General features: G+C 69.6%; 47 protein-coding genes and 11 pseudogenes (1 of these 58 only partly in view). 33 read left to right on the forward strand and 25 right to left on the reverse strand.

Annotated elements, in window-relative coordinates:
* A protein-coding gene (locus tag CP977_RS33260; RefSeq protein ID WP_109184849.1) for a class I SAM-dependent methyltransferase crosses the window boundary here: on the reverse strand, nt 1-582 show its 5' portion. The gene continues 48 nt to the left of window position 1, outside the view; the window shows 582 of its 630 coding nt (coding positions 1-582); its start codon is at nt 580-582; the stop codon falls past the left edge of the window.
* A 36-nt stretch (nt 583-618) separates the two neighbouring features.
* On the opposite strand from CP977_RS33260, the pseudogene CP977_RS33265 reads away from it, so the two are divergent.
* From CP977_RS33265 to CP977_RS33300, 9 genes and pseudogenes are all read left to right on the forward strand, one after another.
* A pseudogene (locus tag CP977_RS33265) lies at nt 619-1,530 on the forward strand (IS5 family transposase).
* 71 nt (nt 1,531-1,601) lie between these two features.
* Nucleotides 1,602-2,147, forward strand: coding sequence for an exonuclease SbcCD subunit D C-terminal domain-containing protein (locus CP977_RS33270; RefSeq protein WP_229991483.1), 546 nt, complete (start codon nt 1,602-1,604; stop codon nt 2,145-2,147).
* Entirely contained in the window at nt 2,147-3,463 is a 1,317-nt protein-coding gene (locus CP977_RS35055) for an AAA family ATPase (protein WP_229991450.1), read from the forward strand. The genes CP977_RS33270 and CP977_RS35055 overlap by 1 nt, the downstream gene beginning before the upstream one ends.
* Entirely contained in the window at nt 3,460-5,166 is a 1,707-nt protein-coding gene (locus tag CP977_RS35060) for an SbcC/MukB-like Walker B domain-containing protein (RefSeq protein WP_229991451.1), read from the forward strand. Before CP977_RS35055 ends, CP977_RS35060 begins: the two co-directional genes overlap by 4 nt.
* A 187-nt stretch (nt 5,167-5,353) precedes the next feature.
* Nucleotides 5,354-7,513, forward strand: coding sequence for a telomere-associated protein Tap (tap, locus tag CP977_RS33280; protein ID WP_152371403.1), 2,160 nt, complete (start codon nt 5,354-5,356; stop codon nt 7,511-7,513).
* Nucleotides 7,514-7,628: 115 nt separating this feature from the next.
* Entirely contained in the window at nt 7,629-8,186 is a 558-nt protein-coding gene (gene tpg, locus CP977_RS33285; protein WP_109184851.1) for a telomere-protecting terminal protein Tpg, read from the forward strand.
* A 585-nt stretch (nt 8,187-8,771) separates the two neighbouring features.
* Nucleotides 8,772-9,431 carry a glycosyltransferase family protein gene (locus CP977_RS33290; protein WP_152371404.1) on the forward strand — a complete coding sequence of 220 codons (660 nt, stop codon included), beginning with the start codon at nt 8,772-8,774 and terminating at the stop codon, nt 9,429-9,431.
* A gap of 268 nt (nt 9,432-9,699) precedes the next feature.
* On the forward strand, nt 9,700-9,921 hold the full coding sequence (locus CP977_RS33295) for a hypothetical protein (RefSeq protein WP_062760277.1): 222 nt from the start codon (nt 9,700-9,702) through the stop codon (nt 9,919-9,921).
* A gap of 6 nt (nt 9,922-9,927) precedes the next feature.
* A complete protein-coding gene (locus CP977_RS33300) occupies nt 9,928-10,299 on the forward strand; it encodes a hypothetical protein (RefSeq protein WP_062760280.1) in 372 nt (123 codons plus the stop codon).
* A gap of 331 nt (nt 10,300-10,630) precedes the next feature.
* Here the strand turns inward: CP977_RS33300 and CP977_RS33305 are convergent, their stop codons facing one another.
* Nucleotides 10,631-11,581 (reverse strand): helix-turn-helix transcriptional regulator, encoded by a 951-nt coding sequence (locus tag CP977_RS33305; RefSeq protein WP_152371405.1) that lies wholly within the window; start codon nt 11,579-11,581, stop codon nt 10,631-10,633.
* 65 nt (nt 11,582-11,646) lie between these two features.
* On the opposite strand from CP977_RS33305, the gene CP977_RS33310 reads away from it, so the two are divergent.
* Nucleotides 11,647-12,021 carry a VOC family protein gene (locus CP977_RS33310; protein ID WP_062760286.1) on the forward strand — a complete coding sequence of 125 codons (375 nt, stop codon included), beginning with the start codon at nt 11,647-11,649 and terminating at the stop codon, nt 12,019-12,021.
* 332 nt (nt 12,022-12,353) lie between these two features.
* Here CP977_RS33310 and CP977_RS33315 read toward each other — a convergent pair whose 3' ends face one another.
* The 4 genes from CP977_RS33315 to CP977_RS33325 all read right to left on the reverse strand — a co-directional run bounded on the left by CP977_RS33315 (nt 12,354) and on the right by CP977_RS33325 (nt 16,224).
* A complete protein-coding gene (locus tag CP977_RS33315) occupies nt 12,354-13,733 on the reverse strand; it encodes an XrtP-associated glycosyltransferase (RefSeq protein ID WP_152371406.1) in 1,380 nt (459 codons plus the stop codon).
* A 98-nt stretch (nt 13,734-13,831) separates the two neighbouring features.
* A complete protein-coding gene (locus CP977_RS34325) occupies nt 13,832-13,978 on the reverse strand; it encodes a hypothetical protein (protein ID WP_159057832.1) in 147 nt (48 codons plus the stop codon).
* A gap of 118 nt (nt 13,979-14,096) precedes the next feature.
* Nucleotides 14,097-15,236: a non-hydrolyzing UDP-N-acetylglucosamine 2-epimerase gene (gene wecB, locus CP977_RS33320; RefSeq protein WP_062760289.1), complete on the reverse strand. Its 1,140-nt coding sequence runs from the start codon at nt 15,234-15,236 to the stop codon at nt 14,097-14,099.
* A 601-nt stretch (nt 15,237-15,837) separates the two neighbouring features.
* Nucleotides 15,838-16,224: an ArsR/SmtB family transcription factor gene (locus CP977_RS33325; protein WP_152371407.1), complete on the reverse strand. Its 387-nt coding sequence runs from the start codon at nt 16,222-16,224 to the stop codon at nt 15,838-15,840.
* Nucleotides 16,225-16,317: 93 nt separating this feature from the next.
* Here CP977_RS33325 and CP977_RS33330 point away from each other — a divergent pair, with 93 nt between their 5' ends.
* Both CP977_RS33330 and CP977_RS33335 read left to right on the forward strand, forming a co-directional pair.
* Complete coding sequence (locus CP977_RS33330; protein WP_152371408.1) at nt 16,318-18,345, forward strand: heavy metal translocating P-type ATPase; 2,028 nt, start codon at nt 16,318-16,320, stop codon at nt 18,343-18,345.
* A gap of 166 nt (nt 18,346-18,511) precedes the next feature.
* Nucleotides 18,512-19,786 carry an APC family permease gene (locus tag CP977_RS33335; protein WP_269145151.1) on the forward strand — a complete coding sequence of 425 codons (1,275 nt, stop codon included), beginning with the start codon at nt 18,512-18,514 and terminating at the stop codon, nt 19,784-19,786.
* Nucleotides 19,787-20,673: 887 nt separating this feature from the next.
* On the opposite strand, the gene CP977_RS33345 is transcribed toward CP977_RS33335, so the two are convergent.
* The gene (locus tag CP977_RS33345; RefSeq protein WP_062760296.1) at nt 20,674-22,368 is read right to left on the reverse strand and encodes an alkaline phosphatase D family protein; all 1,695 of its coding nucleotides are present in this window, start codon (nt 22,366-22,368) and stop codon (nt 20,674-20,676) included.
* Between the two features lie 346 nt (nt 22,369-22,714).
* Between CP977_RS33345 and CP977_RS33350 the strand changes: the two genes are divergently transcribed.
* Both CP977_RS33350 and CP977_RS33355 read left to right on the forward strand, forming a co-directional pair.
* Nucleotides 22,715-23,074, forward strand: a complete 360-nt coding sequence (locus CP977_RS33350) for a hypothetical protein (RefSeq protein ID WP_109184858.1) — start codon at nt 22,715-22,717, stop codon at nt 23,072-23,074.
* Nucleotides 23,075-23,185: 111 nt separating this feature from the next.
* Nucleotides 23,186-23,380 (forward strand): annotated as a pseudogene (locus CP977_RS33355) (SAM-dependent methyltransferase); the annotation flags it as partial.
* 205 nt (nt 23,381-23,585) lie between these two features.
* Here CP977_RS33355 and CP977_RS33360 read toward each other — a convergent pair.
* Complete coding sequence (locus CP977_RS33360) at nt 23,586-23,996, reverse strand: RidA family protein (protein ID WP_152371710.1); 411 nt, start codon at nt 23,994-23,996, stop codon at nt 23,586-23,588.
* A gap of 79 nt (nt 23,997-24,075) precedes the next feature.
* Here CP977_RS33360 and CP977_RS33365 point away from each other — a divergent pair, with 79 nt between their 5' ends.
* A complete protein-coding gene (locus CP977_RS33365) occupies nt 24,076-24,447 on the forward strand; it encodes a winged helix-turn-helix transcriptional regulator (protein WP_152371410.1) in 372 nt (123 codons plus the stop codon).
* 284 nt (nt 24,448-24,731) lie between these two features.
* On the opposite strand, the pseudogene CP977_RS35600 reads toward CP977_RS33365, so the two are convergent.
* From CP977_RS35600 to CP977_RS33385, 4 genes and pseudogenes are all read right to left on the reverse strand, one after another.
* Nucleotides 24,732-25,025: pseudogene (locus CP977_RS35600) on the reverse strand (hypothetical protein); the annotation flags it as partial.
* A gap of 182 nt (nt 25,026-25,207) precedes the next feature.
* Entirely contained in the window at nt 25,208-25,510 is a 303-nt protein-coding gene (locus CP977_RS33375; protein WP_109184862.1) for an MGMT family protein, read from the reverse strand.
* A gap of 7 nt (nt 25,511-25,517) precedes the next feature.
* Nucleotides 25,518-25,733 (reverse strand): hypothetical protein, encoded by a 216-nt coding sequence (locus CP977_RS35605; protein ID WP_109184992.1) that lies wholly within the window; start codon nt 25,731-25,733, stop codon nt 25,518-25,520.
* 88 nt (nt 25,734-25,821) lie between these two features.
* Nucleotides 25,822-26,031 carry a hypervirulence associated TUDOR domain-containing protein gene (locus tag CP977_RS33385; RefSeq protein ID WP_079131541.1) on the reverse strand — a complete coding sequence of 70 codons (210 nt, stop codon included), beginning with the start codon at nt 26,029-26,031 and terminating at the stop codon, nt 25,822-25,824.
* Nucleotides 26,032-27,423: 1,392 nt separating this feature from the next.
* On the opposite strand from CP977_RS33385, the gene CP977_RS33390 reads away from it, so the two are divergent.
* Both CP977_RS33390 and CP977_RS33395 read left to right on the forward strand, forming a co-directional pair.
* Complete coding sequence (locus CP977_RS33390; protein WP_062760512.1) at nt 27,424-27,762, forward strand: STAS domain-containing protein; 339 nt, start codon at nt 27,424-27,426, stop codon at nt 27,760-27,762.
* Complete coding sequence (locus CP977_RS33395) at nt 27,759-28,691, forward strand: anti-sigma factor RsbA family regulatory protein (RefSeq protein ID WP_062760302.1); 933 nt, start codon at nt 27,759-27,761, stop codon at nt 28,689-28,691. The genes CP977_RS33390 and CP977_RS33395 overlap by 4 nt, the downstream gene beginning before the upstream one ends.
* 56 nt (nt 28,692-28,747) lie before the next feature.
* Here the strand turns inward: CP977_RS33395 and CP977_RS33400 are convergent, their stop codons facing one another.
* Together CP977_RS33400 and CP977_RS33405 are read right to left on the reverse strand one after the other, a co-directional pair.
* Nucleotides 28,748-29,185, reverse strand: a complete 438-nt coding sequence (locus tag CP977_RS33400; protein WP_152371411.1) for a hypothetical protein — start codon at nt 29,183-29,185, stop codon at nt 28,748-28,750.
* Between the two features lie 126 nt (nt 29,186-29,311).
* Entirely contained in the window at nt 29,312-29,596 is a 285-nt protein-coding gene (locus CP977_RS33405; protein WP_152371412.1) for a hypothetical protein, read from the reverse strand.
* A gap of 432 nt (nt 29,597-30,028) precedes the next feature.
* Between CP977_RS33405 and CP977_RS33410 the strand changes: the two genes are divergently transcribed.
* A complete protein-coding gene (locus CP977_RS33410; protein WP_152371413.1) occupies nt 30,029-30,535 on the forward strand; it encodes a TspO/MBR family protein in 507 nt (168 codons plus the stop codon).
* Nucleotides 30,536-31,387: 852 nt separating this feature from the next.
* Entirely contained in the window at nt 31,388-32,953 is a 1,566-nt protein-coding gene (locus tag CP977_RS33415; RefSeq protein WP_152371414.1) for an alpha/beta hydrolase, read from the forward strand.
* Here CP977_RS33415 and CP977_RS33420 read toward each other — a convergent pair.
* A complete protein-coding gene (locus tag CP977_RS33420) occupies nt 32,926-33,573 on the reverse strand; it encodes a helix-turn-helix transcriptional regulator (protein WP_375790333.1) in 648 nt (215 codons plus the stop codon). The genes CP977_RS33415 and CP977_RS33420 overlap by 28 nt on opposite strands.
* Nucleotides 33,555-33,872, reverse strand: a complete 318-nt coding sequence (locus CP977_RS35610) for a helix-turn-helix transcriptional regulator (RefSeq protein WP_372460749.1) — start codon at nt 33,870-33,872, stop codon at nt 33,555-33,557. Before CP977_RS35610 ends, CP977_RS33420 begins: the two co-directional genes overlap by 19 nt.
* A gap of 41 nt (nt 33,873-33,913) precedes the next feature.
* Between CP977_RS35610 and CP977_RS33425 the strand changes: the two are divergent.
* Nucleotides 33,914-34,245: pseudogene (locus CP977_RS33425) on the forward strand (transposase family protein); the annotation flags it as partial.
* A gap of 149 nt (nt 34,246-34,394) precedes the next feature.
* On the opposite strand, the gene CP977_RS33430 reads toward CP977_RS33425, so the two are convergent.
* On the reverse strand, nt 34,395-34,757 hold the full coding sequence (locus tag CP977_RS33430; RefSeq protein WP_109184869.1) for an antibiotic biosynthesis monooxygenase family protein: 363 nt from the start codon (nt 34,755-34,757) through the stop codon (nt 34,395-34,397).
* 207 nt (nt 34,758-34,964) lie between these two features.
* Here CP977_RS33430 and CP977_RS35615 point away from each other — a divergent pair.
* A pseudogene (locus tag CP977_RS35615) lies at nt 34,965-35,083 on the forward strand (helix-turn-helix domain-containing protein); the annotation flags it as partial.
* A gap of 75 nt (nt 35,084-35,158) precedes the next feature.
* The gene (locus CP977_RS33440) at nt 35,159-35,824 is read left to right on the forward strand and encodes a hypothetical protein (RefSeq protein WP_152371415.1); all 666 of its coding nucleotides are present in this window, start codon (nt 35,159-35,161) and stop codon (nt 35,822-35,824) included.
* Here CP977_RS33440 and CP977_RS33445 read toward each other — a convergent pair.
* On the reverse strand, nt 35,769-37,226 hold the full coding sequence (locus tag CP977_RS33445) for an oxygenase MpaB family protein (RefSeq protein ID WP_152371416.1): 1,458 nt from the start codon (nt 37,224-37,226) through the stop codon (nt 35,769-35,771). The genes CP977_RS33440 and CP977_RS33445 overlap by 56 nt on opposite strands.
* The gene (gene uppS, locus CP977_RS33450) at nt 37,223-37,942 is read right to left on the reverse strand and encodes a polyprenyl diphosphate synthase (protein WP_062760515.1); all 720 of its coding nucleotides are present in this window, start codon (nt 37,940-37,942) and stop codon (nt 37,223-37,225) included. Before uppS ends, CP977_RS33445 begins: the two co-directional genes overlap by 4 nt.
* Before the next feature lie 421 nt (nt 37,943-38,363).
* Here uppS and CP977_RS33455 point away from each other — a divergent pair.
* Together CP977_RS33455 and CP977_RS33460 are read left to right on the forward strand one after the other, a co-directional pair.
* Nucleotides 38,364-38,570: pseudogene (locus tag CP977_RS33455) on the forward strand (DUF6042 family protein); the annotation flags it as partial.
* 39 nt (nt 38,571-38,609) lie between these two features.
* Nucleotides 38,610-39,420 (forward strand): annotated as a pseudogene (locus CP977_RS33460) (IS5 family transposase).
* A 188-nt stretch (nt 39,421-39,608) separates the two neighbouring features.
* On the opposite strand, the gene CP977_RS34330 reads toward CP977_RS33460, so the two are convergent.
* Nucleotides 39,609-42,131: a tetratricopeptide repeat protein gene (locus CP977_RS34330; protein ID WP_159057834.1), complete on the reverse strand. Its 2,523-nt coding sequence runs from the start codon at nt 42,129-42,131 to the stop codon at nt 39,609-39,611.
* Entirely contained in the window at nt 42,128-42,547 is a 420-nt protein-coding gene (locus CP977_RS33470; protein WP_234363689.1) for a hypothetical protein, read from the reverse strand. The genes CP977_RS34330 and CP977_RS33470 overlap by 4 nt, the downstream gene beginning before the upstream one ends.
* Before the next feature lie 315 nt (nt 42,548-42,862).
* Between CP977_RS33470 and CP977_RS33475 the strand changes: the two genes are divergently transcribed.
* The 5 genes and pseudogenes from CP977_RS33475 to CP977_RS33495 all read left to right on the forward strand — a co-directional run bounded on the left by CP977_RS33475 (nt 42,863) and on the right by CP977_RS33495 (nt 49,603).
* The gene (locus tag CP977_RS33475; protein WP_152371417.1) at nt 42,863-43,690 is read left to right on the forward strand and encodes a hypothetical protein; all 828 of its coding nucleotides are present in this window, start codon (nt 42,863-42,865) and stop codon (nt 43,688-43,690) included.
* Between the two features lie 171 nt (nt 43,691-43,861).
* Nucleotides 43,862-44,203 carry a hypothetical protein gene (locus tag CP977_RS33480; RefSeq protein ID WP_152371418.1) on the forward strand — a complete coding sequence of 114 codons (342 nt, stop codon included), beginning with the start codon at nt 43,862-43,864 and terminating at the stop codon, nt 44,201-44,203.
* A 542-nt stretch (nt 44,204-44,745) separates the two neighbouring features.
* Nucleotides 44,746-47,967, forward strand: coding sequence for an RHS repeat-associated core domain-containing protein (locus CP977_RS33485; protein WP_244412643.1), 3,222 nt, complete (start codon nt 44,746-44,748; stop codon nt 47,965-47,967).
* A gap of 839 nt (nt 47,968-48,806) precedes the next feature.
* Nucleotides 48,807-49,195 (forward strand): annotated as a pseudogene (locus CP977_RS33490) (hypothetical protein).
* Nucleotides 49,196-49,333: 138 nt separating this feature from the next.
* Nucleotides 49,334-49,603 carry a hypothetical protein gene (locus CP977_RS33495; RefSeq protein WP_234363688.1) on the forward strand — a complete coding sequence of 90 codons (270 nt, stop codon included), beginning with the start codon at nt 49,334-49,336 and terminating at the stop codon, nt 49,601-49,603.
* A gap of 420 nt (nt 49,604-50,023) precedes the next feature.
* On the opposite strand, the gene CP977_RS35085 is transcribed toward CP977_RS33495, so the two are convergent.
* Nucleotides 50,024-51,913, reverse strand: coding sequence for an FG-GAP-like repeat-containing protein (locus CP977_RS35085; protein WP_221331393.1), 1,890 nt, complete (start codon nt 51,911-51,913; stop codon nt 50,024-50,026).
* Nucleotides 51,914-53,049: 1,136 nt separating this feature from the next.
* Between CP977_RS35085 and CP977_RS35285 the strand changes: the two genes are divergently transcribed.
* The gene (locus CP977_RS35285) at nt 53,050-53,184 is read left to right on the forward strand and encodes a hypothetical protein (RefSeq protein WP_260321905.1); all 135 of its coding nucleotides are present in this window, start codon (nt 53,050-53,052) and stop codon (nt 53,182-53,184) included.
* A gap of 20 nt (nt 53,185-53,204) precedes the next feature.
* Nucleotides 53,205-54,080, forward strand: a pseudogene (locus tag CP977_RS33505) (IS5 family transposase).
* Between the two features lie 14 nt (nt 54,081-54,094).
* Here CP977_RS33505 and CP977_RS33510 read toward each other — a convergent pair.
* A pseudogene (locus tag CP977_RS33510) lies at nt 54,095-54,419 on the reverse strand (hypothetical protein).
* Between the two features lie 100 nt (nt 54,420-54,519).
* Nucleotides 54,520-54,978, reverse strand: a complete 459-nt coding sequence (locus CP977_RS33515) for an SUKH-3 domain-containing protein (RefSeq protein ID WP_062760343.1) — start codon at nt 54,976-54,978, stop codon at nt 54,520-54,522.
* A 796-nt stretch (nt 54,979-55,774) separates the two neighbouring features.
* On the opposite strand from CP977_RS33515, the gene CP977_RS33530 reads away from it, so the two are divergent.
* Nucleotides 55,775-56,179, forward strand: a complete 405-nt coding sequence (locus CP977_RS33530) for a RidA family protein (protein WP_152371420.1) — start codon at nt 55,775-55,777, stop codon at nt 56,177-56,179.
* Between the two features lie 34 nt (nt 56,180-56,213).
* Here CP977_RS33530 and CP977_RS33535 read toward each other — a convergent pair.
* Nucleotides 56,214-57,020, reverse strand: a pseudogene (locus CP977_RS33535) (transposase family protein).
* Between the two features lie 124 nt (nt 57,021-57,144).
* Between CP977_RS33535 and CP977_RS33540 the strand changes: the two are divergent.
* On the forward strand, nt 57,145-57,663 hold the full coding sequence (locus CP977_RS33540; protein ID WP_062760345.1) for a pyridoxamine 5'-phosphate oxidase family protein: 519 nt from the start codon (nt 57,145-57,147) through the stop codon (nt 57,661-57,663).
* Nucleotides 57,664-57,671 lie beyond the last annotated feature (8 nt).

Raw genomic sequence — 57,671 nt, forward strand, 5'->3', positions numbered from 1 at the left:
GGCCGGATCGTGGAGCAGCCGGGCGAAGGGAACAAGCCCGGCACCGGCAAGCAGTTCGGCGAGGCGGTCCGCCGGCCAGCTGTAGGCAGGTGTCACCTTGTGGTCGAACTGGACCGGCTCCGGTCCGTCGGTCCCGAAGAAGGAGACCAGGAGCAGGCCACCCGGAGCCAGGACGCGTCCCTGCTCGGCGAGCAGCTTCGGGAGTTCTCCCGGAGGGGTGTGGATCATCGAGTAGTGGGCCAGTATGCCGCCGAGTACGCCGTCTTCGATCGGCAGGGACTCCATCCGCGCCTCCTGGAAGCGCAGTGCCGGATGGGCCCGCCGGGCGTGATCGACCATGCCGGGGGAGAGGTCGAGTCCGAAGGCGTCCAGGCCCAGTTCGTGCAGCATGGCCGTCAGATGTCCGGGCCCGCACCCGACGTCCGCTGTCTGCAGGTTGCCTGTCGCGCGAACCAGTTCGGCGAAGGTGCCGATCATGGCCCGGGCAAACGGTTGTGTCTCCAGCCGGTCCGCGAACAGTGATGCGTACAGCTCGACGACTCCGTTGTAGGCCGCCCTGGTCTCGTCTTGATGATTCGCCACAGGCGGGACTCTATAGCCGGTCTGATCATTGATCTTGTGGCAGGTCGAGGTGAGCTGACGGATGCGGCGTGGGAGCGAATAGAGCTTTTGTTGCCGCGGGTGGGCGGACACGGTCGTCCGTGGTGTGATCACCGGCAGGTGGTCGACGGGGTGCTGTGGCGGCTGCGGACCGGGGCTCCGTGGCGCGATCTGCCCGAGCGGTACGGCCCCTGGCAGACCGTCTACGAGCGGTTCGCCCGCTGGGAAGCGGACGGGACCTCGGCGAAGCTACTGGAACACGTCCAGGTCCGCGACGACGCAATGGGCCGGGTGGAGTGGACCGTCGCTGTCGACTCCACGATCAACCGAGCTCACCAGCACGCAGCCGGCGCCCGTAAGAAGGGGCCGCGTGCGGGGACGAACCGGAAGATCCGGGCCACTCGCAGGCGCGCCAGGCCCTCGGCCGATCCCGGGGCGGGCTGACCGCCAAAGTTCATCCCGCCGTCGACGGCCGCGGCCTCCCGCTGTCCATCACCCTCACACTCGGCAACGTTAACGACGCCACCACCTTCGGCCAGGCCCTCGACAGCATCCGCATCCCGCGCGCCGTTACGGGCCGACCTCGCACGACACCGACGCGGGTGCTGGGCGACAAGGCATATTCCAGCCGGGCGATACGCCACCTGCTGCGGCGCCGGGGCATCGTCGCCACGATCCCCGAACGCCGCGACCAGGTGGCCAACCGCCTGCGACGCGGAACCCGCGGCGGCCGCCCACCCGCCTTCGATAAGGAGATCTACCGCGATCGCAACGTGGTCGAACGATGCTTCGCCCGCCTCAAGCAGTTCCGTGCGATCGCGACCAGGTTCGACAAACTCGCCACCCGTTACCGGGCCGGAGTCGTTCCGGCCTCGCTGATCCTCTGGCTTCGCGAAGCAACCGGGTGATCATTTGTCAGACAGGCCCTAGTCACCGGCGCCGAACCCAGTGACAGCGAACGCGACATCACCGCCGGCGGCGTCCCCTCCGTCAGCGCCTTGGTGTTCGACGGCATCGACTGCGTCGCCCTGGGCCACCTGCACCGCTGCCGGAAGATCACCGAACGCATCCGCTACAGCGGATCGCCCCTGGCCTACTCCTTCTCCGAAGCAGACCACCCCAAGGCGATGTGGCTCATCGACCTCGACGCACAGGCCCGCCTGACCGCACAGCCGATCCCGTGCCCCGTACCGCGCACCCTCGCCCGTCTCACCGGCACCCTGGACGCCCTGCGCACCGAACCCGAGCACACCGAGCACGAACGCTCCTGGCTCCACATCACCCTCACCGACCCCGACCGCCCGCACATGGCCATGGAACGCCCCAAGGAGCGCTTCCCCCACACCCTCAAGCTCAGCTTCACCGCCGGACACCACACCAGCGACGAGTCCTACGGCACCCGTGTCAACGGCCGCAGCGACCACGACATCACCCTCGGCTTCGTCGAGCACGTGACCAACGTTCCCGCCACCGCCCCGGAGCGGGATCTGTTGAGCGAAGGACTGGAAAGCGTCCGTGTCCAGGTCGCGGCACGAGAGGCCCGCTGATGCACCTGCACCACCTCACCGTCCAGGTCTTCGGCCCCTTCGCCCGCACCGAGACCGTCGACTTCGACGCCCTGGCCGACAACGGCCTGTTCCTCCTGCGCGGCGACACCGGAGCCGGTAAGACCAGCGTCCTCGACGCCGTCTGCTTCGCCCTCTACGGCACCGTCCCCGGCATCCGCCCCACCCACCGCCTGCGCAGCGACCACGCCCCCACGGGCACCCGTACCACCGTCACACTCGACTTCAGTTCCGCCGGCCGCCGCCTCAAGATCACCCGGACTCCCAAGCAGGAGCGCCCCAGCGCCCGCCCCAAGTCCGGCTTCGTCACCGACGAAGCCACCGTCCAGCTCCATCAGCACACCGGAACCGCAGACGGCCACGACCAGTGGGACCCTGTCTGCGCGAGCCACCAGGACGCGGTCCGGGAAATCGAAGCCGCCCTGGGCCTGAACAAGGAACAGTTCTGCCAAGTCGTCCTCCTGCCCCAGGGCGACTTCGCCAAGTTCCTCCGCTCCGACGCCAAGGACCGGGCCACTCTGCTGCGCCGCCTCTTCGGCACCGACCGCTTCCAGGAACTGCAGACCTGGCTGACCACCCGCAGCAAGGACACAGGCAAGAAACTCGACGAAGCCCTCACCGAGGTCCGCCGGCTGGTCGAACGGATCGACCAGGAGACGCACACCCTTCACCCTCAGGACGGCGAGACTCCCACCCGCCCCACCGCCGACGACCCCGCCGCGATCCTCGCCTGGACCCAGCAGCTCCTCACCCTCTCCCAGAAGGCGTCCACCGCGGCAAAGGCCGACGCCGAACACAGCGACGTCGCACACGACGAGGCCAAGCGCAGCCACGAAAAGACGACCGACCTCGCCGAACGACAGGCCAGGCACCACGGCGCCCGCACCCGCCGTACCGCACTCGACGAACAAGCCGCCGACCACGCCCGGCTGCGCGAAGAACTCGACCGAGGCCGAAACGCCCGGACGGTACAGCCCCTGCTCGACGGCCTGGACCGCGCGGCTGCCGCACTGGAGGAAGCCCGTGTCGGCGAAAACCGGGCCCGGGCCCTGCTCGCCCCGGAGCACCAGCAGGACGACCTGCACCACCTGGGCGTGCACCTGGAGCGACGGCGCACCGAACGAGGGCGGATCGAAAGCCTGATCCCCAGCGAACGGCTCCACGCCGAGCTCGGCACCCGGCTCAACGGACTCGCCGCCAAGGAACAGCAGGCACGTGAAGACCTCGACGAGGCCGAAAGTGGCTCGCCCGGTGGCCGGCAGAAGAGAACCGGTGCGCCAGCGCCCTCGACGCCATGAACAGGGCGACGGACAGTATCGCCCACCTCGAGCAGGCCGTCCGCGACGCCGCCGCCCGCAACGAGGCCGCACTCCTGCGCGACGGCCTGGCCACACGCCTGACAGCCGCCGCGAAGGAGAAGGACAGCCGCGCCACACAAGCGCTCCGGGCAAAGCAGGAGTGGCTCGAACTGCGAGAACGCCGCCTCGACGGCATGGCCGGAGAACTCGCCGCCCAACTCGCCCCCGGAATACCCTGCACCGTCTGCGGTTCCCCCGAACACCCGGCCCCGGCCCGCCCCCGGGACGACCAACCCACACGCGAGGACGAGAACAAAGCCCGGACTCTGTACGAGCAGACCGAACAGGCCCTCGCGGCAGCAGACCGCGAGCACGTCGACCTGGCCGAACAACACGCCATGGCCATCGGTTCCGCCGGCACCACCCCCGCGGCCGAACTCGCCACCACCCTGGAAAACGCCCGTACCGCTCACAAGGAAGCGTGCGACACCGCCGCCGGCCTGCCCGCCGCACAGGACGAACTCGCCCGCCTGCGCACCGAACACGATGTTCGAACTCAACTGCACCAGGAAGCAAGAGACCTGCTGACCGAGTGCCAGACCCGCAGCCGGGCACTGGCCCAGCAGCAGGCAGGCCTCGCCCACACCCTCGACGACGCCCGCGCCGGCCACCCCGGCCTCACCGCACGCCTGGCCGACCTCGCCCGCACGACCGAGCACCTCGACCACACGATCGCCGCCGCACAGGCCACCGCGGACGCCGAAGCCCGCCACCACGACGCGTTCACCACGGCGGAGCGGACGGCCCACAGCGCCGGCTTCGCCGACCTCGACGACGCGGCCGGAGCCCTGCGAACCCCCACGCTGCTCCAGCAGTGGGGCGACGATCTCGAACAGTGGGGGAGGGAGGACGCCGTCGTCACCAGCCTCCTCACCGATTCCGGCCTGGTCGACGCAAGCCGCCGGCCCGCCGCCGACCCCGCTGCCACGGCTCATGCCCTCCAGCAGGCCGAAGCACGTCTCAAGGAGACCGCAGGCGTCTCTCGCCGGGCCGAGGAGCGGGTCACGGCACTTGCCGAACTGGCCGTCGGCGTCGAAACCCGCCTCGCCGACCTCGAACCACTCCAGCAGTGCCATCGCATCGCCGATCGCCTGGCCTCCATCGCCTCGGCCAACACCGCCACCAACACCCTCAGCATGGAACTCGAGGCCTACGTCCTCGCCGCACGCCTCGAGGAGATCGCCGCCGCCGCCAACACCCGCCTGCAGAACATGACCTCGGAGCGCTACCTCCTGGTCCACAGCGACGAAAAGGAAGCCGGCCGTCGCGGCCGCCCGAAGGCCGGGCTCGGCCTGCGCGTCCTCGACACCTGGACCGGCACCGAACGCGAGACCTCCACCCTGTCCGGAGGCGAGACCTTCACCGCTTCCCTCGCGCTCGCCCTCGGCCTTGCCGACGTCGTCACACAGGAAGCCAGTGGACGCCCCCTGGGAACCCTCTTCATCGACGAAGGTTTCGGCACCCTCGACGAACAGAACCTCCAAGATGTCATGGACGTCCTCGACCAGCTCAGGGCGGGAAACCGTACCGTCGGGATCGTCAGCCACGTCCCGGAACCCAGCCGCCGCATTCCCAGCCAGCCCAACGTGAAGAAACACCGCGACGGATCCACCCTGCGCCCCCGCGCCGGTGCCGACCTGTAGCACCTGAGGGTGCACCGCATGCCTGTCGGCGCAGCCGTGCGGTGCACCCTCTTTCGAAGAAGGAAAGAGGCTGTTCGAAGCTTCGGGGCTGTCTCCCGTCCGGGCTGCCCCTCACACCTTGAGAACCCTCCGACAGGGTTAAAGTGGCAGGTTAAAGAATGGGTTAAATCCTGTTAGTGTCTGCGGCATGGGTCTTAGTGAGGAAGAACTGCTCGCCGCTGCTGACGAGTTGCTGGCGGAGGCGCCACAGCTTCCGTCCCCGGCAGAGCGCGCCCGCCTGCGCGAGGCGGCCGGGATCACCCAGGCCCGTCTGGCCGCCGCGCTGAAGACCACGACACAGACGATCAAAAATTATGAGAACGGCAGGAGCGAGCCGCGCTCGCCGCGTCTGGAGGCGTACCAGCGGATCCTGAACGGCTGGGCGGCCAAACACCCCGCACACGGCACACCGCCGGCGGCCCCGGCCACGCAGCCGCAAGCGCCGACCGCATTCACCAGACCCGTCGCACCCGCCCCGCGGACCGATCCCGTCACGTCGATGCCGGCCCGCGCCACGGCGAACACCACCGAGCATCCGACCGAGCCCGGCCCCGAGCGCAGGCACCTCGCGGCCCCACGGCTGTCGACGGGAGGTGAAACGCGAGAGGAAACGGGAGGGAAAACAGCCCCGGCCGCGCTCGACCCCCGCTTCCCGGCCGGACCGCTCGCCGTCCTGGACGGCGACGGGACCGCGTACGGCATCGGCGGGATTGTGCTGGACTGCCCGGCGACCACGATCGTGGAGCTGGTCGAGTGGACCCTCACGCGGTCCGGTCTCGGCGCCGCCAAGCTCCACCGCTACGGCACGGACTCAGACCCCCTCGTCGTCCTGACCGCGGCCGCGGCCGCCAAGTTCGGCCTGCCCGAGCGACTGGAGGACCGCCGCGGCCTGCGCCTGCCCCAGGACCACCCGGTGGTCGCACAGGTGACGAAGGCCAAGTGGCAGCTCACCCAGCGCGGCTTCGGCCCTTGGCCCCGTATCTACCGCAAGGCCCAGGGGCGCGACCGCCAGTGCGTCCAGCTCGCGATCCTGCCCTGGGACGCCCTCGACTCCCGATCCTGGCCCGGCGTCAACGAGGCGGAGATGCACCCGGCCGACATCGCCCGTGTCCTCGGCGTCTACGCACAGCGCGTCATCACCCCCCGCGGCTCCACGGCCGTCTCCGGCCTGGAACTGATGACCGCACTACGCCCGCCGACCCGCCCCGTGCGCGACGAGGAGACCGGCAACTGGACCCGCGGCCACCACGCGGGAAGCCTCGGAACCGACCCCCTGCCACCAGCACCCCCGGAAGCCCGTCCCGAACACCCCGTCGTCGTCCGTACCGGCTGGACGGGCGGCTTCGTCAACGAAGAGGCCTACCAGTGGGTCCGCGACATCGACCTCCTCACCGGCGAGGAGGCGGCCCTCCCGTACGCGGTCGGTCTCGACCTCAACACCGCCTTCCTCGCCTCCACCGCCCGCCTGACGGTCGGCCTCAGCGAACCCGACCACTTCGTGCGCCCGCGCTTCTACCCCAAGGCCACCGGCTCCTGGCTCGTCGACCTCTCCCACGTGGAGCTCGACCCGCGTCTTCCCTCGCCGTTCACGCCGACCGGCCGGCGCCCCACGGGCCCGGCCTGGTACCAGACCCACACCGTCGTCTACGCCCAGGAGCTCGGCTACGACGTCGACATCCTGGAGGCGTACCTGCGCCGCGAAACCGGCGCCTACCTCGACCCGTGGCACGACCGGCTCAAGGCCGCCTACGCACAGACCCTGGCCGACCTCGGCGTCACCCCCGACCTCACCGACGAGGCATTCCTCGCCGCGATGGAAGTCCACAAGCAGGTCGACCCGGCGATGGCCGCCGTCCTCGCCGCGATCAAGGCAACGGTGAAGGGCGGCATCGGCAAGCTCTTCGAGGGCCCCCAGGGCGCGGGCTACAAGGACGGCGAGGAATGGCCGGCCATGAAACGCCCCACCTGGGCCCCCTGGATCCGCAACGCGATCATCGCCAAGACCCGCGTCAACATGCACCGCAAGCTCACCAACATGGCCAAGTTCACCGGCATGTACCCCCTCGCGGTCCTCTCCGACTGCGTCGTCTACCCCACCGCGAGCACCAACCCGCTCGACTTCCTCCCCTACACCGAGTCGGGCAAGCCGATCCCCGGCGCCTTCCGCCTCGGCCCCACACCGGGCCGCGCGAAACTGGAAGGCGCACAGTCGATGACATGGGCGGTCGACCTGATGGAACAGGGCTACAACCCCGCCCGCCACATCAAGGGCGACGGTCACGACGCCGTCATGGACGAAGGCGAATGACCCCACAGTTCCCACGGTCCTCACAGCGTCCACGGCACCGCCCCGCACCGAACGCCGACGAAGGCCATACCCTCCTACCCCGCCCGACCGCGACCCTCGACGGGAGTCGAACCAGATGACCGGAGAAATCGACGACGCCCTCAAGCGTGCCGACCAGGAAAACTTCACGAGGGAGCCCCCCAAGACCCTCCAGGGCCGCATCAACTACCTGATCAGACAACTCAGCACCGCCAAGGCCGTCGCCGCGGAGATCGGCGTCACCCCGGACTCCGTCAACCGCTACCGCCGCGGCGCCCGAAAGAACCCGCCCGAGGACATCGCCGCCCGCATCGAAGAAGCCGTCAAAACCCGTTGGCAGCCCGGCGTCCGCCGCCGCCGACGCCGACAGGCCGCCACCACCGGCATCAAGATCTCCACCCGCGCCCGCTTCGGCTACACCGCCCCCATCGGCACCACCGACGACGGCCGCCTCCGCCGCCTCACCCTCAACCTCCCCGCCCCCTACGCCCAGCGCCTCTTCCAGGCCCAGGAACAGGGCCTCAGCGACCAGCACAAGCGCGCGATCGTGGCCGAGGGATTCAAGGAGGTCTACTTCCAGGACAACGGCGCCCGCGCCGCAGGACTCTCCGAAGTCAGACTCACCGACATCGACTACCTCGACATCGAGTACTGAGCCAGAGCTCGACTTCCAACTGCCGGACCGCATCCGCACGCTTGTCCCTGAAGCCCGCGCAAGCCCTGTCGCTGCTCTGAAGGGATGCTCCCGAGAAGCCTACGGAGCACACCCGCCGTCGTCCGGTCTTCCTGAATTGCGGCTGTGGTCGGAGTGGCATTCGCCTGGATGAAGAAGTCGATGCGGCCGCGGGTCGGAGAATTTCGGGCCGCGCACCGGCGGGTCGAGGCATCATTTACTGACGTCTCGTAAGGATGAAGGGCTCTTTCCGTTCTGATCTACGCTTTTCGTGATGCCCGTGGAGTCTGGTACGGGGATCCTGACGCCGCCATCCAGGATCTCCGGCCGGGCCGCGGCGTCCTGACCCTCCCGCCCACGGCGCCAGGCCAGAACGGGGGCCTGTTCGACGGCCGGCAGGTCGAGGTTCTCTACGCGACGTGCGAGTTGGAGGCGAGCCAGACGAGCTACCGGCTCGACGACGGTGAATCCTTCGCGGCTACCTGGCACGTCCACGAACTACTGTCTCCGGCCTACCAGCACGCGCTCACGGCTCCCGCCGCATCGCGGGATGCGACGACAGTGAGGTTGGAGATCGACACCTCACGCCGCCGCTACAGCCTGCAGGCCGACCTCCTGGCTGAGGGCCGTGCCGAGATCACTGTCGTCGTCTGCACCTCCGACGGAGTCATCCGTGGCGAATTGACCGGAGAGGTGGACACGTGCGACCTCGCCGAGATCGGCCGCCTTATCGCCTCCACTCCTGTCACCCCCGGCGGGCAGGCGACGCCGTCTGTCACTTCTCCGCCCCCGGCCAAAGCCACCCGCCACGGCCAAGGGTGGGGCCCAGAAGCCCTTGCCCATCTGAAAGAGCACCACCGGGCAGGCATGAGCCCGGAGCAACTGGCGGAGGAACTCGGGCGCAGCGAAAAATCCATCCGCTGGAAGCTGTACGACTTGAAGCTCATCCCTTTCCCCGGCGACCTGGTGCCCGGTCCACGTACCCCGGTCGAGCCGGAAGCGCCCAAGGCGTACTCCGTGGAGGCGAAGCGGCAGCTGCACCCCAACGCGTACAAACCCTGGGATCCCGAAGACGAAAAGCGGCTCGCCGAACGTTGTGCCCAAGGTGCCTCTCTGTCCGAGCTGTCGCAGGAATTCGGCCGCAACGAAGGTGCCATTGCCTCCCGGCTGCTGAAGATCCAAGCGAAAGGGCCGGCCGCCGATGATGCCTGGGAGTACGGCGGGTAGACCGACACCAAGCTGTCTACGGCTGTCCGAGTGCGCCTCGCCGGGTTTCGCCTGCGTTCTGATCCGCCCCGCCGCACCGGTTCTCTTGCTTACGGCATCGGTCCACATGGGGCGGGGAGAGCGAGTCGCCCGAGCCGGAGAACCCGGACAGCACCGACACCACGGAACCGAAGGGGAGCCCCCTACGTGGTGGCTCCTCGTCCCGTACCCGGGCAGCCGTGACGTTCTCCCCCTGCCGTACTCGACGGGCAGCGGCTACCGTGGAGGTATGGCACGGGAAATCCGCATCGAGATCAGTGACGAGGCGTACGAGGCACTGGAGCGCGTCGCGGCGGAAAAGCACGTGCCCGCCGAGGACTACGCGGGCCGTGTGCTGGACGCCGACCTGACCCGCGCCCGGTTCGTCGAAGGCGCCCGCTCCTTCATCACCGAGCATGGACAGGCCTTTGCCAAGCGGTTCGGCCGCCCTGCCGGCGCCGACGCCGCCTGAGCCCGCGTGTTCCTCCAGATCGACCTGTCCTGGCTCCTCGAGCTCGCCCAGCAGGAGATCCCCGGTGACCCGGAGATCTTCGACTGGGGAGCGCTCGAAGCCGCCCGCGCCCGCCATGCCTTCCGCGTGATGGACGTCCCCGTCTACGAGCAGCCGCACCACCGCGCGGCCGCGCTCCTGGAGCAGCTCGTCCGCGTCCCGGCGCTGGAACACTCCAACGAGCTGTACGGTGTGGTGGTGGCCGCCGCCTACCTCCACGCCTGCGGGCAGCCGGTCGGCGTCACGGCAGAAGAGGCCATCGATCTCGTCGAGCAGGTCGCCGAAGCCCGCATCGACGTCCGGCAGGTCGCCGCCATCCTCGAAGAGTGGACTCGCTGACCCGGCCCGGTCCGGTCGACTCCGTCGACGCTTTTCTGGTACGGCTGGTCAACAGCCCCCTGTCCCCTGCCCGGGACCTGCTCCGTGCCCCCCTCGCCGATCGCCGTCGCTGCCCTGTGGGGCCGTTCCGTCCACGTGCCGATCTTGAAGCGCAAGGTGTGCGGTATCCCGGTGTCGGCTTGGACCTCTCACGCGACGAACGACCCGGCCTCCAGGCTCTCCCACTGCTTGCAAGCCGCCCGGTCACGACCACCGGAAGCACCGGGCGGAACCCACCGGCTGGAAACGGCGACACGACGTTTCGCGTCCTTCGCCCCGGTGGTCGTCGCGTTCAGCGATTGGCCGTCAGGAGGGCCTGGGCGCGCCGGACGAGGGCCTGGCGTACCTCGTCGGGGGACAGCACCGTGAGGGGTGTGGCCAGACCCAGGAGGTAGGTGGCGAGGCAGTCGACGCTGTTGCCGCCGATCCGGACCACGGTGGCTTCGGGACCGTCGGGGCTGTGCGTGCCGATGGTGGGCGGGATTTTCTGCAGGGCGTGATCCAGGGGCAGTGGAAGGCGGACCGTCGTGTAGACCGGATAGACGACGTTCGCGATTCCGTAGGAGACCAGTGCCGCGGCGTCGGGCGGATCGGTCAGGTCGGCCGGTTCGGCGGTGGAGCGCACGCTCACCACCCGGTCGGCGCGGAACGTGCGCCACTGCTGTTTGGCGACGTCCCGGGCGACCAGGTACCAGCGCATGCCGGTGTGGACCAGACGGTACGGGTCGATGGCCCGTACGGAGGCCCGGCCGGCGTGGTCCCGGTAGGAGAGGGTCGTGCGCAGTGCGCTGTGGCAGGCTCGCGCGAGTTCCAGCAGCACGAGCGTGTCGATCTGCGGTTCGCCGGAGCGGGGGGTGTGTTCGAGGGCGCCGTCCAGTGCGCTCAACCGGCCCGAGAGGCGTGCGGGCAGGCCCTGGTGGAGCTTGAACAGAGCGGCGAGGGCCGCCTGCCCGGTGCCGAGGACTCCGCTGAGCGCGGCTTCGCGCAGGGCGACGGCGACGGCCAGGGCCTCCTCGTCGTCCAGGACCAGCGGCGGCATCCGGGTGCCGGGGCTGAGCCGGTAGCCGCCCCAAGGACCGGGCGCGGATTCGACTCCGTAGCCGAGGTCCCTCAGCCGGACGATGTCCCGGCGGACCGTGCGGTCGGTGACCGCCATGCGCTCGGCCAGTTCACGACAGGTCCATTCGGGACGCGCGGACAGCAGCGACACCAGGCGCAGCAGACGAGAGGAGGTCCTGATCACAATCGGCCAGTCTTCCCTACGACCAGGACACGTCCTGTCCGGGTCCTGGCCTACGGTCCCGTCCCATGAACACACCGGAGATCCGTCTGCTTTCCGTCGACTTCGACTGCCTCGACCCGGCCGAGCTGGCCCTCTTCTACGGCGAGGCCCTGGGCCTGCCCGTGCTGTACCGCAGTGACGACTACGTCCTGTTGGGACGGGCGGGAGCGCCCGGACTCGGCTTCATCCGCCAAGAGGGTTTCCAGCCTCCGGCCTGGCCCGACCCCACCCACAGCAAGCAGGCCCACCTCGAACTGGGCGTCGAGGACCTGGACGCCGCACAGGAGAGGATGCTCGCCCTGGGCGCCGTCCTGCCGTCCTTCCAACCGCAGCCCGATGCGTGGCGGGTGCTCCTGGACCCGGCGGGTCACCCCTTCTGCCTGGCGACACACGGAATCTGAGTCCGCCCCGCAGCGCCTTCGCCCGGCGGGCCGGCCGGCGCCGACCGAGAACATCTCCAGGCGGGCATTCACCGTGTCGTCCTGATGCCGACGGTGGCGGATCCGGGCCGGCTCCAGCCCGTAGACGCCCGCGTCGTACGGCCCCGCGCTCTCGCTCCTCCTCCGTCGTCGTTCCGGGCCCGTCGCGCCGCTCGCTCCGGATCGCGCACGGGCGTGGTCACCGGCGCCGGTCGGGTGCCTTCGCGGTTGCGTGCCCGTTGCTTTCAGCCGGTTGGACCGCTATGCGCCGATAAAGACGTTCACATGAGGAGCAGGTACTCAGAACGTGGTGATCAGGCTTCCTTGGCGACGGGACCGCCGGTGGGGGTTTCGGCGTTGCGGCGGGTCTTGGCCCAGCCGTTTCGGCCGCTGACCATTCGGCCGACGGCGCGCCAGGAGACGATGTAGAGGAAGAGCAGGTAGAAGGGGTAGGCCAGTCCCCAGCCGAGGGAGCGCCAGAAGCCGGTTTCAGGTTCGCACTTACGGCGGTAGATGGGGCCCCAGATGACGAACTGGCCGAGCGCCATGGCCGCGTAGAGGGCGATGCCGCGCCAGCCGCCGTCGGCGAGATAGGCGGCGGAGGCTTCGGGACGGCGGTAGTAGGAGATGCCGAGGGCGATCATCGGGATCGGGTAGAGCAACGCGCCGATGAGCTGCAGCCAGGGCTGGCTGAGGAAGAAGGCGAGCTCCAGGAAGCCGATGTTGGGGATCTTGTTGCTGCGCCAGATCGCGGGGATGTAGCCGAAGCACTGCATGACGCCCTGGGCCCATCGGGTGCGCTGGGTGAGGAAGCGTTTGGTGTCGAAGAGGGCTTCCTGCTCGACGTGGGTGTCGGCGCAGAAGGAGTTGATCCAGCCGGCCAGCATGAGGTGGATACCGAGTTCGAAGTCCTCCAGGAGCCGGCCGGTCCAGGGGCGGCCTCGTTCGGCGTTGAGGTCGTCGAGCGCGGACATGCGGACGAATTGGCCGTTGCCGCCGAGGCAGACGGTGCGGGAGGTCTTGCGAGCGTGCTGGAGAGCGGCGACGGGGGCGCGGAACTCCAGGTCCTGCATGCGGATCAGGAGCCGGCTGTGGAAGTTGCGGAGGGCTCCCTTGCCGTGGGACGGCCGCGGGTCGTCGCGGTTCATCATCCGGACCTCTATCTGCACGCCGCCGATCTCGGAGCGTCCGAAGAAGCGGCGGGCGGCGACGTGGTCGAGGCATCCCGGTGAGGGGCGGCCGTCGGCGTCGAAGACGCCGACGATGACGCGGTGGCGGTCGGTGCCGGGCGGAAGCAGCGAGCTGAGCATGTCGTACGCCGCGTTGAGGGCCTCGCCCTTGCCGAGGCGGGCGTGGGGGCGCCGGCGCTGGACCAGATGGACGCCCGGGTCCACGGCGGCCGCCCGTCGCACGATGTCGCCGGTGCGGTCCTCGGAGTCGTCGTCGATGACCCAGACGTGGGCTTCGGGGCAGGAGGCGCGCAAGTAGGTGATGGTGTCGCCGATGACGGCTTCCTCGTCGCGGCACGGCACGAACAGGTGCCACTGGTAGTCGCCGGCTTTTCCGTGGCGCCGCTTGCGGCGCATGAGCAGCGGCAGGATCAGCCCGATGAGGTAGAGCGGGAAGAACACGCTCAGGATGAGGCTGAAGTCGGCCAGCAGACCCAGCAGACCGGAGGGCTCGGAGGACGTCACGGGCAGTTCCTGGTTCGAGTGGTTCGAGGAGGGGGATCGGTACCGGGCGGGGGACCGGTCCGGCCGACGCGTACGGCGGTCGGACCGGCCGGACCGTGTCAGCCCTTGGCGGCCCTGAGACGGGCGGAGCGCACCATCAGCACGCCGCTGAGCACCAGGGCGACGGCCAGGAGGGTCACCACGACCCCCGGCGTCCCGCCCGTTACGGCGAGCTGGCCTCCGCCGATGACCACTCCGGCGCCCACGGCACCTTTTCCTGCCGACCCGTACACGGGTTCTCCTTTCGTCGTGGAGCCGCGCCGACCGTTCCGGCGGGACTCCGGTGGTCGCCGTCGCGCGGTCGGCGCGCCGGCTGCTGCGGGGTCAGCGGCCCGGTCCGGTGCCCGGCAGGGGAGCGCCGTCGGCAAGGGCCGTCGCGAGGGCGTGGATCTGCGCGGAGGCGGTGCCGTCGCCGTACGGGGAGGCGGTGGCCAGCAGCCGGTCGTGCGTGTCCGGGTCCTCGAGCGCGGCACGGGCCGCGTCCAGGAGCGGGGCACCGGGCTCGACGAGCCGGCTGAAGCCCGCGGCGACGGCCTCGGGGCGTTCGGTGCTGGTGCGGACGACGAGCAGCGGCTTCTTGAGTACGGTGGCCTCCTCCTGGATGCCTCCTGAGTCGGAGACGAGCAGGCGTGCGCGATCGGCGAGCGCCAGGAAGGTGGGGTGGTCGACCGGGTCGGTCACATCGATCCGGTCCAGCAGGTGTTCCAGCCCGAGCTGCTTCGCCTTGGCGCGCGTCCTGGGATGCAGGGGCATCACGACGCGTTCGCCGAGCCCGGCGAGCGCGGTGAGCAGCGCCTGGAGGCGTTCGAAGCTGTCGGTGTTCTCGGGACGGTGGACGGTTGCGAGGACGAACGGCCCGTCAGCGCCGTGCTCGCGGACGATGCGGCCGCGTTCCGCGGGGTCCGGCAGCGACATCAGGGTGGCTTCGACGACCGTGTTGCCCGTGACGCGGATCCGCTCGGGCGCCGTTCCCGTCGCGAGGAGGTTGGCGGCGGCCTGCTCGGTGGCGGCGCAGTGCACGTCGGCCAGCACGCCGACGACGAGCCGGTTGATCTCCTCGGGCATGGCCCGGTCGCCCGAACGGAGGCCTGCCTCGACGTGGACGACGGGTATCCCGCAGTAGTGCGCGGCCTGTGCTCCGGCAGAAGTGCTGTTGGTGTCGCCCTGCACGACGACCACGCGCGGCGGGTCGGCGACGAAGGCCCGGGCCAGCTCCGCCGTCAGCTCGCCGATCTGCGCCCCGCGCCCCCACGGCCCGGTCGCGCCGTCCAGCAGCAGATGCGGTTGCGGCAGGCCGAAGTTGGCGAAGAACGTGCCCGAAAGAGCCCCGTCGTAATGCTGGCCGGTGTGCACGATCCGCGCGCGCTCCCCGAGGAGCCGTATCAGTGGCGCCAGCTTGATGATCTCCGGGCGGGTGCCGAGCACCACGGCCACGTCGCGTCTGCCGGGCGGAATCTCACTCATGTCTGGTCCTGCCGCGCACCCCCGAGGGACCGGAGCACGTGCGCGCGGCCTGGTACTCGGAGCCGCACTGCTGGTCGACGCGACGGCCGAGCGCAGCTTATGAGCCACCAGTTGGCTGAAATTACCACTCTCGGCAGTTGTGATCGAATTGTGTTCAACCCGAGAAGGTTCAGTGCCTACGGGGGAGGTGGCCGGGAGCGTCGTGGTGGGCCGGGGCGTCCCGAGGGGGGGAGGGCGGTCATCGGGCAGTCCTTCGCGGCGACGTCCGGGCGGGCTTGGCCGGACTCGACCGCGACGGCCGGCAGGTGGTCCGGGGCGTGGCCGAGGCGTCCGTCGTGGGTGCGGCGCCCGTCCGGGGCGAGCCGGTGCCCCGATCCGAAAAGGGGCGGCCACCCGGATCTCCCCGGGCGGCCGCCCTTCCCCCGTACCCGCCTTCGGCCTCGGAGTGGAAGTCTGGTTTTCGTCCTGACTGTTGTTCGAGCTGCCGTGACCGCGTCGGGCTGGTGGGACTTTTCGGGGTCCCGGAGGGGACGGCTGTGCGCTGCGTCTCCGTCGCCGACCGGAGCGCAGGGTCGAGCGGTCTTGGCGGGTGGCGGGCGAGTCAGCTCGGCGTGCGGGTGGCAGGCGTGGCGGCAGGAGTGTCGCGGACGCCCATGCGCAGGTGTTCGACGTGGTAGAGGGCCTGGTCGAGGAGTTCGGCGACGTGGTCGTCGTAGAGCGCGTAGACGATCGAGCGGCCGTGGCGCTCGCCGGTGACCAGTCCGAGGTTGCGCAGCAGGCGCAGTTGGTGGGAGCAGGCGGAGGCTTCCATGCCGACGGCGTCGGCGAGGTCGCTCACCGAACAGGGCCCTTCCTGGAGCCGGGCCAGGATGTGCAGGCGTGAGGGGGTGGCGAGGGCCTGGAGAGTGGCGGCGACGTCGGCGGTTCCGACCGCGTCGAGGCGCTCGCGCGTGGTGGCGTTGCCGTCACTGCCCATTCCGTGGCCCATGGGGACATCATACCGATGACATATGAAGACCTGTTCAGGTGTTCCTGTATGGTGAGGGCGCTGCCCCATCCGCCCGCGAAGGGTTGTTTTGTCATGTCTTCAGTTCTCGAGCGGCGGCCCGCGTCGTCCGCCACCGGTTCCGGCCTCGTGCCACCGCGGCACCGGACGCGGGTACTGGCGCTGCCGGAGGCCCGCTGGGCGCTGACCGCGCTGGTCCTGTTCCTGATCGCCCTGCCGCTGGATCTCCTCGGCGCCCCGGCGTGGGCACGGGCCCCGCTGTACGCCGCCGTCTACGTCGCGGGCGGCTGGAAACCGGCACGGGAGGGCCTGGAGGCCCTGAAGGACAAGACCCTGGACGTGGATCTGCTGATGGTCGTCGCCGCGCTCGGCGCCGCCGCCATCGGCCAGGTCCTGGACGGGGCACTGCTGATCATCATCTTCGCCACCTCCGGTGCGCTGGAGGCCGTCGCGACCGCCCGGACCGCCGACTCCGTGCGCGGACTCCTCGACCTCGCACCGACCACCGCGACCCGGCTCCTGCCCGGTGGCGAGGAGACCGTGCCCACCGACCTCCTCGGCGTCGGCGACACCGTCCTGGTGCGGCCCGGCGAGCGGATCGGCGCCGACGGCCGGGTGATCGACGGGACCTCCGACGTCGACCAGGCCACCATCACCGGCGAACCCCTCCCGGTTGCCAAACAACCCGGCGACGAGGTGTTCGCCGGCACCGTCAACGGCACCGGCGCCCTGCGCGTCCGCGTCGAGCGGGACCCCTCGGACTCGGTCATCGCCCGGATCGTGCGCATGGTCGAGGAAGCCTCCGAGACCAAAGCCCCCACCCAGCTGTTCATCGAGAAGATCGAGCAGCGCTACTCGATCGGCATGGTCATCGCCACGCTGGCCGTCTTCACGATCCCGCTCGCCCTCGGCGACGAACTGCGACCGGCACTGCTCCGCGCCATGACGTTCATGATCGTGGCCTCGCCCTGCGCCGTGGTGCTGTCCACCATGCCGCCGCTGTTGTCCGCCATCGCCAACGCCGGCCGCCACGGGGTCCTCGCCAAGTCCGCCGTCGTCATGGAACGCCTGAGCCAGATCGACGCCGTCGCCCTGGACAAGACCGGCACCCTCACCGAAGGCACCCCCCGGGTCACCGACATCCGCCCCGCACCCGGTTCCGGACTCTCGGAGAACACCCTGCTGGCGCTGGCCGCCGCGGCCGAGCACCCCAGCGAGCACCCCCTGGCCCGCGCCATCGTGGATGCCGCCCGCGAACGCGGCCTCACCCTTGCCGACGCGACCGACTTCACCTCCACACCCGGCGTCGGCGTCAGCGCCACCGTCGACGGCCACGCCATCCAGGTCGGATCGCCGGCCCGCCGCACCGCCGGTGCGGAAGCCGACCCCCTGGTGCAGGAACTCCAGGAGCAGGGCCGCACCGCGGTACTCGTCCTGCGCGACGGCACACCGGCCGGGGTACTGGGCATCTCCGACCGGCTCCGCCCGGACGCGAAGGCCACGGTGAGAGCCCTCACCGCCCTCACCGGCCGCGCCCCGGTCCTGCTGACCGGCGACAACGAGCGTGCCGCCCGCGACCTGGCCGCCGAGGTCGGCATCACCGACGTCCGTGCCGGGCTTCTGCCGCAGGACAAGGTCGCCACCGTCCAGGCATGGCAGAACGAAGGACTCCGGGTGATGGTCGTCGGCGACGGCGTCAACGACGCCCCCGCCCTGGCCGCGGCCCACACCGGCATCGCGATGGGAAAGGCGGGTTCCGACCTCGCTCTGGAGACCGCCGACGCCGTCGTCGTCCGCGACGAACTCGCCGCCATCCCTGCCGTCGTGAACCTGTCCCGAAGGGCCCGCCGCCTGGTGATCCAGAACCTGATCATCGCCGGGACCTTCATCACCGTGCTCGTGGCCTGGGACCTGATCGGCATGCTCCCACTGCCACTCGGCGTCGCCGGCCACGAAGGCTCCACCATCATCGTCGGCCTCAACGGCCTGCGCCTGCTGCGCGAACGGGCCTGGAAGAACCCCCTCGCCGGGAACACCGCACGAACAGGCACACCCGCCGCGACCGGTGCGGCCGGCTCCTGCCCCGCCAACACCCGCTCCTGAGGATGCCGCTCGCCGCCCCCGCCGCCCCCGCCGCCCCCGTCCCCACAGGCCGCCGCCCCGCCCCCTCCTTCACAGAACGGGCGAGCCGGGGGTGTTCAAGCCGATGCCTTACCGTGCCTGCAGACCGGCGGAGCACCGCGGGCATACCTGGCAAGGAGTCATGAACGTGAGCAGCAGTCCCTCGCCCGTATCCGGGGCGCCGGGTGAACTCCGGCGGCGTCTGGGGACGCCGGACGCGGTGGTGATCGGGCTCGGGGCGATGATCGGTGCCGGGATCTTCGCCTCCCTGGCCCCGGCCGCCCGCGCCGCCGGTTCCGGCCTGTTGCTCGGCCTGGCGCTGGCGGCAGTCGTGGCCTACTGCAACGCCACCTCCTCCGCCCGGCTCGCCGCCCTCTATCCCGCGTCGGGAGGCACTTACGTCTACGGGCGCGAGCGGCTGGGCGAGTTCTGGGGATATCTGGCAGGCTGGGCGTTCGTCGTGGGCAAGACAGCTTCCTGCGCGGCCATGGCCCTGACCGCCGGCTCCTACATCTGGCCCGGTCAGGCCCACGCGGTCGCGGTGGCCGCCGTGGTGGCCCTGACCGCGGTCAACTACACGGGCATCCAGAAGTCCGCCCTGCTCACCCGCGTTATCGTGGCGGTCGTCCTCGCGGTGCTCGCCGCCGTCGTGGTCGCCTCCTTCACCTCCAATGCTGCGGACAGGGCGCGTTTGGACGTCGGCTCGGACGCGACGGCGGGCGGGGTGCTCCAGGCAGCCGGGCTGCTGTTCTTCGCGTTCGCCGGCTACGCCCGCATCGCCACCCTCGGCGAGGAAGTCCGTGATCCGGCCCGCACCATCCCGCGCGCGATCCCGATCGCCCTCGGCATCACCCTCACCGTCTACGCGGCCGTCGCCGTGTCCGTCCTGCTCGTCCTCGGCCCGGACGGCCTCGCCGCCACCGACACCCCGCTGACGCAGGCCGCGCAGAGCGCCGGTGCCCCCCGGCTCGTCCCCGTCGTACGCACCGGCGCCGCCGTCGCCGCTCTCGGCTCCCTGCTCGCCCTCATCCTCGGAGTCTCCCGCACCACCCTGGCCATGGCCCGAGACCGCCACCTGCCCCACACGCTGGCCGCCGTGCACCCGCGCTTCAAGGTCCCCCACCGCGCCGAACTCCTCGTCGGCGCCGTCGTCGCCGTTGCGGCCGCGAGCACGGACGTGCGCGGGGCGATCGGGTTCTCCTCCTTCGGTGTCCTGGCCTACTACGCCGTCGCCAACGCCTCCGCCCTGACCCTGACCCCGGCGGAAGGCCGCCCGGCCCGAGTCATCCCCTTCACCGGCCTCGTCGGCTGCCTCCTCCTGGCCTTCGCCCTCCCGCCGTCCTCCGTGATCGCCGGAGCCGCCGTCCTCCTCGTCGGCGCCGGCGCGTACGGCATCCGCCGCGCGACCACCCACCGGCCGTAGGGGCGCCCGGCCCGCGGACCGGGGACGGAAGCCCCGGGGGCGGCGCGAGGGAAGCGTCGGCGCCGAGCAGGAAGAGGCGGTCGAGGCCGGTGGCGAAGCGGGGGAGCGCCTCGTGCGTCGGCGTGACGGTGCTCCGGCGCCCCAGGAAGCACGAAGCCCCCCCGGCCGCAGTGGCCGGAGGCGAAGGAACAGCCGGACGGGGGAGAGCGGCTACCCGGTGCGGGCTCCGGCGCCGGCAGGCGCTCGGGCACGGGGGCCTGCCGAGAGGAAACCTCCGGGGGACCGGTGCCCTCGCCGGAGACCGGTCTGTGACCATCACGAGGTGAGGGACTGCGGCACCACGAGCATCGAGTTCTGATCGGCGAACTGCTCCGGTGCTCCTTCACCGTCCGGTCGCGGAACTCGTCGCGCAGGCCCTCGGGGAAAGCCCTCCCGACGGACGCGCCCGCGCTCCGGGACTGCGTGCGGAAGCACGTGACGGGCGCACGCGCGTAGCGGGTGAGGTGCCGACGCACGATGACCGTCGAGGCCTGCGAGGAGCCCGGCCCACCGGGCCGGGGACAGCTCCTGACCTCCCGCCTCGCCTCTGCGGGGGCGACGGGCGGGAGGAGCTGCCGGGCGCTGTGGGAACACCAGGAGGGGACCCTCGCCCGGCGCCAGTGGGGAGGGCGCCATGCCTTCGATCCCGGCGAGCCCCACTCCGCCCTGGTCGACGAGCGGGGCGTCCGCGTCCTGGACCTCGCACCGACCGGGGGGGCGAGGGGCCCCTGCGACGATTGCCGCACACCACCGGGTTCCCGCGCCGTCGACCCTCATCCGAACGCCTGCTGTGCGCTTCGTTCCTCGGACACCGACGGCGCGGGCGGGACGCGTCGTCCAGTGGGACGTCACCTTCCTTCCGTCAGGACCCGGTCGAGGACTCCCGTGAGCCGTGCGCCCGCGCGGTCGGTTCCCCGGTGTCCCCGCTCGGCACCCGCCGAGGCCTTCTCCAGCCGCAGCCGCGCCGCACGTCCACGGAGCGTCAGGGTCATCAGCTGGTTTCCGAACCACGGTCCACCCGTGTGCTTCCATCGGACCGCGGGCCTCGTGACCCGTCCGTGGCGGGCGAGGAGGTGCCCGATCCCCCGGGCGAACCGACTCCAGCCGAAACGGAACCCGACTCTTATGGGTGTGGGCACCGAATTGTGCAGCGGTGAACAGGTGAACTGAAAGACGCGGGAGTCCGGCTGCCCCCCGGAGGTCCAGACGGGCTCCGCCACGTACCCGTGGTGCACGTCCCCGGAGAGCACGCACACCGTCGCCGGGGCGGCGTCGGCCCGGCCCACCTCGGCGATCGTCTCCGTCAGTCGTTCGAACGACGAGGTGAACGCCGCCCAGTGCTCGAGGTCGGCCCGTCGGCGCAGCCACTCGCCGAAGCGCGCCCAGCGCGGCCCGCGTTCACCGCGGCAGAGCGCCGCGTGCCAGCCCTCCGCGAAGTGGACCATCGGGGGCAGCAGCCACGGGAGCGAGGTCCCGATCAGCAGGTGGTCGAAGCCGCCGGGATCCTCGAACGCCTGTGTCCGCAGCCAGGTCGCCTCCTCCGCGTCCAGCATCGCCCGGTGCTGCTCCTCCAGCACCCGCGCGGCCCTGGTGTCGACCATCAGCAACCGGGTGCGGCCGAAGTCCCTGCGGTAGCTCCAGCGCACCGTGGCCGGATCGGCGTCGGCCCGTTCGGCGAACGCGCGCAGCACCTCCGTTCCGTCGTCGGCCGCCAGCACCGCCGCGTACAGCTTGTCCTCGGCGAGCTCGGCGGGGGAGAGGTTCCCGAGGTGCTGGTAGACCCAGTACGACATCAGACCGCCGGTGATCCGCTCGTGCCACCAGGGCGTCGCCCGCATGTCGGCCACCCAGGCGGCACTGGTGTTCCAGTCGTCGATGACGTCGTGGTCGTCGAAGATCATGCACGTGGGCACGGTCGAGAGCAGCCAGCGCAGTTCGGGGTCGCCCCAGGACTCGTCGTAGAGGTGGGTGTACTCCTCGTAGTCGGCCACCTGATCCGGCGGAGCGGCCGATCCGGTGCCGGCGGCCCGCCGGTGCCGGGCGATCCAGTCGCGTGTGCCGGCGGACGTCTCGTCCGCGTACACCTGATCGCCCAGAAGGAGGAGAACGTCCGGACGCCCGGCCTCCGGGTCGGCGGCGAGCCGGGCGGCGAGCGTGTCGAGGACGTCGGGACCCACCGGGTCGGACTCGCCCACGGCGGGCGCCGCCCACCGGCACGAGCCGAAGGCCACCACCGCGCCGGTCGCAGGGACCGATGGCGTGCGGATGGTGCTGGGCGGCAGGGACGAACGCGCGGGAGGCCACACCCGCTCGCCGTCGAGCAGTACTTCGTACGGGGTGGTCGAACCGGGGGCGAGTCCGGTCACGACCACCAGCGCGTAGTGGTGGCCGGCGACGCGGAACGTCGGCACCGAACCCCCGGCGCCGTCCGGGCACCGGACCTCCACCGCGCACGGCTGGTCCGTCTCGACCCACACCGTCGCGCTCGTGCCCGACTCCCAGTCCACATGACGCAGGAGCGGTCCCAGCCTCAGACCGGCCATCTCGAGTTCCTCCCGGTGCCTCGTACTGTACGGAACAGCCGATCCGTACAGTACGGAACGCCGACGGGAACCGCGTCGTTCCGGAGCCGGTCGATGCCGCTCAGCCCCACGACTGCGACCGGGGCCCGCCTCGGGGGAATCCGTCACGCACGCCAAGAACGCACTCTCACCGGACGGCTGGTCCCCGCCCCGCGCCGATGGCCAAGCAGGAAGGCGGCACGGGATCGCTCCTGAGCTCGGCGACTGCTGTCGCGAGGGGCCGGCAGGCCGGTGAGCTCGGCGATCGCCTCCCGGGACGGTTCGAGACGACGGCGGACGTTCTCCGGCTCCTCGTGTCGGACCGGCCATGAGCATCACCGACGGCCACCTGGAGGATTTCCGCAGCGCCGTCGTCCGGGCCGTGGCGTTCGCGGAGCGGCACGGCCCGCAGCTGCTGGTGCAGACCTTCGTGGACGAGGAGCGGATGCTCGCCCACAGCTTCCAGCTCTACCGGGACTCCGACGCGGTCCGCACCCACTGGAAGCTGGCGGACCCGTACATCCAGGAGGTGATGAAGCACTGCCGGGTGGAACACTTCGAGGTGTTCGGCGAACCGGACGCCGACGTGGCGGCAGGCGTGCGGTCGGCACTCGGCGACCAGTGTGGGCTCACGTCCGGCCCGCCCGTCGCCGGGTTCATCCGTTTCGCCACCGAATCCGGCATGTGACCTCCGCCGCGGTCCTGCCCGCGAGCTGGTCCTGTGAGGTCGGTGGGGTCCGCGCACCCTGTTTCCCCAGGCGAACGGGTAGCTGTAAGGGTGTGAGTCTGTGAGGCGGGACTGCGCCGAGAGGTGACGGACGCCGGCGCCGTGATCCACTTCCTCCGCAAGGTGATCCGGACGGTGCCCGGTTCCACCGTCGAGCAGTACCGCGACCGCCTGCGCGAGCCGCACGAGGAGAGCGAGGCCGAGGGCCCCTTCGTCGCCCGCTCCTCCAGGGCCCTCATCGAGGCACGAAAGCCTGAGCGCGCGTAAGAGCTCGCTGAGGCAAGCGTGTCCTCGTGGACGGTGGTGCGGCCGGTTGCCCCGGCGGTGGGTGGTCCGTGCCCATCGTCGCCTGTGGGGGTGGCCGAGTGCCCCTGCCCGTCCGCGGTGTGCGCAGCCCCCTCGTGGACACTCGCTGCCGGAGAGCGCGGGCCTTTCACCCCGCACAGGTGGACGGGCCGGAGCGAGCGGTCGGTCAGTCGACGAGGGCGGTGGCCTCGACTTCGACGAGTACGCCGGGGTCGAAGAGGCAATCGACGCCGATGAGTGACGACGGAGGAAGGGGCTGCGGCAGCCCGATCTCGTCCGCGACGCTTTCGACGCCCGCCATGAAGGCGCCGATCTTCTCCGGCTTCCACCGGGTGACGTAGATGGTCAGCCGTACTACGTCGTCGAACGTCGCGCCGGCTCCGGCGAGACCGCGTGCGGTGTTCCGCAGCGCCTGCGCGACCTGCCCCGAGAGGTCTCCCGGCGCGACGGTTGTCCCGTCCGCGAGGCTGGCGGTCTGTCCACTGACGTGAACGTGTCTGCTGCCGGTTCCGACGGCGACATGGTGGTAGGGCGCGGGCTGCAGCAAGCCCTCGGGGGTGAAACGTCGAACGGGCACGGCGGTCTCCTTGAAGCGACGGACTACGTATAGATTTGATACCTGGGCGACGCAGGACACTTCAACGAGACCAGGTTTCATGACCGATACCACCCCTTCCCGCAACGACGAGCTGAGTGTCCCGGCACCACACCGCGAACTGCTCGACCAAGTACTGGACAAGTGGTCTTTGAGCGTGCTCGGCGAGCTGTGCGAGGGACCGCGCCGGTTCAATGAACTGCGCCGTGCGATCCCCGCGGTCACGCAGAAGTCGCTGACCGCCACCCTGCGCAGACTGGAGCGCAACGGCATCATCGAGCGCGAGGTCGTGAGTTCCAGGCCCGTCGCGGTGGAATACCGGGTCGCTCCGCTGGGGAAGACCATGCGCCCTCCCGTGGATGTCCTCCTGGACTGGGCGCGGACGTACATGCCGCAGATCGAGAAGGCACGGGAGGCCTTTGACGCCAGGTGAGGTGCGGAGCGGGAAGACCGGCCACGCCTGTTCAGGTCCTGCCCGCCTCTCCGTCCCGGCCCGACCAGTCCGTCGCCCTGTCCGCCGCCGGACATCTCCATCCGTCGGTCGAGCCCGTACGCCGAGGGCTTCTGGCCGGCTGGTCGTCTTCGCCCACCTCCTCCGGGCGAAAGGTCCCGACCGGTACCGGCGAGCCGGACGACCTCCTCGACGCCCCGGCGTACCGGGAACTCGCCAACCAGGACTGAACCCGCCGGCTGGTCCCCGTGGCGGGTCGGTGGACGTCAGGCCGGGGACGGACGCTGATGACGGCTCCGCACGCGGTGGCGCCAAGCCGTGTGGACGAGGGGAGATTCGCCTGTTGGGGGCAAGCCCTCTGCAGGATGGGGAACCGAAAGCCGCCCGCCGCTCGTGGGCCCTTTCCACGAGGTCCGTTCCATGGGAAGGGCCATGCCCTGGTCGTCTGCGGCGACGAGGCTGATCAGGACGGTGTTGAGGTCGTCGTGGCGCAGGGTGGCCGGAGCAGTGGCGGTCAGCCGGGCTCCGGCCGCGCCGTAGGGCTCGCCCAGGGCGATCGAGCCGCCATGGGGTTCATGCGCTCAGGCCCAGGTCGAGTTCGGTGCAGTAGGCCAGCACCTGGGCGGCGAAGATTCGTCGTCGGCGACGGTGTCCACGTCCGTCAGGGACGGGCCGGTCCTGGTCGGGATGATTCGGGTCGCTGTGACGGGGACGGGGCTTTCGGTCCAGGGCGGGCCCGCGATCACGGCGATGGCGGGACGCGCGCGTCCCCATGGTGTCGTGCGCGTCGCATGTCCACCCGTGTGCCGCGCATCGGTGTTCCTTCTTCGGCCAGCAGCCGAGGTGCCTGACCCTGGTGGCACGTCGCGGGCGTGCCGTCCGCGTGGACGACGCGCCACCAGGGCACGCCTTCGTCGATCAGTCTCATCGCGTGCCCTACTTGCCGGGGGCCCGTTCCGATCCGTTCTGCGATGTCACCGTAGGAAACGACGCTACCGGCCGGGATGGCCGCGACGACCTCGCGGACCTCCGCGACGATGTCCATCCTCGCTTCACGAACCGCAGGGCGCGGGATAGGTGATATGTGCATCGTCAACATGTGCACACTCGTTCAAGGACGCCGGTTTCGTCACCGTGGCGGACATGATGTGCACGACCTCCGCACCGGCGACGAGCAGCGCGTGGATGATCGTATTTTTCTGCAGCATTGACGTCATCTCGTCGAAGGTGCGGGTCGAATGCCCGACGGTGTATACGCGGCTCGTCATCACCTCTCCGTTCCATGCCGCCGGGCCGCCCACCGCTATCGGGAGCGCGAGAGGCTGACCGTGCGGGCGGGCGCAAGGATCGACGGCATCAGCTCTTCTCCAGTGCGCTTCCTTTGTGCATGGCGATGTGACCCGTCTTGTCACTCTTGATCTCGTACTGCGGTTCGCTTTCCGTGGCGTGCCGCGCATGACCTTTGTATGTTGTTTCGCGGGTGTGTTTCTTGATGATGACGCCCTCTACGCGTCCCGCTTCCGAGTTCCAGCGCACGTGGTCTCCGACTTTGAATTGTTCGGTCATTATTCCCTCCTGAAGGTGTCTGGTCATGCAGCGCACCGGACCGGTATCCGTACGCGGTCTGGTGAGCCGCGACGGGGCGTCGGGAACGACCGGACCGTGGCGGCGGGACGCTCACAGGAAGTCTCCGTCCGGCAGCCCGGGGTGCCCGCCCATGCGGCGTGGCGGCGGCGGAGATCGACGATCTCGGTGTGCCGCACCTTGTCTTTATGGTGCTTTTGCCCCGGGAGAGGCGGATACTCACGTGGCAGTCCCGGACGAGGTGCCCGGCGGCGAAAGCGCGGGCCGGTCCGGTGGCGGAGAGCGCGCGAGCCCTGTGGTCGGTGGGAGGGGGCCGTTCCGGTGGGTGTCGTGAAGGACGAGGCCGGCCGCGAACAGGCCGAGTGCGGTGACGCCGAGACCGCGGGAGCGAGGCCCATGGCCTTGGTCGTCGAGCGCTGCGGGATCCCGAAGGCCAGGTCCACAAGCCCGGGAGCGCGACGAGCAGGGCTGTACCGACCGGCGGTGTTGAGGGCTACGGCGAGGTGGGACCAGAACCGGCTTCCGTCGGCCGCGTGGACGCGAACCCCACGAGGCTTCCGGTGCGGCAGACGACCGGGCGCCCCACACGGATCCTCTCGGAAAGTCGAGGGTGTGGGATCTGGGTTCGAGGGCATGCGGAGTGAAGCGCATGGGACCGCTGAAGGAAACGAGCCTGCTTGTACCCCCTGCCGGCAGGCTCTCGGGTTGTCGGACGGTCCGCACCATCGGGCGGTGGTGCGGACCGTCCGGCATGTTCCGGACCCCGGGCATCTATCGGGCGGTGCCTGTCGAGCGACGATGTGATCGTTCGAGGGTGTCGATTCGACGGGGGACCGTGGACGAGCATCTGTGGGTGCCGGTCGAGCCGCTGCTGTCGGCCTGCCCCGAGAAGGCCCCCGGCCGGTGCCGGTGCCGGTGCCGGACCGACAGTGCGTGCAGGGCGCCCTGCACGTGCTCCACGACGCCACTACCTGGCGACCGCTGCCCCTTTGAGACGGGATCCGGATCGGATCGAACCTGCTGGCGGCGACTGGACCGGCGGCAGAAGGCCGGGATCTTCTTCTCGCGGCTGGAGCTGGGACACGGGACGCGCCCGGCCCGTGTCAGCCGCATGATCGTGTTACGAGTTCTTGGCCGCAGGGCCGGACTTCGCACTGCGCGTACTGCGTATCGTCGACCCGGACCGGTTTTTCCCTTCCAGCCCGACCCTGCCGCTGCCACCGCGCAGGCGGCGGTCGGCCTGACCGGCCAACCCTGTCCATGGGCGGCGGTAGAGTGGCGGGTTGGAAGAGTCTCCTCCTGCCGACGGGGGCTCGGGTGGTCAGCAGACGGCTGACGGATCGAAGGAGTCCCGGCGTGGAAGCCCGACGTGTGATGGGCGGGCAGGGGCCGGCCGCCCCGCAAAGCACTGCTTTGGAGGTAGATCCGTTGTCCGGCCGTTCCGGGATACGTGTCCGTGGTGAGATCAGTGAAGTCACGCGGCCGCGCTGGGAGCACGCCCTTACCGAATTGTCCCAACGCCACCAGGGCGTCTCCTACGTGGAATTGTCGGAGGTGGCTTTCATCGACGTTGCCGGAGTCACGGCGCTCGCCGTGACCGCGATGGATCTGAACAGCGGACGGCTCGTGATCGAGGCGCCGCCGCCGCAACTGCCACGGGTCCTGGAGTTGTTCTGGCCGGACCTGGACCGGATTGAGGTGGCGTCGCGATGACCTCGGTGACCACCAGCGACGCATTCGTCCACCCCGCCCTCTTCTACCGCACCGAGCGGGAGTACATCCAGCAGACCCTCGCCTTCCTGAAGGAGGGGCTGGCTCAGCACGAGCCGATGGCTGTCGCGGTGCCCGGCCCCAACCTGGAGCTCATCAAGACTGCGCTGGGCGCGGACGGCGAGGGCATCCTGTTCCTCGACATGACCGAGGTCGGACTCAACCCGGGACGGATCATCCCCCGGGTGTTGCGGGGCTTCGCCGACGGCCACCCCGAAGGGCGTGTACGGATCATCGGCGAGCCGATCTGGGCGGGCCGGTCCGAAACGGAGTATCCGGCGTGCGCGCAACACGAGGCGTTGATCAACGTCGCGTTCGAGGGCCGGGCGGTGACGATCCTCTGCCCGTACGACGAGACCGCACTGGAACCGGAGGTCCTCGCGGACGCGCGGATCACCCACCCCCTGGTCATCGATGGTGACGGGCAGCAGAAGGAAAGCGACGTCTACGACTGGCGGGCGATCGCGGACCGCTACAACCAGCCGCTGGTACGTCCGGAGCACGCCCCCGCCTTCTCCTACGGCAGGCAGGACCTGCCTGAGGTCCGCCGTTTCGCCGTCGCCCGGGCGGTGGACCTGGGCCTGACGGAGGAGCGACTGGAAGATCTGGAACTGTCGGTGGCCGAGCTGACCACCAACAGCGTGGTCCACGGCGGGGGCCGAGGCACCCTCGCGGTCTGGGCGGAGCACAGCCGGCTGGTGTGCGAAGTCCACGACGGCGGCCGTCTGTCCGACTCCCTTGCGGGTCGCAGACCTCCCGAGCCGGGCCAGATCGGCGGCCGCGGCCTGATGCTGGTCCACTACGTAACGGACCTGGTGCGCCTCCACACGACGGCTGAGGGCACCACCGTACGGTTTTACCTCGATCTGTGAGGACAGGAGGGCAGCCCTCTGCCACACCGTGATGGGGCCGCACCGGTCTGCCGGGGTCAGTTCTCGGCGAGCACGATCGGCCGGCCTCCCGGGGCGAACCGGACCGGACGCCCCTTGTCGGGGTTGACCTTCATGCCGTGGTCGGGACCCGTGCCGGCCGACGCGCGCTGCCGGTATCCGACCGCGCACTCCCCACGCCGACGCGCCGATTCGACGGCGGTGGCGAAGGCGACCTCCCGGTCGAGCCGGACGTAGTCCCCGACCGGTCTCAGGTGGAACTCGCTCCCTTCGGCGGTGAACAGCTCCTCGAAGACCGCGGCGAGGTAGTCGCTCTCCGAGATCTGCGCCATGAGAAGGCTGATCAGCCTGCCGCTCACGATGAAGTCGGCACCGGCCCGGGCGGGCGCGAGCAGCCGGTTGCCGTCGTCGGAGATCTCCGTGGTGAGGGCGGGTTCCCGGGACGCGGCGTCCCCGATCGCCCGCAGGTGCAGCAACGTGACCAGCGTGCGGTCGTCCGTCTCCGATCCCGTCAGGTGGGTGGCCCCTCCGGCACGATGCGGACCCGTTCATCACGGGGAGTGGACCTGCCTGGTGCAGCGAGGGGCCCTGGAAACTCGGAGTCACCGCTTCCCGCAGTTCGTGGCGGTGGGGAAGGTGGCGCGCCTCTCCCCACCGAGCGAGCGGCCCAGCCCTTCGAGCTGTCGTTGCCAGTGCCCTTTGGCCGTATCGAGGCGCAGCTGCGCACCGGGGCGGCCCGGATGAACGGACGCCCGGGGCGGCACGGCCCGTACCTTCAGCTCCAGGCGCAGGTCGCCGCGGCGCCGCTCCTCCGAAGCCCGCACCAGCGTGTCGAGAAGGACGCACTGCACGTGCGGCCGCTCGACGGCGCCCGGCTTGAAGGGCACGCCCGCCCTCTTTCGACGAGGTCGTCTACCGCGGTCGCAACGCGGTCGAACGATGCTTCGCCCGTCTCGAGCAGTTCCGCGCGATCGGGACAAGCCCGCCGATCGCCACCGGAGGGGAATCGCCGTGGCGGCTCTGATCCTGTGACTCCGCCGACACACCGGGTGACCGTTCGTCAGGCAGGTCTCAGTGCTCGTCAAAGTCGTGGTTTCGGCCGGCGAACGGTCGGCCAGTCGGTCCGACGGGCGCCGCGGTCGTCTCCGGAACCCGTGGGCGCGGGGGATCGCGTCCAGAAGCGGCGTCAACCGGGTGACGTCGTTCCCGTTTCCGCCGGTAGGCGTGGTGGGTGCGCCGCGGTGCGAAGGCGCCGACATCACAGTGGCTTCACAGGGCATCAGGACAGTGTCATCACCCTCACGGAAACGGAGTGTGCCGTGCCGAACGCGGGGTCTTCCCGAACTGGACGCAAGCAACGAGGCTCGCGTTGGCCCGTCCTTCTGGGCCTCCTGGCCCTCTGCTACGCCGTTGCCGCGCTGGGCGGGCTGGCCTCCACGGACGCTGGCGACACCTACAACGCACTGGATCGGCCGGCCTGGGCCCCACCCGGATGGCTTTTCGGACCCGTGTGGACCGTGCTGTACGGCACCATCGCCGTTGCCGCATGGCTGGTACTCCGAAACCCCCACGACCCCACCCGCACGGCTATGACCTGGTGGTCGGTGCAACTGCTTCTCAACCTCGCCTGGACCCCTCTCTTCTTCACTGCCGGCGAGTACGGTCTGGCCTTCCTCGACATCTGTCTCCTCCTGGCGGCTCTCCTGACCACGATGGTCCTCTTCGCCCGCCACTGCGGAGCCGCCGCGCTCCTGCTCGTCCCCTACGCACTGTGGGTGACCTTCGCCTCGGCCCTCAATCTCGCGATCTGGCTCTCCCACACCTGACAGACCCGACGCCGCTGTCCTGGACCGACTTCCGAGCCGCTCTCGATACACCACCAGCGGTCCGGACAGTCCGCGACCGCGATCGAGCGCTGGGCGGCGGACCGCCACACGATCCTGCGCCGCAGCCCGGTCCCCGGTGCCCGTCCACCCAGTCGTGCAGGCGCCGGCGGCAGTGGACCAGCCGGTCTCCGGCGAGGAAGCCCATAGCCTCCCGCTGCAGATCCTCGTGGGCAGCAGGTAGACGTGCTCAGGCCGCTCCGACCCGTTCCGGACCAGTGCCGGGCGCTGCTCGAAAGTTCGGCCGGACACGTATCCAGGGTCTCAGTGATCTCCCACCGGTCGCGGGTGCCGGTGAGTTCCGCCAAGTTCTGGAGGGACAGACCACCGCCGGCCGCTGTCAGCAGGCCCAACAGGTCCTGCTCAGTGAGGGCGCCGGTGAGCAGCCGTTTGAGTTCCCGCCCTCCAGCGCGGCCTCCAGCGGCCGCTTCGTCGACTGCTGGAGGCCCTCGGCCCGGGCCCGCGACACCAGACGTCACTGGATTTCCGAGACGGGGTCCGGGCGATGGTGCTGGCCCATCGGGCGGGATCGACCAGGGGCGGCAACCAAGCCCGGCGGTCCTGTGATGCCGTGCGGCGCGGCAAGCCGGCGGCAGAGGTCGTTTCCGCCCACAACTCATCCGACGGGTCTCACGGGGGGCGCTCCGTTCTCGGGGTCGGTTCGGGATCCCCGAGCGAGCCACCTGTTTCGTCCTCTCCACGGTGACGCGCGCCGCCGGTGATCTCTTGTTGGCTCAAGTCATCAACACAATGGCCGGACAGGACTGACCAGCTCGACAGCTTAAGGACAACACCATGACCATCGCACGAGGTTCCACGCAGCGCGGTTTTCCCCAAGGCCGTCGAATCGCCACAGCTCTGCTGGTTTCCGCGCTGGCAGGAACCGCGCCGGTCGCATGTGGTGCTGGAGCCAAGGTCTCGCAACCGGACAAGATCGTTTGGGGCAGGTGTCCGCCTCCGGCCGAGGGACAAACCCGTGACCCCCGCCTGGCCTGTGGAACGTTGGAGGTGCCACTCGACTACCAGAACCCGGGTGGCGTGAAAATCGACGTGGCGGTCTCCCGGCTGCCCACCGCACAGCCCGGGAAGCGACGTGGCGTTCTGCTGCTGAACCCCGGCGGGCCGGGATCGGGTGGTCTCGGCATGCCCGAAACCATGGCGTCCACATTGTCGAAGTCCGTCCTGGACCGCTACGACCTGATCGGTTTCGACCCGCGTGGCGTCGAACACAGCACCCCACAGAGTTGCGGTCTGCGGAACCCCGACGTGTCCGGACTCTTCCCCTATCCTGCCGCGGACGGCTCGATCACCGAGAACGTGGCCCTCGCCGAAGCCGGAGCCGAGCAGTGCGCCGACACGGTGGGCAAGAACCTGCGGTACTACAACACCGCCAACACGGCCCGCGACATGGACCGCATCCGTCAGGCGCTCGGCGAGAAGGACATCTCCTACTGGGGTCAGTCCTACGGCACCTACCTCGGCGCCGTCTACCGCTCCCTCTTCCAGGACCACACCGACCGGATGGTGCTGGAAGGCAACGTCGACCCCACCAAGGTATGGGCCGACCAAGTGGCGGGCACCTGGGGCAAGGGCATGGCCGACCGGTTCCCCGACGCCGCCCGCGTCGCCGCTGCGCAAGCAAGTACCCTCGAGCTGGGCACGAACGTCGCGCAGGTGACACGCACCTACCTCGCCCTCGCCGACCGGCTCGACCGCACGCCCGTAGCGATTCCCGGCGCATCGGCGTCGCTGGACGGGGCGCTGCTGCGGAACATGACCTACGTCCTGCTTCTGCACGACAACACCCTTCCCGTGCTCGCCAAGTTCTGGAAGGCCGCCGACAACCTGATCCACGGCAGCACCACGGCCGCCGACACCGCGGTTCTCAAGCAGGTGCTTGCCGACACACCGGCGCCCCCGGGCATTCCCGCGGACAACCAGGCCACCATGTTCATGGCTCTCACCTGCGGCGACGCCGAATGGCCGCGCGACGTCGGCGGTTACGCCGCCCGCACCACCGCCGACCGCAAGAAGTGGCCGCTCACTGCGGGAATGCCCGCCAACATCTGGGCATGCGCCTACTGGAACAAGCCAGTCGAGAAGACTGCCGAGATCGTGAAGGGCGGCCCGCGCAACACCCTGATCCTGCAGAACCGCCGAGACAATGCCACTCCGTGGGAAAGCGGCGTCGGGCTGCACAAGTCTCTCGGCGACGGCTCTGCCTTCGTCGGCGTCGACAACGGCGGGCACTTCGTCTACGGCGAAGGCTCCGCCTGTGCCGACAAGGCAACCGTCCGCTTCCTGACCACCGGCCACCTGCCGGACGAGGACGTCTACTGCACCGACGCCACCCAGGAGTAACGCCGAAACGCGAGGCCTCCCCGTCCGGCCCGCTGTCCGGCCGAGGCCGCCTCGATGATGCCGACAGCGGCGTGGGCGTAGGAGGTGGCGAGGTTCCCGAATGCGGTGGCCGGTCGGGGTGGGCCGACGACTTCGACGTCGGTGTCGGAGCGGCCGACGGTGGCGGCGAGTCCGGTCCATGACCAGGAGCCGAGGACGAGGCGGCGGTGACGGGAACCGAGTCCCTCGACGGTTCCATCCTGGGCGAAGGGCGCGGCAGCGGCGGCCGGGAGGCGGAGGATGACTTCGCCTTCGCCGGGCCAGCCGGTAGTGGCGCCGTCGTTGTCGCGGAATCGGCTGGTGAGGAAGGTGGAGACGGTGCCGCCGGGAAGGCCACGAGGGGCGAAGCGGGGGCCGGTGGGTGTGCGGGGCCGGATGCGGTCGACGCGGAAGGTACGCCGGTCCTCGCGGTGGAGGTCCCAGGCCACCAGGTACCGGCGATGACGCCAGGTGACCAGGTGGTGGAGTTGTACGCGGCGGACGTCATCGGCCGGGGTGCTCGGCACCGGGACGTAGTCGAAGCGTGGTTCCTCGTGGGCGCGGATGGCGCGGCTCAGGGCCGTCAGGACCTGAGCGTCGATCCGGGGGTGCCGCCGGCCGCCGCGGGCGGTTGGACGGTGGTGATGTACGACAGGTCGATGCGGTGGTGCAGGCGGGAGGGCATGACCTGGCGGAGGGCGGCCAGTACGCGAGCAGCGTCTTCGGCGACGGTGGTGCCGGCGGCCGCGGTCCGTGGTGCGACGGCCAGGGCGACAGCCTGGTCGTCGAACAGCATGGGCGGCAGGTGAGCACCGGCTTCCGGGCGGTAGCCGCCGGCCGGTCCTTTGAGGGTTTTGATCAGGTAGTCGAGTTCGCGCAGGCGGTCGATGTCACGACGCACCGTGCGCGACGTGATGCCGAGACGCTCGGCCAGGTCATTGCCGTGTCAGTGTTCCGCGGCTCGCCGGCGGACGCCCGCGTACTCGGCCCGATCACCTCGGCGCGACAAAGCCTCTTCGTCGCGCCGCAACCGTCGCCATCTGCGGCGGTGCCAGATCAAGCACACCATCCCGGAGCCCAAGAACCGGCGTGCCAACCGCCGGCAGCGCGGCAGCAAGGCCGGCCGTCCGACCGGGTTCGACAGGGAAATCTACCGGCGCCGCAACGAAGTGGAGCGAACGATCAACCGGCTGGGGATCTTCCGTGCGGTCGCGACTCGCTACGACAAGAGAGCCCACGTCTTCCACGGGACGGTCACCGTCGCTTCGATCCGGTCCGGCTGCGTACGTGGGTTCGCTCGGCCCTGCTCCAGCAGGAGTCTCGTCCCGGCAGTCGTACTCGCTGAGTCTTCATAGGACACCCGCACATCATCTCTGCATCGCCTCTTTGGCGCCCGAGTGAAGTACGTGCCATCGGACACCGCCTAGGGAGCGGTGAGTTCGACGACGACGTCGTACACCCCGGGGTTCGGCGTGATCGGCTGTTTGGTCTGCTCCCGTGCGGCCTGCGTGCGCGACGCGAAGTCGGGGTCGGCGGTGGCGGCCTCCCACGCCTCCTGGCTCTCCCAGTGGGAGACGTTGATGAGCTGGAAGCGGGAGCCGGAGGAACGGGCCCTGTGCATACGGGAGTCGATGAAGCCCGGCTTGTCCCGCATGAGCCTGGCCCGCTGCTCCCACTTCACGACGAACTCGTCGAGCTCGGCGGCGTCGATCTCGAAGACGTTGATGAACGTGACGGGCGAGTCTGACGAGTCGGGGGCCTCGTTACGCTGGGTTTCTGTGGTCATGTCGGCAGCCTAACGGCGCACCCCGACTGGGCCTCGGCCGCCCCTGATCGGGTGACGCCGGTCAGGTCGAGGTGAGGGCCGCAGCGCACAAAGCCCCCGTGCCGTTGAGAGAGGTGTTCGACGTCTCAACCCACCGGCACAGGAGCCCTGTCGGCTCCCTATCCTGCCGCACTCGACCTTCGAAACGCCCTGGTCGAGCGGGTCACCATGATCATCGCCATCCGCGAGGGTGACCGCCGTTGCAAGCTCCCGCCGCACAGCGTGCGCTCGTCGCTCTGGTGTACCTGCGCCGGCACGACACTCTCACCGCCCGCGGGGACGGATACCGTCGGCCCCGGCCCGGAGGGGGACATGGTGTTCCTGGCGGAGGTCGTGCGGACAGAGGGGTGGGGTGGGCGGCGGTGGTGGACTGGCGCCGCCGTCGCCTCGACTTCCCCGTCCCCGTCCCCGCCGCCGGGACCGATCTCCACCCCCGGTTCCCCCGGCCGGCGGTGATCGCCTGGCTCCTGGCCCACGACAAGATCGCCGTACCCACGGGTGTCCCCTCGGCCGCCCTCATCCTGCGGTCCGACCCGACGGGGGAGCGCCGTTTCCGGCTCGATGACCCGTGCCTGGAGCTGGCCGACGACGCGGCCGACGAGGACCGCCTGTCCGGCTGGACGACCGACGGCGGCGCCCTGGCCGCATTGACCGCCAACGAGGACGGGGTGTCCATCCACCGTCCCACCGAGGCCGGCGCGCCCCCGCTCGCGGTACCGGGCCGAGCGCGGGTGATCGACCGATTCCGGTCCGGGTCGGGCGCCCTGCGCATCACCCTGGCGTGGCCCGCAGGCCTGTGCCGCACCGCCGCCCGCCGGGCCTCGGGCGGCACGGTCCGCCACGCCGTCCCGACGTCACTGCGTGGCCGGCTCCGGCACCTCGAGCGCGTCTGCCACCTTCCGCCCCATCGCCACCGGAGCTGCTGGTCCGGACGGGGGTGCACAAGGACGCACGCCACCGTGCTCGAGTTCGTCAGGCGTCGGCGAGGAGGGGGTCGTACGGGGTGTTCGTGCGGCGGCCTGACATGAAGGAGAGGAAGTCGCCGACGAAGGCGCTACGGCCGTAGGTGCTGTGGGTGGTGGCGAGGTCGCGGTGGAAAGCGGTGCGGAAAAGGGTTCGGTGCTCGTCCGCGTCGATGGCTCCGCTGCCGTCCTTGTCGGTGGCGTCGAAGAGGACCTCGGCTACGCGGATGAGCGCGGGTCCGGCGAGGGACGGGACGGCGGCGGCGTACTCGTCGGCGCTGACACGACCGTCGCCGTCCGTGTCGAGGGCGGCCTGGAGCTCGCGCCACCAGGCGGCGAAGGCGTCGTAGAGGCGGGTCTCCTCAGGTTCGTCCAGGTCGAGGCGGGTGGCCAGTTCACGTGCCATGGCGGCGAGGTCGGGCCAGTCGAGGTGGCCATCGCCCGTCTGGTCCAGCACCTGGTGGAAGAACTCCTTTGCCGAGCGCCGGCCTTCTCCCGTGGCGTTTGCCGGGTCGGGGTCGGTGTCGTCGCCCAGGGGTGTGAGGAGGCGGAGCAGGGCCGAGGCCCGCTTCATACGGGCATGCAGCACGGTCACGGTTCGGGCGCGGGGGTCGTCGCTGTCAGGTGAGAGGAAGAGGGCCTCGATGATGGTTTCGGCGTTGATCCAGCCCTCGGGCAGGAAACGGGTGAGCCCGGCGGCGAAGTAGGCGCCCTGCATGAGGGTGGGGGCGCCGGGCATCTCGGGCAGGCCCGCCCGGCGCCGGTAGGGCTCGGGGAGGGAAGCGACGGTGATCGCACCGAGCAGCGGACCGACGACGGCCCGGCCGGCCGCCCACAGGGTCGGCGCGCCGGCGAGCAGCGCGGGGGCGGGCAGGTGGTCGAAGAGCCGGTAGAGGATGATGCGGACTGCCTCGGTGTTCTCCAGCTCTTCCTCGACGACCCGGTCGAAGTACCTCCAGAAGTCGTTGACGTCCTCGGGGAGTTCTCCGGCGTCGCCGTCGAGGGCGGCGAGGAACGCGCGGTACTCCGCGTACATGCGTTCCATGGTGTCCTGGTCGAGCGGCTGACCGCCCAGCCGGCACATGGTGACGGCGCCCTCGAAGAGGGTGGCGACCACCCAGGCACGGGTCGCCCGGTCCATGGCGTCGTAGGCGCGGCCGCGGGCGTCGGAGCCGCTCATTCGGGCGTGCAGCCTGTTGAGGCGGGCGGCCTCCCGTTCGCGTACCGCCGGATCGGCGTCGAACATGCGCCGCATGCTGAGGAAGGTGTTGCGCAGCCGACGCCAGGGGTGGGCGACGAAGGCGGAGTTGTCGGCGAGAGCGGCACCGACCTGCGGGTGGGCGGCCTCCAGTACGGTGGCGCGGATCAAGGCCAGCGCCCAGCGCGGATCGTCGAAAAAGGTACCGAACTGCGACTCCGCGTCGAACAGAGGCGTGTCGCCGGTGGTTGTGCTGCTTCCAGTCGTCATGACGGGTCTCCGTTCGTCTGGGGCGGCACGCCGCCGAAGCGACGGTCACGCCGCCGGTAGGTGTGCAGGCACGCGAGGAAATCCGGGGCCCGGAAGTCCGGCCAGAGCGCCTCGGGGAAGACCCACTCGGCATAGGCGACCTGCCAGAGCATGAAGTTCGAGATCCGCTGCTCACCGGAGGTGCGGATGACGAGGTCCACGTCGGGTGTGTCCGGGAACGGCAGGTGGTCGGCGAAGAGCTGCTCGGTCACCTCCTCGGCGGGCGTCCCGCTGCGGATCAGCGACCGGGCGGCCTCCACGATGTCGCGGCGCCCGCCGTGATCGAAGGCGACGGTCAGCGTCATACCGCGGCTGTCGGCGGTCAGCGTCGCCAGATCCTCGAAATCCCGAGTCAGCTCACGGGGGATGCGCGGGTCCGCGACTCCGAGGAAGCGACAGCGGATCCCGCGTGCCAGCAGCAGCGGCGCGTGCTTGCGCACAACCCGACGGACCAGGCGCATCAGATAGTCGACCTCGGAACCAGGACGGTTCCAGTTCTCGGTGGAGAAGGCGTACAGGCTGAGCCACTCGACTCCGGCCGCCCGGGCCGCCTCGATGATGTCGATGACGGTGGTCTCCGCAGCCCGATGGCCCGCGGTCCGGGGGAGCGAGCGCCGCTGCGCCCAACGGCCGTTGCCGTCCATCACACAGGCCACGTGCCGCGGCACCGCACGCACCGGCCCGTCATCCTGCCGCTGCGCGTCGCTGTCCTGTCGCCCGCCCGGCCGGCCCCCCGTCGCCACGCGTACGTGCTGGACGCCGTGGTGCCTCACTCCCAGCCCCGTCTCGTCCGAAGCGGCACGGTCGGCCTTACCGCGCTCGGTCACACCCACCCCGCATCGCCCACATCCACGTCCCGCCAAAGCGTCCTGCCCAGAGTCTGACGGCACGGAAAGGTCCTGACCGGCCGAACGGGGAGCCGTCACCCTTGGCTCACCTGCCCGATTCCCGGCATCGGCAGGTCCCCTCGTCGGCGTCCCTCGCTCCGGCGGCAGGCCACCAGACGACGAAAACGAGGTCCGCCGGTGACTCGTGACCCGCGGCCGCACCTCATCTTCCGCGAGGCCTGCGACGGCTTGGCCGTCGCCGCGCTTGAGAATGCGCACCGGCCCGCTCGTCGACGGGCTCATCAACCACCTGGTCGACGGCCTGGGCGAACCACGCGAGGTCCTCACCTCCCTGGACCGACTGGCCACCGCCACCAACCAGGACACCGACAGCCTCCGCCTCGCCCTCGCAGAACTCGTCAAGGCCGGGGACGCGGCGGTGCAGCGGGGCCGGGAGCCGGCCGACGCCGAACGCCTGGAGGCACACCAAGGCCGTGTCCTATGTGGTGAGGCGGTCATGGGGCGGGGTACGTGGAGTTGGATTGTTCCGGACGGGCTGTGGGAGATCGCGAAGCCGTTGATCCCGCCCTCTCGGGTGAGGCCGCAGGGCAGCGGGACGCAGGACATGCCTGATGAGACGCTGTTCGCCGCGATCGTCTACGTCCTGGTCTCCGGCTGCGCCTGGCGGGCTTTGCCGCCCTGTTTCGGCGTCTCGAAGTCCACGGCCCATCGCCGGTTCCTGATCTGGTCCAGGGCCGGCGTGTGGGGTCGGCTGCACGAGGGGATCCTGCACCGCCTCGACGACGCCGGCCTGCTCGACCTGTCCCGCGCCGTCCTCGACTCCGCCCGCATCCGGGCGAAATAAAGGGGGCGCCCTCACCGGTCCGAGTCCCGTGGACCGGGGCAAGGCGGGTTCCAGGATGCACGTCCTGTCGGACGCGAACGGACTGCCCCTCCTCGTCGGCGTCTCGGCCGCCAACACCCACGACAGCCAGGCACTGAAGCCCATGGTGCTCGGTCACCAAACGAGACACGACCTTCACCGGGACCGGAACTTCAAACCCCAGCGCCTGCGCGCCGGCAAGACTCACGACATACCTGAACTGCGGAAATGGCTCCGTGGGAAACGTATCGGCGTCCGCATCGCCCGCAAGGGCATCGAGCCCTCCGAACGACTCGGCCGCCGCAGACGGGTGATCGAGCGGACCATGTCCTGACTGACCGGCTACTGTCGGCTCAACCGCCGATACGAACGCCATCCCCGCAACTACCTGGTCTTTCTCGGCCTCGCCGCAGCCCTCTGCTGTTACAAGCGACTCCTCCCGTAGAGCGTGGCGGCGAGTTCGTGGTCACCGCTGCCGTCGGGGGCGGAGCTGGTGACAGTATGCAGGCTGACCAGCAGGTCACGCAGGTCGCGCCACCCGATCCCGAGCAGCCAGGAAACCTCCACATACCCGAGCCTGTCCATGGGGGAGCGGGAACGGGTAAAAGCCCTGATCGAAGCTGCACTATTTCCTTATATCTCCTCTTGCAGTTCTCCCAGCTCCCTTCGCCATCGAGCGAGGTGGTTGCGGGTGGTGAGGGTGTGAGGGTGATCGGGTCCGAGGACACGCAGGCGATCTGTGAGGAGTTCGGCGAAGGCGTCGGCAGCTCCCTGAGCGTCTCCGGCCTCTCCTCTCCAATGGGCGAGGTTGTTGCGTGTGGTGAGGGTGTCGGGGTGGTCGGGTCCGAGGATCCGTAGATGGTCGGTGAGGAGTTCGGCGAACGCGCCGACAGCGCTCCGGGCATCTCCGGTCTCCCCGTGCCATCGGGCCAGGTTGTTGCGGGTGATGAGGGTATGGGGGTGGTCGGGCCCGAGGAGTCGGAGACAATCGGTGAGGAGTTCGGTCAGAACATCGACCGCGCCTCGTGGATCTCCAGCCTGTCCCTTGCATCGAGCGATGTTTTCGCGGGTGGTGAGGGTGTCGGGGTGGTCGGGTCCGAGGATCCGTAGATGGTCGGTGAGGAGTTCGGTCAGAACATCGATCGCGCCTTGTGGATCTCCGGCTTGTCCTTGCCAGTAGGCGAGGTTGTTGCGGGTGACGAGCGTGCGAGGGTGACCGGGGCCGAGGAGTCGGAGACGATCGGTGAGGAGTTCGGTCAGAACATCGACCGCGCCTCGTGGATCTCCGGCTTGTCCCTGCCAGTAGGCAAGGTTCTCGCGTGTGGTGAGGGTGTCGGGGTGGTCGGGGCCGAGGACGCGCAGGTAATCGGTGAGGAGCTCGTCCGTGGCACGGGCCGTGCCCTGGAGATCTCCGGCTTGGCCTCGCGAGAGGGCAAGGTTGTTGCGGGTGGCGAGGGTGTCGGGATGGTCGGGCCCGAGGAGGTCATGGGCGATGGTGTGCAAACGGGTGAAGTAGTCGTGAGCCGCAGCAACCTTCCCGCTTTCCCCAAGAGCGTGGCCTGCCCGGGAGAAGACCGCGTGTAGGTCACCGTTGCGGGGCGGAGCGCTGGCGCACAGCGCATTGACGTTGGCAACGAGCACTGTCAGAACGTCGTGGTTCAGCCGTTCGGGCCATATGTCGAGGAGCGCGTCGGCGGCGGCCAGGGCCACGTCGGACTGTTGCTTGTCACTGAGAGCATCGCGAGTGGTGTGCTGGACCAGCGCGTGGACGCGGATGGCGTCAGGGGTGCGGTCGATGAGGCTGAGGCGGTGCAGCACGCTGAGAGTCTGTATGACCTGCCGTTCCTCCACCCGCTTCCTGTCCTTTGCAGTCTCAGAAGCAGGGTCTGCGTCTGTGGCATTTCGGCCGAGGTAGGCACGGGCGGCTTCGGTGGAAGTCAGTGTGGTGGGGATGCCATCGGGAGACAGGACCGACAACAGAGCCAGCAGGGGGTGGGCCAAGCCGGCCGGTGGGAGGGTGTCGGCATATTGGACGCTGAGGTCCCAGACAGCCGCGACAGGGAATTCTTGGTCGTCGGGCAGTGCGTCGGGGGCGAGTTCGGCCAGGCGTGCGGTGTGCTCGGTCAGCATCCGGTGGTAGGCGGCCGCGGTATGGCCGGTGTCGGCGAGGTAGGCGGCAGCCTGGGCGAGAGCGAGCGGCAGATACCCCAGGGCATGAGCCAGGACGCGCAGGTCGTGCTCGGGTTCGCTGTGTCCGTAGTCGCTGAGGCGTCGGGTGAGGAAGGTCAGGGCTTCGGTAGGGGTGAAGACGTCGACGTCGATACGTGTGCCGCGGTCGCGCAGGGCGGCGTCGCGGCGCCGGGTGGTGGCCAGGGTCTGGCCGAGGGGTGAGGACGGGGGCCATAGGCCGGTCAGGTGGTTGGGGTCGGTGATGTTGTCCAGCACGATCAGCCACCGCACTGCCCGCGTGCCGGCCGCGACCGGCCGCGGCTGGAGCCACGCCAGGAAAAGGGCGGCATTCTGTCCGTCGTCCTCAGCGACGCCCGGGAGACCGAGGGCGCGGGCGGCCTGGGCGTAGGCGGACAGGACACCGGAGCGGTCGGTGGCCGTAGCCCACACCACCACATCCATCTGACCTTCGGCGACCTGGGTACGAGCGTGATGGGCGGCGATCTGGGTCTTGCCGACCCCGCCCAGTCCCGACAACACCCACCGCGCATCACCCGGCTCGGCTTCGCTCTGGCCGGTGCCGTCGTTCTTGCCCGTGTCTGAAGCAGGGGTGCCCGTGAGGACGACCGTTCCGCCGTCGTCCAGTGCCGTGCGCAGCAGCCCGCTCTGGGACCGTGCCTGATACCGGCTCGCCGCCGCCGGCACAGCACCCACCACGACGGGGAACGCCACCGATTGCCCCGACGCTGCAGCACCACCTATATGGACTGCGACGTTCTGCAACGAGACGTTGTCTCCGCTGATTCCCAGGCCCAGGTCACCGCTCGCCTCCAGCGCACGTTCGCCTGTGCCGGCTGTGGCCTGAGGCGGAACGGTCGCTGCAGGTTCCATCGACGTCGGCGCAGCGTCGGAGATTTCCTTCGATGCTTCGGAGCCGGGGTTATCGCCGTTGTTCTTCTTCGTCCGCTTGGGCCACAGGGAACTCACGACCGGCTCTGCTGCCCGTCCTGCTTGGGTGCGTCGCCGGTGATGGCTTCGCCGATCGAACCCCCGGCCTCCACCCCCCGCTCACCGGGCACTCCCGGCACCGTACCGCTCGCACCTCCGGGCGCCGGGGCACTGTCGGGAGGGATGATGGGGGAGGGGTGGATGAGGGTGTGGCCGTCTCCGGTGACCGCCCGGCCGATCGAGCCTCCCGCCCGCACCGACCGCCCCCCGCTCACCGACGGGGCGGCGGGTGGTGGCGGTGTGGGGGCTGTTCCCTGCCGAAGGGCGAGGGCCAGTCCCGCCAGGCCTGCGGCCGCGCCGACGATGCTGGCCACTCGGTCACCGGTGTCCAGATCCACGAACACCGCCACCGCGACCAGACCGAGCATCGCCACGGCGCACAGTCCCGCGGTCACCCGCCACCACGCTTGAGACATCCCAGCCCACCCCCACAGGACGAACAACCCACACCGACAGCGGGGCGCCGGCCGCGTTGCCGAAGGGTTCATCGTAGGAGCAGAGCCGGACAGGCTGGAGCAGAACGCGTACATACGCGGGCGCGGCCCGGAAGCACCGGCCACGCAGCTTCATGCCACCCGCGCTGCGCCGGGCACGGACCCGATAACCGGCGCCCTGGACATCCGCAATCTGCTCAGCCCCCCACCTCTGCCCGGCTCCCGGCCACAAGAGCAGCTCGCACCGGGCGAACGCACGGACGCAGGGAGCACAGCGTGGATACCAAGGAAGCCGGTCCCTTCGGCGACGGCACGAGCGCGGACGCGGGCGACGCGGCTGCGAGGGCCTGGACGGCAGCGTCCCGGACCCCGCCCGCCCCCGGGACGTATGTCGAGGGGCCACCGCTGTCCGTCGAGTGGGTCGACCACGTCGACACGGATCCCGTGCGCGCGCTGGAGATGCTGGTCCTGGGCTGGTACCCGGCCGAGGACGCGCCGCCGGACCCCGACGCCCCCGCGGATGACGTCCTCGCTCTTCTGCCGAAGGCGCTCGCCGCGTTCCACCGTCTGGCCCGCGTGCGCCCCGCCCTGTACCGCTTCTGCCACCCGATGCTCCTGCATCCGCGGCACGTCACGAGGCGGGACGGCGGCCGGCTGGTCTTCGCGGTGGAGAACCAGGGATGCGCGGACTGGTCCATTCCTTGGCCGTCCCGGGGCGGCCCGGAGGATGTGGACCCCCCGGTCTGGCTCACTGAGGACCCCTACGACGATGACGATCCGGAGACGGTCCTCGAAGCGGAGCCCCTCAGCCGCTTCCTTCTCCAGTTCACCCTCAAGCAGGCGTCCGGCATCGCGCCCTTCAACGCCTGGACCTATGTCATGCCCACCGAGCGCCTCGAACTGTTGTGGAGATTCCTGCGCCCGGTCCCCCTCAGCCCGTACATGCCCGCCTACGGGGGTCACCTGTTCTACGCGGCCCCTGGCCTGCTGGCCAGTATCAGCGCCGACGAGAACCATGCGGATGCCGCGTTCGGAACACGCCACCGCGAGACCCTCGCCCTGTTGAAGGCCTACGACTTCCCCTGGAGCCGCTTCGACGCGTAACCCTCGTAGACCGGACTGCGCCGCTGACCAACGGGGCCTTGTGCGGGAATACGGGAGACGGCCCGAAATGCGCGCGGCCCGGTCGCCCCGGCCGCTGGTGGCAGCGTCCTGGCCCAGTGGGAGATCATCCTCGTCGCGGCCGCGCCTGAACTCGTCGGGCATGTGAAGGCGGTGGGCTTCGACGCGGGCACCGGCTGCCTGGACGTCATCCCCGACGCCTCCGCGTATGGCACGAAGGTGCGCCGGATCGCGCCGAAGCTGATCACGGCGGCCAACGAGCGGGTGCCCCACGCGGGCGTGCGCTCCCTGCACGTCCTGCCACCCGCACCCGGGAACACCGGCCCCGCCATCACGGCCGTCGACCCGGCCTCGTCTCCGACCGTGCCCACCCCATCCGTGTCGTGCCCCGGTCCGTCGGCCGGCTACCGTCGCGCGCTCGAGGCGCACCGCCAGGCCACGTTCCGGGTGGATTCTGCCCCGGCCCGGGGCCCGTTCCACCGACAGGCGACGTAGGTGTGCTGACCTCACTCTCGAGTGCAGGCAACGCCTGCGTGACAGTGCGTCTCGGGTCGCACTCGGCGACTCTGTGATCAGGGGAACAGGAAGCGATCCGGCTGCTGTGACGGAAAACGGTTTCCGGTCAGCTTGCCTCTCAGGAAAAGTGCCTTGCGACATGGCAGGTGTTGCCTGGCGACATGATTTGAGGCGGAAAAGCCGGTCGCATACTTGGCTGGTTCTCGCACGTGTGTGCGACTGGATGGCGGGCAGGCCCCGGCCGGTCGGGAAGCGGCTGTGGCAGCGTGTGCGGCGCCAGTGGCCGATGGGGCTGCTGTGGCATCTCTTCTCGTGGGGGGAAGTGCATGACTTCGCGTGCTTCCGGCACGCCTTCTCGGCGTGCCCGCACAACGGCGGGACTCTCTCTGACCGCGGCGATCGCGGTTCTCACACTGGGCGCGTCGTCGCTGCCGGCCCTCGCCGCCTCACCCGCGGCCGACCCCGGCCCCGGATCGGTCTGGGGCAAGAAGGCGGCGCCTCTGGAGATCCCGCCGGTCAAGGTGGGATCGACCAAGCCCGTGCCCGGCAAGCCCGAGGCGGCGCCGTCGAAGGAAAAGGCGGCCTGGCAGGCGGCACAGAAAGAACGCGCCCGCACCGGCAGCGTCCCGTCGAGCGGGGGTCGCGTCACGGCCAACGGCACGTCCGGCGAGACCGGAACCCTGGTATGGGTGCCCAAGGGACAGGGCTCGGTGCCCTGGCACCAGATCTCGGACTTCCGCATCACCGACTCCCTCGTCGCGCGGATCAACCTGTCCAACGGCAACCTCATGCTCGCCGCGACCGACTTCGAGGTCGCCGGCGTGGGACAGAAACTGCGCCTCGCCCGTACGTACAACTCGCTGGACGCGCCCTACGGCAAGGTCTCGGACCGCTGGTGGCAGGAGTACGAACGCTACCTGCACGTCTTCACGAACTCCGTCGTCGTCTACGACGCGACGGGTGACGCGCTGTCCTTCACCACGAACGCCGACGGTACCTTCACCACGCCCAAGGGCTATTCGAAGGACCTGAAGAAGAACGCGGACGGCACCTACACCCTGACCGACCGCAAGTCCGGTGCGAAGGACACCTACGACGCCAACGGGACGCTGACGAAGGTCACCGACCGCAACAAGGGCGCGATCACGGTCGACCAGCACGACGAGACCGGCGAGCACAAGGGCTTCAAGCTGACCGAGACCCGCTCGGGCCGCTGGGTCGACCTGGTCAAGACCTACCCCAACCAGTGGCAGGCCAAGGACCACACCGGCCGCACCGCGGTCTTCGACCTCGACGCCGACGGCAACCTCTCGCGCACGACCGACACCGAAGGCAAGACCACCTCCTACGCCTTCGACTCCAGCGGCCGCGTCTCCAAGGTCACGACCCCGGAGGGAAGGGCGACCGTCTTCACCTACGACGCCCGGAACCGGGTCACCTCCATGCTGCGGGCCACCCAGACCGGCGCCTCCGGACACACCGGCCCCACCTACACCTACGCCTACACCGGCACCTATCCCTCCGATGCCGGGACGACCACCGTCACCGACCCGGAGCAGCACGCCACGAAGTACGAGCACGATGCGGACGGCAAGGTCACCAAGGTGACCGATGCGCTCGGTCGCTCCCGTTCGAAGACCTTCGACGGAAACAACAACGTGCAGACCACGACGGACGCGATGGGCGTCGGCGGCACCGGCGGCAACGTGACCACCTACGGCTGGGACACCCGCAACAACCTCACGTCGGCGAAGCTGCCCACCGGCGCCACCGCCGCTGTGGCCGGCTATCAGACGCTGTCGGGCGCGGATTTGCCCGGTTCGATGACGACCGCCGACGGTGAGAAGACGGACTACACCTACGACGCGGCCGGCAACACGAAGTCGGTCGCGGTGACGGGCACCGGCGGCGGGACACAGTCCTTCGACTACAACCCCGCCACGCCCACCTGCGGCGGCTTCGAGGGCCAGCGCTGCAAGGCCACGACGAAGATGTCGTCGACGAAGTCCGTCTCCACCTCCTTCACGTACGACGCGAAGGGCAACCTGATCAAGGTCGCTCCCCCGGCCCCGCTCGGCGTGACGACCTACACCTACGACGACCTCGGGAGGCCCGCCTCCGCCAAGGACGGTCGGGGCGTCACCACGCTCTACACCTACGACCACCGCGACCGGATCGTGAAGGTCGACACCTCCGGCTACGCCATGGTCACCTACTCCTACGACGGAGACGGGAACCTCACGCTGCGCTCGGACGGCACCGGTGTCACCACCTACGCCTTCGACCCGCTGTCGCGCGAGACCGTCCGTACCCTGCAGAACGGCTCCCAGACCCGCCTGACCTACACCCCGGCCGGCAACGTGGACACGTACGAGGACCCGGCCGGCCTGACCGACTACACCTGGAACGAGGTCAACAAGCTCACGGAGCTCAAGGACCCGACCGGGAAGGTCACCACGTACACGTACAACAACAACGACGTCCGGACGAAGACGACGTACCCCGGCGGGACCGCCCAGGAGGTCACGCTCGACAAGTCGAGCCGTCCGGAGCGGATCCGGGCGACGTCGCCCAAGGGCACGCTGGTCGACCTCGCCTACACCTACGGCTACGACCACGACGCCAGCGCCACCACCCCCCTCAAGGACGGCGCGAAGATCCGCACCCGCACGGACACGGTCGCGGGGATGAGGACGACGTACACCTATGACGGCGCGGGCCGGTTCTCCTACGCGAAGGAGGAGAAGGGCACCACCCTCAACTCGTCCTGGCAGTACTGCTACGACCTGGCCGGCAACCTCACCTCCCAGGGCGTCGACCCCGGCTGCCCCCGCGGCACCACCTACACGGTCAACGACGCCCAGCAGATCACCGCGAAGAACGGCTCCACCACGAACTGGTCGTACGACAAGGTCGGCAACGAAACCGCCGGCGCCTCCACCCCCGAAGGCACCCGCACCGCCGCCACCTGGTCCGACCACTCCCAGATGACCTCGGTCACCGTCGGCGGCAAGACCTACGCCGGCCAGTACGGCTCGACGGACCAGAGCGAGCGGATCAAGCTCGGCGACACGTACTTCCACAACGGGCCGCTCGGCCTCTCCGCCAAGAGCCTCGGCGGCGTCGACATGGGATTCAACCGCGAACCCGGGGGCACCCTGAACTCCATGACGACCGGCGGCAAGTCCTACTACTACCTGACCGACGCGCTCGGCTCGGTCGTGGCGCTCGCCGACGAGACCGGCACCAAGGTCGACTCGTACTCCTACAGCCCCCGCGGCGTCCAGCGTGCCGGGACCTCGGAACAGGTCCCGCAGCCGTACCAGTTCGCCGGCGGTTACCACGACGCCACCGGCCTCTACCACTTCGCCGCCCGCTACTACGACCCCAACATCGGCCGCTTCACCAGCACCGACCCCTCCGGCCAGGAGAAGAACCCCTACCTCTACGCCGAAGGCGACCCCGTCAACCGCATCGACCCGCACGGGACCCTCAGCCTCAACGGCGTGATGGACACCGTCGGCAAGGCCGGAGACGCCATCGCGGTCGGTGAATTCGCCGGTCAGCTGGTGACGGGCGACTACGAGGCGGCTGCTGGAACAGCGCTCAGCTTCGCCGCCGACAAGGCGTTCACCGCCGGCTGCACCTACCTGACCGGAGGCGCCGGAGCGATCCCCTGCGCCGTCGGCGGAATGGCGGTCGGCGAAGCAACCGAGTCGGCCTACGAAGACGCCACAAGCTGAACCAAGGAAACCCCGACCGAAGGAGCTCTCGTGCAATCAGCTACTGATACGGCGGTCATGGCCTACAAGGGGCTCGACGGTGTCCCCCTGTGGCTCTTGTTCGGTATCGCCATCCTCGCCCTCGTCATCTTCGGCATCGCACAAGCACGGAAGAGGAAGTAGCCGCAGCCGACGTGCCTTGGCTCCATGGGTGATGTATTCGGCGTGGGGGGAGGACGCTCCACAGCGTCCTCCCCCCACGCCCAGGAGCGGGATCCGTTGTCCAGGCCACCGGCTACGAACCCGAAACCGGCCGCCTCGACCTGCGCCCCGACTTGCCCGCCCACGCCCCCCAGCTCCGCCTCCTGACCGCCCGGATCATCACCACCCGCCAACGAACACGTCGGCTCCTCCGCCGTACGGGCGCTGCGGATCCTGCCGCCCGGCGCCGTCGACACCACCCCACCCCCGGCCACCGACCGGCCCGCCCCCGGCTCGGCCGCGGCCCCGGCCGGGCCGGTGAAGACCGGGGAGACCGCATCGGCCGGCTACCGCCTCGCCCTCGAAGCGCACCTCGCCGCCGTCGACCCCGCCCTCCAGGGTCCTGCCGCACCCGACGACGGCGACTTCTCCCGCATCCCCGCCGACGCCAAGGCGGCCTTCGCCGACCACCGTGCCCGGACCCACGAGACCGCCTCCGCGATCCAGGACGCCGCCATCCGCCGCGCCCGCGCCGAACGTGCCGCCGCACGACCCCGGTACGTCCAGCAGCCTTGCCGCCGTCCGGGGCGTCCAGGCCGAGTGCGCCCTCGTTCTCGTTTCCGCAAGCAGTCCTTGGGCCACACCACCAGGAGGACCTCGTGTCACACCCGCAGCCGCTCACCCCGGGGGAGAGGCTCGCCGACGCGAAGGCGCAGCTGGGCCTCCCGCGTGTCGTCGTGATCTGCGGTTCCACCCGCTTCAGACCGAGATGGCCGAGGCCGATCTGCGGGAGACCCACGCCGGGAAGATCGTCGTCAAACCGGGCATCGACATGAAGTCGCCCCACGCGCTCCGGTCCGACCCCGTCGAGGCCGCGGCGCCGAAGGTCCGGCTCGACGACCTGCACCGGGCGAAGATCCGGCTCGCCGACGAGGTGCTCGTGGTCGGCGACTACATCGGAGACAGCACCCGGGCCGAAATCGCCTACGCCCGGTCGCTGGGCAAGCCCGTGCGCTTCACGCACCCCGAAGTCGACCCCGGCGCCTGACCGCCGGCGGCCGCTTGACGGCGTAAAGAACACGGGGGCTCTCCGGAGCGTCAACCCAGCCCAGGCCGCGTCGCCCGTTCCGGTGGTCTGCAGCCCGGTGACGGCCAGGACGTCCTGGCCGTCACCACACTCGCGATCGTGACCGACCTGAACATCCCCAGCCCTGCTGCCGAGGACCTCCCCGGCAGGACGAGCCGGACGACAGCCGGCACCGGCCGCGTCCGCTTCTCGCTCACGCGGTGGGTCCTGGCCCCGCGCACGACGTGGCAGGCACGCCGCCCGGCCGCCGACTTCGGCGCAGGGGTGGACGGCCGGACCGCATGGGTGATGGCCCGCCTGGCCCGGCATCCGGACGAACACGTCTACGCCATGGCCCACCTCGACGACGACCGCCGGGCCGCGGACTGACCGGAGTTCAGACGCCGGCCTTCGGCCCGCGCAGCGCGCGGCTTCCTCAGGCGCGAGAACGTCAGCAGGTGTGCCACGGATACACCGGCGGGGCTTCACCAAACGATCATGGTCCGGTCGGCGCGAGCACACTGACCCAGTTCTCGTACTCGCGGCACGCCTTGCGCTGGGCGGGATGGCCGGGGTGCCCTGGCCGCCGTTGAGCGGCTGGCAGAGGACAGGGGGCGGCGGTGCACGGCCGGCACCGCGGTGACGCGCAGGGTGCAGCCCTGGCGTCTTCCTCCGGCCAGACGCCGTGCACGGGCGGCTGGCCGGAGGTGAGGCAGTACGCCGCGTGTGAGCGTCAGCGGGTTGAGCCTCGTTCCGGCGGGGCCTCCTTTCACCCTGCGGTCGGAGAACCGGGGGCCTCAGAGGGGTGGGTCAGCTGATGGCGGTGATGGTGCCCCAGCCGCTCGCGCCGACCACGGTGTTGGCGCCTCCGGCAGGGTTGCCGTAGAAGGTGAGGGTTCCGGTTTCGGTGGTCGTCCACATGTCGGCGGCGCCGTCCCGGTTGGCGTCTGCGGCGCCGGCGATCAGCGGTCGGTTGGTCGTGGTGTAGCCGTAGCCGATCTGGGTCCGGGTGCCGAACATGGTGCTTCCGTCGTACCGGTAGAGGTAACCGTCCCGGGTGTCGCGGACGAGCAGGTCGGGGCGGTTGTCTTTGTCCATGTCGCCGGGTGCGGTGATGGTCATGGGCGACCAGCCGCCGTTCCCCCCGATCTCGACTCGGGGCTGCACGGCCGGCAGGATGGCGGCGTTCGAGTCGTTCTCGTACAGCCACAGCCTGCCGTCGGCGGAGACGACGATGTCGGCGTCGCCGTCGTTGTTCATGTCTCCGGCGGTGACGACCTGGGCGTTCGTCGGGAGGCCTTTAGCGACGACGGTGGGAGGCGCGAGGCGCGTGCCGGCGAAACGGCTCGGGTAGATGCGCAGCTCGGTGCCGACGCGCGCCACGACGTCTTCCAGCCCGTCGCGCGTGAAGTCCCCGCGGTGGCTGACGGATGCACCGAGCCAGCCGCCGTCTCCGATCTCCTCGTAGTTGGCCGCGAAGCCGTCACCCAGGTACGGGGCTATGCCGCCCTTGCCGTCACCGTGGTAGAGACGCAGCCTCCCCGCCGTGTCGATGGCGACGAGGTCGGGCTTGCCGTCACCGCTCAGGTCGCCGGGCGTACGGTCGCCGCCCAGACGGGCGATCACCGGGGCGTGGTCGGAGTAGCCGTTCGTCGGCTCGTTGAGCTCGTTCGGCGAGGTGTCCAGGCGGCTCATGTCGATGTCGCACGAGGAGAACGCGCTGCCTTCGTCCCGCCGGGTGACGAAGATGTGGTCGTACTCGTGCCAGGCGTGCCGGTCGGTGTCGTACCAGCCGTGGTGGGTGGTGCCGTCGATGCAGTTCTCGAAGATCGTGGTCAGGGGCCCGAGGACCTGCTGCTTGACCAGGTCCCCGTTCGCGTCGGGCATGACTGCGACCTCTTCGATGGGACGGTTGAAGTCACCCCCCAGAGCGATGAACTGGAGCTGGTGCTTGGCGCGGAAGCTCTGGACGAAGTCCCTGACGTTCTTGATCTGCCCCTGAACCCGGGAGTCCGCCTCGTAGGTCTTCGCAATGATGTGCGTGTTGCACACCCCGATGGACTTGCCTTCCACCACCACGCACTGGACCGGAAGTCTCAGTTTGTCCTTGGTCGTGACAGGGACGCTGTTGATCTGATCAGGTGCGCTGATCTTCCCCTTGACCGCGATCAGATTGCCGACCTTGCCCGATCCTCCCTTGCCATAAGCTTCCCCCTGGCAGTGACTGCCCATTTTCTCAACGGGGTCAAGGACGTCATCGCCCCGCGTGAGGGGTGTGAAGTAGAAGCTCCAGTCCGTTGTACCGTCCGCGTTCTGAAGCTTCGTCATAAGCCTCTTCTGGTCGGAGGCCGGGGCCCCCGGCGTCGGAACGAATCCCTCCGGCTCGCCGCACGCCTCCTGAAGAACGATGGCGTCCAGGTTCCGTTCCCTGATCAGCGCGACGATCTGGTCGACCTTCTCAGCGGTTTCAGTCGTCGTGAGGCGGGAAGGGCAGAAGGAACCGCCTCCCCTTGCGCCACCGGCGATGCACAGGTTCCACGAGGCCATCGTCATGGTCGGCGGCGCGGGATTCCACGCGTCCGCTGCCGTCGCCGTCGTCGCGGGCAGCCCGAACAGCGCCATGCCGCCGGCCAGCGCTCCCGTCAGGAGCTTGGTGAATCTCATCCGTGTCCATCCGTCAGGCGCCCCGAACGAGGCCACCGTCGCATCGGGTGTTCACGTTCTGGACGCCAGTTCGTTAATTACGCGACGGAGACTCATTCGATAGTCGAATGGTTGCACGGACGAGCGTCGTGTTCCGTGTGCCCTGATGGAACGGTGGTCCGCGACGGGCCCTCACCGGCGCGCGTCGGCTCCCCTCGGCGCCGGAGGCCCGGGGCCCCTTCGGCCGGACGAAACGCGGCCTCAGCAAGCAGGGCTCACCCATCGGACCCGGCCGACTTGGCACGCCTCGAATCCTGCCCCGCCGCCGTGCTCACGCCGTCGCTGTGTACATCCGCACCATGCCGCGCGGCGATCTCCGCTGCTGACCGTGGCAAAAGTACGCCCCCGCCAGGGTCTCGCCCGGGTGATGGGGGAGTGTCGGGCGGGTGTGGTGGGCAGGTCCGGGCGGACCGGCCCACAACGAGCCGGCGCCGAGCGAGAGAGACATGGATGCAGCAGGCGATGGAACGTCCGGCGATCGTGTGCCGCATGTGCCCGGGCATGAAGACCGACGTCATCCCCGTGGAGGGGCGACAGGCGCTGCGGTGCCAGCGATGTAGGAGGACCTGGCCGTCCTACGACACCTCCCCCTCAACAGCCCCGACTACCGCACTGCCTACTGCACGGCCCCGCCCGAACAGGAAGAGGACGGGGCCCTCACAGCCCTGGAAGCCAGCCTCGACACAGCGACCGCGGCAGCGAAGCGGGCAGGGGAACGCCGCCCGGCCCCGATGGCCCGCCGACTGCTCCTGCTGCGCAGAGCCGCGCCCGCCGACCGCCGGGCCTCCGCCACCGAGCTCGACCACCTGCGCGGCCGCGCCACCGTTACCCAGGTCGAACATGCCCTGGACTGCGCCGACACCGCCGCGACGGTGTTGCGCGGCTTCGATATGGAGACCGACGGCGTGTACGCCGCAGGTGTCCTCCGGGCGAGTATCCGATCTGGGGCGACGAACCCGACACAGGCTGCGCCTACGTACGCCAGGAGTACGCAGAGTAGACCCACGCTGAGCGCGCTCTCTTGCCCGAGACCGAGGCAGAATTCTGAGGAATCCGTGATCCCGGCACCTGGGGGCCACGACGATGGTGCCACGAGCGATCTGAGCACGGGGCCCGGAGGAAGGGTCCTCTTCGTGATCATCGCGCAGTCCATGGTGACGACCCTCGCGCAGACCGTTTCGGTCGCCGCGCTCACCACGGTCGTCGCTGACTACTTCCTGGCGGGCTCCTCGCGCGCTGCTGGGCCGTGTATCGAAAGTGGATCTTGAGCTGTGAATGATCACAGTTCATGGGGCAGGGAGATCTCACGGATGAACAGTGGGCGGCGCTGGAGCCGTTGTTGCCAAAAGGTGCCAGGGCTGGGCGGCCGCCCGCCTGGCCTCGGCGGCGGTTGATCGACGGCATGCGGTTCCGGGTCCGGACCGGTGTTCCGTGGCGGGACGTGCCCGTTGAGTACGGACCGTGGGGTCGGGTGTACGACCTCTCCCGCCGGTGGCAACGGGACGGAACCTGGCAGCAGATCCTCACCCGGCCCCAGTTCCTGGCCGACGCGAAGGGCGCGATCACGTGGGACCTGAGCGTCGACTCCACGGTCTGCCGCGCCCACCAGCACGCGGCCGGGGCCCGCAAGTAGGGTGATCTGCGGAAGGAACCACCGGGCGGCATCTTCGTCGAGCCTGGTGATCACGCCCTTGGACGCTCGCGCGGCGGATTCACCACCAAGCCGCACCTTGCCGTCGAGCAGGGTCAGAAGTCCATGTCTATCGTGGTCACGGCAGGGCAGCACGGGGACTCGCCGCAGTTCGAACCCGTGCTGGAGAAGGTCCGCGTGCCCCGCATCGGGCCGGGGCGGCCACGCGTCCGTCCCCGCCGGGTCCGCGCCGACAAGGCGTACGCTTCTCGCAGAAACCGCGCTTACCTGCGCCGCCGCGGAATCCTCTGCACCGTCCCGGACAAGGCCGACCAGGCACGCAATCGCCAGAAGCTCGGCTCCCGCGGCGGCCGGCCGCCACGTTTTGACGCGGCCGACTACCGCAAGCGTCACGCGGTCGAGTGCGGGATCAACCGCCTCAAGAGGCACCGTGCCGTCGCCACCCAGTACGACAAACTGGCGCTCCGCTACGAGGCGACCGTCCTCATCGCGGCCATCAACGAGTGGCTGTGATCGGCATCCCGTCGCTAGAGCTCGTAGTCCTGGGCCAGCTCCTCCCAGCGAATGCTGCGCAGCACAAGGTCGGCGTCCTCGCCCGACGGGACATCCAAGCCGGCCTGGAACCAGACCACGGTGAGAGCGGAAGGTCCCGATGCAGGCCACGGAAGGCAGCGCCTCAACGGGGCCGAAGGTGCCGGCAGTCTGGTCCGGGTACTCGCAGGAGGGTGGCACCAGATGGACCGGCGTGGAGGGAAACGCGCGTTCAGCCTGCCGCTGGAGGCCCCTGACCTTCATGCCATTGATGGGCTTGCAGGGGTAGCCCTCCAGCATCCCTCCGTAGGTCGAAGACATTCGCAGCTCGGTGAGCTCGATCGAACGTCCGGACGAGAGGACTATGTGGCTCAGCGACGTGCCGACACCATATGCGCAAGATCCACTTTCGATACACGGCCTAGAAGAATCTCATGTTCCAGTCGCCCGAGATCAGGGCCCGCACGGCTTCCTCAAAGCCGTGTGCGACCCGCTGAACTCCGGCGTCGCCACCCAGGACGATGTCACCGTTCTCCGCGAGGAGAACCATCTCCTCGGTCTCGAAGGCGATGCCCACTGGCAGGGCGGACATGCCGAGACGCTTCTCGAAGTACCGCACGTTCGGCGCGAACGCCTCCGCGGCCTCCCTGACTGAGATCGTCAGCGAGGTCTCGTCCCCGGTCACGTGCGACGGCCAGAAGACCGTCGTCTCGCCGTACTTCCCGAGGAACGTCACGAGCTCGTCAGTGAGGTCGAAACCCGCCTCCCCGTAGGCCAGGCGGGCCGCCTCGATGTCCACGGGACCGCACTCGACGCGTGAGGCACCGGTGAGCGCCCTGCCGAGGGATTCCTCCCTCGCCCTGCTCTGCTCGTCGCTCATCCGGTGTGCGCCTTTCCGACCATGCCGGGCACCCATGTACCGCAGTTCTTGCACGTAGGGAATCTATGCCGAACGGATGGGGCAGGACGTCCAGCTACTGCCGCCGAGGCCAGACAGTTGTTTGCCCCGCCCTGGCCCCCTTCGGCAACAACGGTTTCAGCACCGCCCGTTGCACGTCCGTGAGATCTCCCCACCCCATGGAATGAGATCGTCCACAGCGCAAGATCCACTTTCGATACACGGTCCAGCCGACGTCGTCCTCCGCGAAGCCGCCCGACGCCTGTCCGTCCCGGCCACCGACACTGCGCTCTGCGTCCAGAACCGCGCCTGCCTCGTCCGCGCCCTCCACACCCGTCCGGACCGCCTCACCGAACCCCTCCCGGCCACCACGCAGGCATGCGAGGACGGCGACCTGCGATCCCAGGGCCTACATATGCACAGCAGTGCGGTGCCGCTGCTTTAAGGGCCCCGGCGTCGCACTGAGGTGCGTGCAGACCCTGCGATGCGGCGCCGTCGACCTCGGCGGACACCTCAGTGAGCTTCTTTCATCCTCTCCTGGCGGGTGAAGCGGGCTGGCCGACGGGTGCAGCGAAGAGGCGGGGTCCCTCATCGTCGGCGTAGTGATCCACTCATCACACCGGCGCCCGGAAGAGCCCACTGCAGCCAATTTTGTGCGCACAGAGAACACTGGGAGGGCGCCACCAGACAAGCATCGTGTGTACGAACCCGTAACTTCGGCATGCAAGGGGCCTGCCTGTGACCGACGGCCCCGCGCACCGCATCGAGGGAGTGAACCATGGGTTCTCAGGTCGAGACGTTCGGGTTCGGCATGCCGTGGGAGTCGTTGTACGGCTACAGTCAGGCCACCCAGGTCGGTGAAACGGTCTATGTGTCGGGGCAGCTCTCTCATGACCGTCACGACGACTTCGTGGGCGCCGGTGACTTCGAACTGCAGGTCCGCACCACGCTGGAGAACCTGGACCTGGTGCTGAGGCAGTTCGGGGCCGAGCGTGGCCAGATAGTGGAGACCACGGTTCTGGTGAGGAACCTGCGTGAGAACTTCGACACGACAGCACGCCTCCACGCGGAGTACTTCGGGGAGCACCGGCCCGCCAGCACGGTCATGGGCGTTTCCGACTTGGCGCCGCCGGACCAGCTCGTGGAGATCGGCGCGCTCGTGCGTCTCGGCGTGAAGGCGTAGGGGGAGGAGGTCTGTCTGATTCCTTCGGCCTTCTTCATCCTGAATAGCCGCAGGTCAGCAGCGTGTGGACAGCCTGAACGATGGTGCCGATGCGGCGGGTGGAGCATCTGGCTCGCCGAAGCAGCCGCCAGGATCTCAACTGGGCGAAGGCGTGTTCGCAGGGCGCTCTCAGCCGGGCGTGGTCGCGGTTGAACTGCTGGTGTCGCTGCGGCTGTTCGCGGTGACGGTGGTACGGGGTGCGGAAGGTGGCGCCGGCGCCCAGGTAAGCGCGGTCCGCGAGGACGAGGATCTGCCGAATCGGGCAGGCCTGGACGATGCCATGGGCGCGGGCTGCGGTCAGGTCGTGAGTGCGACCGGGTGTCGCGCGGGAGAACCGCAGCGGTGTGCCATCAGGACGAGTGACGACCTGCACGTTCATGCCATGTTTGCGGTGCTTTTGCGAGTGGTAAGGCTCGTCGGCGTGGATCCGGTCGATGGGGATCAGGGTGCCGTCAACGATGACGTGGTCGCCCTCACCGAGGCCGGTAAGGGCTTCGTGGAGGCCGGGCGCCCGGGGGACCAGGACGTCCAAAGTTTCGTCCACGTAGCGCCAGGCAGTGGCCTGGGATGTCCCGAAACCCGCTCCGGGCTGGGAGAACGTCTCGTTCTTGCGTAGGTGGACGAGGGTCAACAGCGCCTGCCGGAAGCAGCCGAGCTTGCGTCAACGAGTGTTGCGGGCCAAGTGATGTGCGTACCGCAGCCAGGAAACACGTTCGACGAGCTCATGCGGGACGTCGAGCGTGGCAGGGTACGGAACCAAGAGGGCCCCTCCGATCGCCGGTGTGATGACTGGAAGCACCACGCCGACGACGAGGGGCCCTGCCTTGTCACCACAACCACTGACCAGCTCATTTCATCCTCCAGCGCAGGATGAAAAAGGTTCAATGGCGACAAAGGATGTCGGGTTTAGGGCCGACGATGGACGTATGCGTGAAACCCCAGAAGAACTCGACAAGCTCCAGTCCCTCCTCACCTCTTCTCTTTCCGGCTCGACCGCGCACCTCCGCTCCATCGTCGAGGGCCGCACCATCACGGCGGCGCAGCTCACCGGGGTCCTCACCGGCATGTGCACGCTCGCCCTCTCCACGGTGACCGCAAAGGGCGAACCGCGGATCAGCGGCGTCGATGGGCACTTCCTGCATGGCCGGTGGCACTTCGGCACGGCGCGCAACGCCGCCAAGGCCCGTCATCTCGCCGCCCGTCCGGCCGCCAGCGTCGCGCACATGCGCGGCGAGGACCTCGGCGTGTTCACCCACGGCACGGTGGAGGAGATGAACCCCGAGGACACCGAGGCCACGGCCGACTGGCAGGAACTGCTCGCCTACTTGAAGGACTTCTACGACGACGATGCCTTCGACTGGAACCGCGAGGTCGTCTACTACCGGTTGAACCCGCACTGGATGACCGTCTACGCCCCCGACCTCGACAAGCTCATCGGCACATGACGCCTGGC

This window comes from Streptomyces cinereoruber (assembly GCF_009299385.1).
GTDB lineage: Bacteria > Actinomycetota > Actinomycetes > Streptomycetales > Streptomycetaceae > Streptomyces > Streptomyces bikiniensis.

Bases quoted from the DNA above. Each gene is read 5' to 3' on its own strand.
- CP977_RS35055 (WP_229991450.1), top strand. From the start codon at position 2,147: ATGCACCTGCACCACCTCACCGTCCAGGTCTTCGGCCCCTTCGCCCGC.
- CP977_RS35060 (WP_229991451.1), top strand. From the start codon at position 3,460: ATGAACAGGGCGACGGACAGTATCGCCCACCTCGAGCAGGCCGTCCGC.
- tap (WP_152371403.1), top strand. From the start codon at position 5,354: ATGGGTCTTAGTGAGGAAGAACTGCTCGCCGCTGCTGACGAGTTGCTG.
- tpg (WP_109184851.1), top strand. From the start codon at position 7,629: ATGACCGGAGAAATCGACGACGCCCTCAAGCGTGCCGACCAGGAAAAC.
- CP977_RS33295 (WP_062760277.1), top strand. From the start codon at position 9,700: ATGGCACGGGAAATCCGCATCGAGATCAGTGACGAGGCGTACGAGGCA.
- CP977_RS33310 (WP_062760286.1), top strand. From the start codon at position 11,647: ATGAACACACCGGAGATCCGTCTGCTTTCCGTCGACTTCGACTGCCTC.
- wecB (WP_062760289.1), bottom strand. From the start codon at position 15,236: ATGAGTGAGATTCCGCCCGGCAGACGCGACGTGGCCGTGGTGCTCGGC.
- CP977_RS33325 (WP_152371407.1), bottom strand. From the start codon at position 16,224: ATGGGCCACGGAATGGGCAGTGACGGCAACGCCACCACGCGCGAGCGC.
- CP977_RS33330 (WP_152371408.1), top strand. From the start codon at position 16,318: ATGTCTTCAGTTCTCGAGCGGCGGCCCGCGTCGTCCGCCACCGGTTCC.
- CP977_RS33345 (WP_062760296.1), bottom strand. From the start codon at position 22,368: ATGGCCGGTCTGAGGCTGGGACCGCTCCTGCGTCATGTGGACTGGGAG.
- CP977_RS33350 (WP_109184858.1), top strand. From the start codon at position 22,715: ATGAGCATCACCGACGGCCACCTGGAGGATTTCCGCAGCGCCGTCGTC.
- CP977_RS33365 (WP_152371410.1), top strand. From the start codon at position 24,076: ATGACCGATACCACCCCTTCCCGCAACGACGAGCTGAGTGTCCCGGCA.
- CP977_RS33375 (WP_109184862.1), bottom strand. From the start codon at position 25,510: ATGGACATCGTCGCGGAGGTCCGCGAGGTCGTCGCGGCCATCCCGGCC.
- CP977_RS35605 (WP_109184992.1), bottom strand. From the start codon at position 25,733: ATGACGAGCCGCGTATACACCGTCGGGCATTCGACCCGCACCTTCGAC.
- CP977_RS33385 (WP_079131541.1), bottom strand. From the start codon at position 26,031: ATGACCGAACAATTCAAAGTCGGAGACCACGTGCGCTGGAACTCGGAA.
- CP977_RS33390 (WP_062760512.1), top strand. From the start codon at position 27,424: ATGGGCGGGCAGGGGCCGGCCGCCCCGCAAAGCACTGCTTTGGAGGTA.
- CP977_RS33395 (WP_062760302.1), top strand. From the start codon at position 27,759: ATGACCTCGGTGACCACCAGCGACGCATTCGTCCACCCCGCCCTCTTC.
- CP977_RS33415 (WP_152371414.1), top strand. From the start codon at position 31,388: ATGACCATCGCACGAGGTTCCACGCAGCGCGGTTTTCCCCAAGGCCGT.
- CP977_RS33430 (WP_109184869.1), bottom strand. From the start codon at position 34,757: ATGACCACAGAAACCCAGCGTAACGAGGCCCCCGACTCGTCAGACTCG.
- CP977_RS33445 (WP_152371416.1), bottom strand. From the start codon at position 37,226: ATGACGACTGGAAGCAGCACAACCACCGGCGACACGCCTCTGTTCGAC.
- CP977_RS33515 (WP_062760343.1), bottom strand. From the start codon at position 54,978: ATGAGCGACGAGCAGAGCAGGGCGAGGGAGGAATCCCTCGGCAGGGCG.
- CP977_RS33530 (WP_152371420.1), top strand. From the start codon at position 55,775: ATGGGTTCTCAGGTCGAGACGTTCGGGTTCGGCATGCCGTGGGAGTCG.
- CP977_RS33540 (WP_062760345.1), top strand. From the start codon at position 57,145: ATGCGTGAAACCCCAGAAGAACTCGACAAGCTCCAGTCCCTCCTCACC.